General features: G+C 36.8%; 47 protein-coding genes, 1 pseudogene and 1 riboswitch (1 of these 49 running past the window's edge). Of the genes and pseudogenes, 17 read left to right on the forward strand and 31 right to left on the reverse strand.

Annotated elements, in window-relative coordinates; all coding sequences use genetic code 11:
* From JML65_RS17585 to hutH, 5 genes are all read right to left on the reverse strand, one after another.
* Positions 1–15, reverse strand: partial view of a lipid A biosynthesis acyltransferase gene (locus tag JML65_RS17585; RefSeq protein ID WP_047492440.1) — the start only. Its footprint begins 870 nt before the window's first position; only the first 15 of its 885 coding nucleotides appear in the window; it begins with the start codon at positions 13–15; its stop codon lies beyond the left edge, outside the window.
* Positions 16–147: 132 nt separating this feature from the next.
* Positions 148–402 (reverse strand): acyl carrier protein, encoded by a 255-nt coding sequence (locus tag JML65_RS17590; protein WP_047492437.1) that lies wholly within the window; start codon positions 400–402, stop codon positions 148–150.
* A gap of 4 nt (positions 403–406) precedes the next feature.
* On the reverse strand, positions 407–1,627 hold the full coding sequence (locus JML65_RS17595) for a beta-ketoacyl-[acyl-carrier-protein] synthase family protein (protein WP_047492434.1): 1,221 nt from the start codon (positions 1,625–1,627) through the stop codon (positions 407–409).
* 1 nt (position 1,628) lies between these two features.
* Positions 1,629–2,360: a 3-oxoacyl-ACP reductase FabG gene (fabG, locus tag JML65_RS17600; RefSeq protein WP_084087091.1), complete on the reverse strand. Its 732-nt coding sequence runs from the start codon at positions 2,358–2,360 to the stop codon at positions 1,629–1,631.
* A gap of 81 nt (positions 2,361–2,441) precedes the next feature.
* Entirely contained in the window at positions 2,442–3,962 is a 1,521-nt protein-coding gene (gene hutH, locus JML65_RS17605; protein ID WP_202271586.1) for a histidine ammonia-lyase, read from the reverse strand.
* 97 nt (positions 3,963–4,059) lie between these two features.
* On the opposite strand from hutH, the gene JML65_RS17610 reads away from it, so the two are divergent.
* Positions 4,060–5,316, forward strand: a complete 1,257-nt coding sequence (locus tag JML65_RS17610; RefSeq protein WP_202271587.1) for an NAD(P)/FAD-dependent oxidoreductase — start codon at positions 4,060–4,062, stop codon at positions 5,314–5,316.
* 33 nt (positions 5,317–5,349) lie between these two features.
* Here JML65_RS17610 and JML65_RS17615 read toward each other — a convergent pair whose 3' ends face one another.
* From JML65_RS17615 to JML65_RS17625, 3 genes are all read right to left on the reverse strand, one after another.
* The gene (locus JML65_RS17615; protein ID WP_202271588.1) at positions 5,350–5,958 is read right to left on the reverse strand and encodes a hypothetical protein; all 609 of its coding nucleotides are present in this window, start codon (positions 5,956–5,958) and stop codon (positions 5,350–5,352) included.
* A 71-nt stretch (positions 5,959–6,029) separates the two neighbouring features.
* Positions 6,030–7,322 carry a phenylacetate--CoA ligase family protein gene (locus tag JML65_RS17620; protein ID WP_202271589.1) on the reverse strand — a complete coding sequence of 431 codons (1,293 nt, stop codon included), beginning with the start codon at positions 7,320–7,322 and terminating at the stop codon, positions 6,030–6,032.
* A gap of 84 nt (positions 7,323–7,406) precedes the next feature.
* Entirely contained in the window at positions 7,407–9,095 is a 1,689-nt protein-coding gene (locus JML65_RS17625) for a M23 family metallopeptidase (RefSeq protein WP_202271590.1), read from the reverse strand.
* Between the two features lie 428 nt (positions 9,096–9,523).
* On the opposite strand from JML65_RS17625, the gene ileS reads away from it, so the two are divergent.
* From ileS to trpS, 7 genes are all read left to right on the forward strand, one after another.
* Positions 9,524–12,919 (forward strand): isoleucine--tRNA ligase, encoded by a 3,396-nt coding sequence (ileS, locus tag JML65_RS17630; RefSeq protein ID WP_202271591.1) that lies wholly within the window; start codon positions 9,524–9,526, stop codon positions 12,917–12,919.
* Positions 12,920–12,977: 58 nt separating this feature from the next.
* Positions 12,978–13,358 (forward strand): TraR/DksA family transcriptional regulator, encoded by a 381-nt coding sequence (locus tag JML65_RS17635; RefSeq protein WP_002983772.1) that lies wholly within the window; start codon positions 12,978–12,980, stop codon positions 13,356–13,358.
* 78 nt (positions 13,359–13,436) lie between these two features.
* On the forward strand, positions 13,437–13,682 hold the full coding sequence (locus JML65_RS17640) for a DUF6576 domain-containing protein (protein WP_047492404.1): 246 nt from the start codon (positions 13,437–13,439) through the stop codon (positions 13,680–13,682).
* 16 nt (positions 13,683–13,698) lie between these two features.
* Positions 13,699–13,893, forward strand: coding sequence for a DUF2683 family protein (locus JML65_RS17645; RefSeq protein ID WP_047492401.1), 195 nt, complete (start codon positions 13,699–13,701; stop codon positions 13,891–13,893).
* The gene (locus JML65_RS17650; RefSeq protein WP_047492398.1) at positions 13,893–14,531 is read left to right on the forward strand and encodes a lipoprotein signal peptidase; all 639 of its coding nucleotides are present in this window, start codon (positions 13,893–13,895) and stop codon (positions 14,529–14,531) included. The genes JML65_RS17645 and JML65_RS17650 overlap by 1 nt, the downstream gene beginning before the upstream one ends.
* 14 nt (positions 14,532–14,545) lie before the next feature.
* Positions 14,546–15,190, forward strand: coding sequence for a vancomycin high temperature exclusion protein (locus tag JML65_RS17655; protein ID WP_047492396.1), 645 nt, complete (start codon positions 14,546–14,548; stop codon positions 15,188–15,190).
* A gap of 170 nt (positions 15,191–15,360) precedes the next feature.
* Positions 15,361–16,329 (forward strand): tryptophan--tRNA ligase, encoded by a 969-nt coding sequence (gene trpS, locus JML65_RS17660; protein WP_202271592.1) that lies wholly within the window; start codon positions 15,361–15,363, stop codon positions 16,327–16,329.
* 74 nt (positions 16,330–16,403) lie between these two features.
* Here trpS and JML65_RS17665 read toward each other — a convergent pair whose 3' ends face one another.
* From JML65_RS17665 to JML65_RS17705, 9 genes are all read right to left on the reverse strand, one after another.
* The gene (locus JML65_RS17665) at positions 16,404–17,687 is read right to left on the reverse strand and encodes a sensor histidine kinase (RefSeq protein WP_202271593.1); all 1,284 of its coding nucleotides are present in this window, start codon (positions 17,685–17,687) and stop codon (positions 16,404–16,406) included.
* Positions 17,687–18,358: a response regulator transcription factor gene (locus tag JML65_RS17670; protein WP_047492385.1), complete on the reverse strand. Its 672-nt coding sequence runs from the start codon at positions 18,356–18,358 to the stop codon at positions 17,687–17,689. Before JML65_RS17670 ends, JML65_RS17665 begins: the two co-directional genes overlap by 1 nt.
* Before the next feature lie 169 nt (positions 18,359–18,527).
* The gene (locus JML65_RS17675; protein WP_202271594.1) at positions 18,528–18,734 is read right to left on the reverse strand and encodes a hypothetical protein; all 207 of its coding nucleotides are present in this window, start codon (positions 18,732–18,734) and stop codon (positions 18,528–18,530) included.
* 34 nt (positions 18,735–18,768) lie between these two features.
* On the reverse strand, positions 18,769–19,218 hold the full coding sequence (locus JML65_RS17680) for a PepSY-like domain-containing protein (protein WP_202271595.1): 450 nt from the start codon (positions 19,216–19,218) through the stop codon (positions 18,769–18,771).
* A gap of 163 nt (positions 19,219–19,381) precedes the next feature.
* Positions 19,382–20,077 carry a YjjG family noncanonical pyrimidine nucleotidase gene (locus JML65_RS17685; RefSeq protein ID WP_084087071.1) on the reverse strand — a complete coding sequence of 232 codons (696 nt, stop codon included), beginning with the start codon at positions 20,075–20,077 and terminating at the stop codon, positions 19,382–19,384.
* Positions 20,078–20,279: 202 nt separating this feature from the next.
* Positions 20,280–20,870 carry an RNA polymerase sigma factor gene (locus tag JML65_RS17690; protein WP_047492373.1) on the reverse strand — a complete coding sequence of 197 codons (591 nt, stop codon included), beginning with the start codon at positions 20,868–20,870 and terminating at the stop codon, positions 20,280–20,282.
* Between the two features lie 197 nt (positions 20,871–21,067).
* Positions 21,068–21,559, reverse strand: a complete 492-nt coding sequence (locus JML65_RS17695) for a hypothetical protein (protein WP_202271596.1) — start codon at positions 21,557–21,559, stop codon at positions 21,068–21,070.
* Between the two features lie 82 nt (positions 21,560–21,641).
* Complete coding sequence (gene metK / locus JML65_RS17700; protein ID WP_047492368.1) at positions 21,642–22,922, reverse strand: methionine adenosyltransferase; 1,281 nt, start codon at positions 22,920–22,922, stop codon at positions 21,642–21,644.
* 228 nt (positions 22,923–23,150) lie between these two features.
* A complete protein-coding gene (locus tag JML65_RS17705) occupies positions 23,151–24,101 on the reverse strand; it encodes a LysR substrate-binding domain-containing protein (RefSeq protein ID WP_047492366.1) in 951 nt (316 codons plus the stop codon).
* Positions 24,102–24,234: 133 nt separating this feature from the next.
* On the opposite strand from JML65_RS17705, the gene JML65_RS17710 reads away from it, so the two are divergent.
* From JML65_RS17710 to JML65_RS17730, 5 genes are all read left to right on the forward strand, one after another.
* Positions 24,235–25,722, forward strand: coding sequence for a catalase (locus tag JML65_RS17710; RefSeq protein ID WP_047492364.1), 1,488 nt, complete (start codon positions 24,235–24,237; stop codon positions 25,720–25,722).
* 105 nt (positions 25,723–25,827) lie between these two features.
* Positions 25,828–26,595 carry an enoyl-CoA hydratase/isomerase family protein gene (locus JML65_RS17715; protein ID WP_047492554.1) on the forward strand — a complete coding sequence of 256 codons (768 nt, stop codon included), beginning with the start codon at positions 25,828–25,830 and terminating at the stop codon, positions 26,593–26,595.
* A gap of 48 nt (positions 26,596–26,643) precedes the next feature.
* Positions 26,644–27,066 carry a deoxycytidylate deaminase gene (locus JML65_RS17720; RefSeq protein ID WP_047492363.1) on the forward strand — a complete coding sequence of 141 codons (423 nt, stop codon included), beginning with the start codon at positions 26,644–26,646 and terminating at the stop codon, positions 27,064–27,066.
* A 6-nt stretch (positions 27,067–27,072) separates the two neighbouring features.
* Positions 27,073–27,987 carry a site-specific tyrosine recombinase XerD gene (gene xerD, locus JML65_RS17725; RefSeq protein WP_047492361.1) on the forward strand — a complete coding sequence of 305 codons (915 nt, stop codon included), beginning with the start codon at positions 27,073–27,075 and terminating at the stop codon, positions 27,985–27,987.
* A gap of 42 nt (positions 27,988–28,029) precedes the next feature.
* Positions 28,030–28,551 (forward strand): NUDIX hydrolase, encoded by a 522-nt coding sequence (locus JML65_RS17730; protein ID WP_202271597.1) that lies wholly within the window; start codon positions 28,030–28,032, stop codon positions 28,549–28,551.
* A gap of 168 nt (positions 28,552–28,719) precedes the next feature.
* Here the strand turns inward: JML65_RS17730 and JML65_RS17735 are convergent, their stop codons facing one another.
* The 9 genes from JML65_RS17735 to JML65_RS17775 all read right to left on the reverse strand — a co-directional run bounded on the left by JML65_RS17735 (position 28,720) and on the right by JML65_RS17775 (position 38,497).
* Positions 28,720–29,178 carry a heme-binding domain-containing protein gene (locus tag JML65_RS17735; protein ID WP_202271598.1) on the reverse strand — a complete coding sequence of 153 codons (459 nt, stop codon included), beginning with the start codon at positions 29,176–29,178 and terminating at the stop codon, positions 28,720–28,722.
* Positions 29,179–29,182: 4 nt separating this feature from the next.
* The gene (locus JML65_RS17740; RefSeq protein WP_202271599.1) at positions 29,183–30,955 is read right to left on the reverse strand and encodes an Ig-like domain-containing protein; all 1,773 of its coding nucleotides are present in this window, start codon (positions 30,953–30,955) and stop codon (positions 29,183–29,185) included.
* 25 nt (positions 30,956–30,980) lie between these two features.
* Positions 30,981–32,243 (reverse strand): serine hydrolase domain-containing protein, encoded by a 1,263-nt coding sequence (locus JML65_RS17745; RefSeq protein WP_115919322.1) that lies wholly within the window; start codon positions 32,241–32,243, stop codon positions 30,981–30,983.
* Between the two features lie 128 nt (positions 32,244–32,371).
* The gene (locus JML65_RS17750) at positions 32,372–33,301 is read right to left on the reverse strand and encodes a 2-hydroxyacid dehydrogenase (RefSeq protein WP_202271600.1); all 930 of its coding nucleotides are present in this window, start codon (positions 33,299–33,301) and stop codon (positions 32,372–32,374) included.
* A gap of 46 nt (positions 33,302–33,347) precedes the next feature.
* Positions 33,348–33,728, reverse strand: a complete 381-nt coding sequence (locus tag JML65_RS17755; protein WP_202271613.1) for a GxxExxY protein — start codon at positions 33,726–33,728, stop codon at positions 33,348–33,350.
* Positions 33,729–33,812: 84 nt separating this feature from the next.
* Positions 33,813–34,355 carry an acyl-CoA thioesterase gene (locus tag JML65_RS17760; protein WP_047492349.1) on the reverse strand — a complete coding sequence of 181 codons (543 nt, stop codon included), beginning with the start codon at positions 34,353–34,355 and terminating at the stop codon, positions 33,813–33,815.
* The gene (locus tag JML65_RS17765; protein ID WP_047492347.1) at positions 34,343–35,095 is read right to left on the reverse strand and encodes a hypothetical protein; all 753 of its coding nucleotides are present in this window, start codon (positions 35,093–35,095) and stop codon (positions 34,343–34,345) included. Before JML65_RS17765 ends, JML65_RS17760 begins: the two co-directional genes overlap by 13 nt.
* 230 nt (positions 35,096–35,325) lie before the next feature.
* Positions 35,326–37,461 (reverse strand): TonB-dependent receptor, encoded by a 2,136-nt coding sequence (locus tag JML65_RS17770; protein ID WP_202271601.1) that lies wholly within the window; start codon positions 37,459–37,461, stop codon positions 35,326–35,328.
* Positions 37,462–37,726: 265 nt separating this feature from the next.
* Entirely contained in the window at positions 37,727–38,497 is a 771-nt protein-coding gene (locus JML65_RS17775) for a WG repeat-containing protein (RefSeq protein WP_237390927.1), read from the reverse strand.
* Between the two features lie 302 nt (positions 38,498–38,799).
* Here JML65_RS17775 and JML65_RS17780 point away from each other — a divergent pair, with 302 nt between their 5' ends.
* Both JML65_RS17780 and JML65_RS17785 read left to right on the forward strand, forming a co-directional pair.
* The gene (locus JML65_RS17780; RefSeq protein WP_202271603.1) at positions 38,800–41,580 is read left to right on the forward strand and encodes a bifunctional aconitate hydratase 2/2-methylisocitrate dehydratase; all 2,781 of its coding nucleotides are present in this window, start codon (positions 38,800–38,802) and stop codon (positions 41,578–41,580) included.
* 310 nt (positions 41,581–41,890) lie between these two features.
* On the forward strand, positions 41,891–44,158 hold the full coding sequence (locus JML65_RS17785; RefSeq protein WP_047492335.1) for an aconitate hydratase: 2,268 nt from the start codon (positions 41,891–41,893) through the stop codon (positions 44,156–44,158).
* A 50-nt stretch (positions 44,159–44,208) separates the two neighbouring features.
* Here JML65_RS17785 and JML65_RS17790 read toward each other — a convergent pair whose 3' ends face one another.
* Both JML65_RS17790 and JML65_RS17795 read right to left on the reverse strand, forming a co-directional pair.
* Positions 44,209–44,886 carry a LytR/AlgR family response regulator transcription factor gene (locus JML65_RS17790; RefSeq protein WP_202271604.1) on the reverse strand — a complete coding sequence of 226 codons (678 nt, stop codon included), beginning with the start codon at positions 44,884–44,886 and terminating at the stop codon, positions 44,209–44,211.
* Positions 44,873–45,901, reverse strand: a complete 1,029-nt coding sequence (locus JML65_RS17795; protein WP_202271605.1) for a sensor histidine kinase — start codon at positions 45,899–45,901, stop codon at positions 44,873–44,875. Before JML65_RS17795 ends, JML65_RS17790 begins: the two co-directional genes overlap by 14 nt.
* 177 nt (positions 45,902–46,078) lie before the next feature.
* Here JML65_RS17795 and JML65_RS17800 point away from each other — a divergent pair, with 177 nt between their 5' ends.
* Entirely contained in the window at positions 46,079–48,202 is a 2,124-nt protein-coding gene (locus tag JML65_RS17800; RefSeq protein ID WP_202271606.1) for an outer membrane beta-barrel family protein, read from the forward strand.
* A gap of 67 nt (positions 48,203–48,269) precedes the next feature.
* Here JML65_RS17800 and JML65_RS17805 read toward each other — a convergent pair whose 3' ends face one another.
* Positions 48,270–51,014 (reverse strand): TonB-dependent receptor plug domain-containing protein, encoded by a 2,745-nt coding sequence (locus tag JML65_RS17805; RefSeq protein ID WP_202271607.1) that lies wholly within the window; start codon positions 51,012–51,014, stop codon positions 48,270–48,272.
* 291 nt (positions 51,015–51,305) lie between these two features.
* A riboswitch (SAM-I-IV-variant riboswitch) is annotated at positions 51,306–51,403 on the reverse strand.
* Between the two features lie 120 nt (positions 51,404–51,523).
* Here JML65_RS17805 and JML65_RS17810 point away from each other — a divergent pair.
* Positions 51,524–53,740, forward strand: a complete 2,217-nt coding sequence (locus tag JML65_RS17810) for an outer membrane beta-barrel family protein (RefSeq protein ID WP_202271608.1) — start codon at positions 51,524–51,526, stop codon at positions 53,738–53,740.
* Between the two features lie 168 nt (positions 53,741–53,908).
* On the opposite strand, the gene JML65_RS17815 is transcribed toward JML65_RS17810, so the two are convergent.
* Positions 53,909–54,619, reverse strand: coding sequence for a HesA/MoeB/ThiF family protein (locus JML65_RS17815; protein WP_202271609.1), 711 nt, complete (start codon positions 54,617–54,619; stop codon positions 53,909–53,911).
* Positions 54,620–54,644: 25 nt separating this feature from the next.
* Positions 54,645–55,180, reverse strand: a pseudogene (thiH, locus tag JML65_RS17820) (2-iminoacetate synthase ThiH); the annotation flags it as partial.

Genomic DNA, 55,180 nt, shown 5'->3' on the forward strand with positions numbered 1-55,180 from the left:
TTTCCACTTGTTCATAAATATTGTTTACCAATGTAACCGTATACCAGCGTAACAATTATTGTATTAAATGTGTCCGGCATTGGTATACTGTCACATTATTATATGGGTATTATTGTAAAGAATAAAGATCTACTCAATACTAGGTAATTAAGCTTTTTTCTCAGCAATCTTATTTTCAATGGTTGTATAGAAGTCATCAAATGTCACCATTTTTTTGAAATCTGCTTCTCCTAATTTCACTCCGAAATTAGATTCAATCACCACAACCATATCAATATAATCTAAACTATCTAAGCCTAATGTACTTTTAAGATTGGCCTCATTACTGATTTCGTCTCCGTCTACCTCGAATTCATTTACCAGAAAATCATTAACAATGGCCACTATTTTTTCCCTTTCCATGTTTTTAATCAAATTTTTTAACTATTAATGCAGAATTGGTTCCCCCAAACCCAAAAGAATTCGACAAAAATACATCAATTTTTTGATTTTTTGTTTTGGAGACTAAATTTATCCTTTGAGCCTCATTATCAGGATTTTCAAGGTTTATATTAGGAGCTACAAAATCATTCTGCATCATCAGAATAGAGTAAATAACTTCACTTGCACCTGCCATCCAACATTCATGTCCCGTCATGGATTTAGTAGAGCTTACGGGAACCTCACTTCCGAAAATCTCATAAATTGCTTTTGCTTCGTTAGCATCCCCAATAGGAGTGGAGGTAGCATGAGCATTAATATAATCAATATCTGAAGCAGCTAATCCGGATTGCTGTAAAGCTCTGCCCATAGCTAAAGCCGGTCCATCAACATTAGGGGTTGAGATATGTCCTCCGTTTGAAGAAAAGCCGTAGCCTATAATTTCAGCAAGGATAGGAACGCCTCTTCTTTGTGCTGATTCTAAGCTTTCTACAATTAAAGTGGCTGCACCTCCGCTGGGAATTAAGCCATCTCTATCTGTATCAAAAGGTCTTGATGCTTTTGCAGGTTCGTTTTCCCGTGTTGAGAATACTCCCAACCCGTCAAAGCTTGCCATTGAATATTTATTGGTTTCCTGTGCTCCTCCACAGATGATCATATCCTGAAAACCGTTCTTGATCATCATAAAGGCCAGCCCCAAAGAATGCGACCCACTTGCACAGGCAGCACTGATGGTAAGATTAATTCCTTTCAACTTGAAAATCGTAGAAAGGTTCATGGTCACTGTTGAGTTCATTGATTTAAAGATCGCTCCCGATCCCATCAATGTAGTATCTTTTTTTTCCCGGGCAATATCAATAGACTCTACTACTGCCTTAGATACACTGTCATTTCCGTATAAAATCCCAACTTCATGGGTATCTAAAAAAGCTTCGTCAAGATTCGCCTGCTTCAAAGCATCAATGGTAGCAAGATAAGCATACTCACTTTCTTCTCCCATGCTTACACGCTGGCGTCTGTTAAGAAGATTTTTCAAATCCGGCTTTGGAACGACCCCTGTAAGGCCTGATCTGAAACCGAAGTCTTTTCTGTCTTCGTCTAAAACAATACCGGATTTTCCTTGATATAGGGATTCCCTGACCTCTTCTAAAGACGTCCCGATGCAGGAATAAATTCCCATTCCGGTAATCACAACCCTATTTTCCATCTTATGAATAAATTCCGCCGTTAATATTAATTATCTCTCCCGTAATGTAGGATGCTTTTCGGGAAGCTAAAAATGCTACTAAATCAGCTACTTCTTCTGCTTCTCCGAATCTGTTTGCAGGAATCATCGCTTTAAGCTCGTCTTCATTAAAATCCTGGGTCATATCTGTTTTGATGAAACCCGGTGCCACAGCATTTACGGTGATATTTCTTTTCGCCACTTCCTGGGCAAGCGCTTTTGTAGCTCCTACCAGAGCCCCTTTTGCTGCCGAATAATTGGTTTGTCCGGCTGTTCCTTTTACCCCGGAAACCGAAACCATATTGATGATTCTTCCGTATTTATTACGAAGCAGTTTTTGGATAAAAAAATTCGTCACATGGAAAAACCCGTTTAAGCTTGTATTGATCACACTGTTCCAGTCTTCTTTCGGCATCCACATAAACAAGCCGTCTCTGGTGATTCCGGCATTATTTACAATCACTTCTACTACAGCAGAAGGATTTGTATCCTGCCATTCTGTAAGGACGTTCTGTGTTTCCTCCGCATTTCCTACATCAAATTTAAGAATTTCTCCTGTAGAACCAAGCTCTTCCACTTTGGTCAATGTTTCCTTAGCTGCAGCCTCATTAGAGGTATAGTTGATCAGTATATGATAGTTTTTTTCTTCAGCCAGTTTTATACAGATGGCCCTCCCGATTCCTCTGGAGCCTCCTGTTACAATTGCACATTTCATGCGTTAGTGTTTATTTCGTTTTAGTTTTTTTTAAGTTAGCTTATACTCCTCAATCTAAAGACAATTCATTACGGTAAATAATTACATTGCTTTTAAATACATCTTTACCTTCTCTAAATATGGATACATCACCATATCATCTGAGAACGCAGGAATAATTTTTCTGATCTCATCATAAAGCTCTTTTGTAGATGATGAAACCTCATCCGGGAAACCTAGGTATTCAATTGCCTGAACTATAGTAATTGCCTCTATCGCCAGTACTTCAAATGCATTTTCAATTACTTTTCTACAGATCACAGCTGCATTGGTTCCCATACTTACAATATCCTGATTGTCATTATTATTAGGAATACTGTGAACATACATAGGGTTTGACAGCATCTGACTTTCCGCTGTAGTAGAAGTTGCCGTAAACTGTACTCCCTGCATCCCAAAATTGAAACCTAATTTACCTAAATTTACAAAAGGAGGCAAAATTTCATTGATCTTCGCATTTAAAAGATAGTTCAGCTGTCTTTCTGCAAGCATGGTCAACTTGGTTACCACAATTTTAAGTTTGTCCATTTCTAAAGAGATATAATCTCCATGAAAATTTCCACCGTGGTAAACATGCTGATCCTCAACATTGATAATCGGATTGTCATTGGCAGAATTGATTTCATTTTCAAGCACCTTTTCTGTATACTCCAAGGTGTCCAGCACAGGACCTAATATCTGAGGAACACATCGTAAAGAATAATATTCCTGAACTTTTTCTTTAAATACTTTTTCCTGCTCTTCAAAGTGAGTATAAAGATGGTCTGCTCTTTTTCTGATCAGTTTACTGTCTGCAAGATGTGTACGCATTCTTTCTGCCACTTTCTGCTGACCATAATGTCTTTTTGTGCCGTTCAAAGCTTCAGACAGGTGATCATCATAAGCCTGAACAATCTCATTAATTGCACAGGAAAGTCTAATGGAAATATCGGTCAGCTGATTCGCTTTATAGGCATTGACAATCCCTATACCCGACATTACAGAAGTTCCGTTCATTAAAGCAAGCCCCTCACGGATCTCCACTTTGATAGGTTCAAGTCCTTCAATGGCAAAAACATCGTTTATAGATCTTCTTTCTCCTTTGTAAAACACTTCTCCTTCACCAATCAGTACTAAAGCCAGGTGTGCCAGCTGTACAAGATCTCCACTTGCTCCTACTCCACCGTGTTCAAAAATCAAAGGGGTAATATCCCTGTTGATCAATTCCTGAAGAAGATAAATAACAGACTGATGTACTCCGGAATTTCCTAAAGACAGGGTATTCAGCCTTGCCAGCATACAGGCTTTCACTTCCTGTGCCGGTAAGGGATTTCCTATTCCCGAAGAATGACTTCTAATTAAATTATATTGAAGCTGAAGGGTGTCCTCATCACTGATTTTAAACTGAGCCATCGGACCAAAACCCGTATTGACTCCATATATTACTTTATTTTTTGAAAATTCCTTTAAAAATTGAAAGCTTGTATCGACTCTTGATAAAAGTGATTCATCCAGTTCAATTTTTTCATTTTCAATGATAATTTTTTGAAAATCTTTCAGTCCTAAAAAGTTATTTATTTTCATTAATCAAAAGTAATAGTTGATAATTTTGTAAAATATTAATTATTTGTCACTAATTTTGCGGCAAAGATAGAAGTTATTATTAAAATAAAAAATCAAGATGAGCAAAGAATTTGTTGACGTTCTTGTAATCGGAGCTGGACCTTCCGGATGCGTATCTTCTTCATACCTTAAGAAGAATAATGTCAACGTAAAGGTGGTTGAAAAGACAAAATTCCCAAGACTGGTAGTTGGAGAAAGCTTGATTCCAAGGGTCATGGACCACTTTGATGAAGCCGGACTTTTCCCCGCATTGGACAAAATGGGCTTTGAAAAAAAACTGGGTGCACGTTTTCTTCGTGGAGACGAGGTCTGCATTTTTGATTTTAGTGATAAATTCGGAGAAGGCTGGGACTGGACCTGGCAGGTTCCGAGAGCTGATTTTGACCATACCCTGGCTCAGGAGGTCATTAATAAAGGAATTGACCTTGAGTTTGAGACAGAGGTTACTGCTATCAGATTTGACGGTACGGATTCAGTGACCACAGTCCGAAACAAAGATGGAGAGACAAAAGAGATCCACGCCAAGTTTGTTATAGATTCCAGCGGTTACGGAAGAGTACTTCCCCGCTTACTAGATCTTGAAAAACCTTCAAAATTATCTCCCCATTCTGCTATTTTTTCTCATGTAAAGGATACCAACAGAGAAGAGGGCGAAGAGGGAACATTAATATCTTTCGACATCATTGAAACAGAGGTATGGCTTTGGGTCATTCCTTTTTCTAACGGGAACACAAGTGTAGGAATTGTAGGTCCTACAGAATATATTGATAAATTGTCTGAAAACGGAGATCCTTCTGAAGCGTTAAGAAAAGCAATTTCTCTATCTGACTATTATGTAAAACGTTTTGGAGAGGTAGATTTTCTCTTTGAGCCAAAACATCTGAAAGATTATTCATGTTCAGTAAAAAGTTTATTTGGAGATGGGTTTGCTTTAACGGGTAATGCATCTGAGTTTCTTGACCCGGTTTTCTCATCGGGAATGGCTTTTGCTACAGAGTCGGGAATGCTTGCCGCAAAATTAGCTGTAAGACAACTGAACGGAGAAAAAATTAACTGGCAAACAGAATATACAGATTATATCTTATATGGTGTAGATGTTTTCACCACCTATGTAAAGGAATGGTATACAGGTAATCTTCAGGAATTATTCTTCCACCAACCGGAAAACCCTGATGTCAAGAAAAAAATATGTGCCGTGTTAGCAGGATATGTATGGAATAAGGACAATCCTTTTGTGAAAAAACATGATACTGTGATTAAGAATCTTGCCAACCTCATCAAACAGGAAAGACAGGAACAGCAAAATCAACAATAAAAAAACGGTCTGAAATTCAGACCGTTTTTATTTTTATTTTAAAGTTTTTTTAATCTCTTTGCCCAAATACCTTCCGGCAGATTCGTAGGCAGCAGCAATTCTGCCATATTCCATCACGAATTCTTTATTATTGACAAATTTATCAAACTTGTTAAGTTCTACTTTGGCTAACACAACTGAGGGATTAGTGGTTTCCACCAGTTTTATAGTACCGGTTATCTCTGCTGTCATGGCAGTAAGTCCGGCATGCCAGCCCGGGAAAATCCATTTGGGTTCCACTATTAATGTATATTTTGCGGAGCTGTCTTTTTTAAATGAAATATTCTTGTAAGATTTATTAAGCCCTTTCGCAAAATAATCTATATAGTCTTCTTTTTTATATTTCTCCCATTCTGCAATCCACTTCTTCCACGCTTCCTCTCCTCTTTTAGGATTTTCCAACACTTGTTTTTTCCTGTTTTCAAGATATTGAGCTTCTGTAATATTTTCTTTCATAAATAATACATTCTCAAATAGAAGTTCTACATTTACTTCAGTCTGATCTTTTAATAAGCCGAGACTCCCTGAAACAACTTTCATTTTGTCCTGTCCAAAAGCCGTTGTAATCAACACCATGAACCCCAGCAATAATAATTTTTTCATAGTTAGTAGCATTAAATTTAAGCCACCAAATATATCATAAAAAAGGAATTATTTTAATGCTGAAATTCATATTACCTTAAATCAATAAAAGTTATTGGTTTTCTGCTATTTGGATGGTAAACAGTTTTAGATAATATTTCAAAATCTACCATTTCAATCTTAGGACTTACCCTAAGTTTTGCCCGGAAATGATCTCTTACTTCATGTACAAAGTTTTCATTCTCTTCCTCTGTACTTACCCTGATTATAATTTCATCAAGTCCTATTTCATTAGCCTGAATAACGATCTGATAACAGAGAATACCATTAAAATCATTCAGAATATCATTCATGGCCGGAGGATATAATGTTGTCCCTTTATATTTAATCATCTGTTGCTTTCTGCCAACTACAGGACCCAATCTCATGGTATTTCTTCCACACTGACATGGCTCATAATGAGCTTTTACAATATCTCCTGTTTTAAATCTCAACAAAGGAATTGCTTCTACCCCCAACGTAGTAATCGTAAGCTCACCGCTTTCTCCTTCTTCCACAGGATCTCCGTGATCATCCAGAATTTCTGTAATAATAAGTTCAGGGTGATGATGTCCACCAATCTGAAACTCACATTCCGTGAAAGCTGTACTCATCTCGGTAGATGCATAGGTTGAAAAAAGATTGATATTCCATTTTTCTTTGATTTTCTGAGAAAGAATATTATCTGTAAAATCCTGGTTTTTGATACTTTCTCCAATACAGACAGCACCGTAAACACTGGAATTTTTATAATCAAGACCGTGTTTTTCGGCATAATCAATCATTTTCAGCAAAAAAGAAGGCACAGTAATCAGGTACTTAGGCTGGTACCTAAAAATAGAATCCCACTGAAGTTCCGGAATTCCTGGTCCCATTCTCACAACGCTTGCCCCCATTTTTCTTAAACCCAAGAAGTACGCAAGACCAGCCATAAAGCGTTTGTCAATGGTTGTGATCATCTGTACCACATCTCCTTTCTGAATTCCTGCACAGGCAAAAGAGATGGCTTCATTGTAAGCCAGTCTCTCAAGATCACTGTCAGACAGTCCAAATGTCACTGGATCTCCCAGTGTTCCTGAAGTTGTGCTATAATCAACAATTTTATCCGGAGGAATACAGAAAAAGTCATGATTATGCTGCTGTAAATCATCTTTTGTAGTCGTAGGGATTTTCTGCAGATCTTCCAGAGTGATGATATTCTTTATATGAATATCATTTTCTTTGAATAGTTTTTGATAAAAAGGTGAATTATTTTCAAGATAAACCAATAGCTCCTGAAGTTTTATCTCCTGAAACTTTTTAATTTCCTGAATGGATGACTGTTCGATGGATGGATGAAATTCCAATGATTTTAATTTTAGAAGACAAATTTATTTAAAAATAAAAGATTGAAACATGAAAAGATTAAAAGATTAGTATCCTCCATTAATTTATCTCTGAAACGTTAAAGTTTGTGTATTGGTATTTCCTGCAGTATTGACTGTAGTTACTTTTAAAGTATGTTCACCAGATCCTTTGGGACACTTTTCATCGAAGGTATAAATAAAATAATCTTTTACTCGTGCAAATCTAAGCCACTTTCCATCAAGCTCAGCTCTAAATGAAACAATGTCACCCACTTTTGTATTTCCTTTCAAACGTAAAGTCCCGGTGTTTATAAGTGCTCCATCTTTCCATTCCGTCATAACAGATGGAAAACTATGGTCTACGATCAGTTGCACAGTACCCAATCTGTTAAATTGCCCCTGTACCCAATCTCCGGTCCAGCTTCCTTTTACAGCATCTTTATCACTTCCATAATCCAGCAACATAACCACTTTATCTTTTTCCTGTTGGGTTAATTTCCTGTTGGGTTTTATTTTCAATGTATATTTATCATGAATGGAAACATAGGGATGATGCAGCACTATTGTATTGGAAACTCCATTTTCCTCAGCGTTTGGTTTTTCATACATGTTAAAATTCACTGCATCATACACTGCATTTTTACTGAAAACTATTTGCCCATTTTCTGTGGTCATTGTTTTTCCTTCATTTGGCTTTATCGTTGTACTGGTAGACGAAATACTATTTCCGTTATTATTCAGCTGCACTTTTGTTGCCAACCGGCTTGTATTTCCGTTCACGTCTTTTAAAATAATCTCAATATGATGAACCTCTTTATCCTGAAGATTAATAACTCCCGATAAGTTGGGAAGGCTGTAGTTCTGTAATTTCATTCCCGGTAAAACAGATAAATGCTGGATATTCATTTTGTCCCTGATGAATTTGGTGTAATCTATACAGCCATTCTGATAGCGGGTATCATCATAGCTCACTTTATCAATGGAAAAACCATAGATAAGCTTACCGTCCATTACTAATTCTGCCTGGTAAACGCCAAGGTTAAATCCCTGATTGGCCTTATCCACCGCTTTAACCGCAAAGCTGATCATCGGCGAATTTACCGTGACAAGATCCGTTGTATATATATTTCCTGCTTTTTTTACAGCGACTCCGTTTGCTCCCGGTTCATAGGTACTGAAGCTTCTGTCATACCAGTACAGCCCACTAATAATAGGAGCTACAGAGTCTGGAATGGCAAAACCAAACAGCAGAGGATTAAGACATTCTTCCGTTTTGGTATCCCTTATTTCAAAATGTAAGTGGGGCCCTGCGGAACCTCCTGTATTTCCACTCAAAGCAATAAGCTGCCCTTTTGTTACGGGAAACTGCCCCGGCTGAAATGTAATATCCTGTTCCCACTTTTCATCTTTATATTGTCTTTCTTTTACATACTCATCAAGTCTGTCAAAATATTTATTCAGATGGGCATACACTGTGGTATAGCCGTTGGGATGGGTAATATAGACTGCATTCCCAAAACCATAACGTTCCACTTTTATCCTGCTTACATAGCCGTCTGCTGCTGCCACTACCGGCAGGTTTTCTTTACTGTTCGTCCGTAAATCCAAGCCCATATGAAAATGGTTAGCCCGGACTGCCCCAAAATTGGCAGCCAGCTGCATGGGAATATTTAGGGGATTGCGGAAGTAGTTTTGTGGATAATTATGTTGAGCCTGGGCAGAGAAGCTGTTGATGAAACAAACAATCAGCATCAGTTTATAAAAGATTTTCATACAGCATTTGGGTTTAGATCTATTTAAATATACGGAATTTCAAGCAATGATTGTGCTATTTTCCTCGTATAGATTTTATTTTTAACCGGAGATATACCTGGATTTTCAAAGATCATGTGAATAAAAATCTGAGCGATCTGAAATAGTTCATATTTACATTTGGGTTAAATCCGATGGCTGGAGTAATTTACATTTTAGGTTGACCAAAGCCCAATTCTACCGAATAAGGACGGTGAAATTTTATTGTAAAAAAAGACGGAAAAACTCACTTATTCACCATTCATCATTCACTTTCATGCTTACCCTACATTTATATTTCTGAAATTGAACTTTTTAATAGATGATATCAAAATAAAACATATATTATAAACCGACAAAATTTAGTAAATTTGCAGACTTAATTAATCAACGATATTGAGATATTTACAATGAGCCAATTTAAAGAATACAAAAACCTCAACCTTATTGACATAGCCGACAATGTAGCGGAATTTTGGAAACAGAATAATACGTTCAGTAAAAGTGTTGAGATTCGTCAGGGCAATCCTGAGTTTGTTTTTTATGAAGGTCCGCCTTCAGCAAACGGTATGCCTGGAATTCACCACGTAATGGCAAGAGCATTGAAAGATATTTTCTGCCGTTACCAAACGCAAAACGGTAAACAGGTTTTCCGTAAAGCGGGTTGGGATACGCATGGTCTTCCTGTGGAACTGGGTGTAGAAAAAGAATTAGGAATTACGAAAGAAGATATTGGCAAAAAAATCTCTATTGAAGACTACAATAAAGCATGCCGTGAAGCAGTAATGCGTTATACGGATGTGTGGAATAACCTTACTGAAAAAATCGGGTATTGGGTAGATCTTGAAGATCCGTACATCACGTACAAGTCAAAATATATGGAAACCGTTTGGTGGTTATTGAAACAGTTATATGACAAAAGCTTGTTGTATAAAGGGTATACCATCCAACCTTACTCTCCAAAAGCAGGAACAGGGCTTTCTTCCCACGAGCTGAACCAGCCGGGAACGTATCGTGATGTTTCAGATACTACGATTGTAGCCCAGTTTAAGGTAAAGAAAGATTCATCTGCTTTATTCAGTGATGTTGAAGGAGATGTGCATATCCTGGCATGGACAACTACTCCATGGACATTGCCATCCAACACAGCACTTACAGTAGGCAGAGATATTGAATATGTGGTAGTGAAAACTTTCAATCAGTATACTTTTGAACCTGTAACAGTAGTCTTATCAAGAGTTTTATTACCTAAGGTTTTCGGTAAAAAATATACAGAGGGAACTGATGAGGATTTCGCGAACTATACTTCGGAAAGCAAGGTCATCCCTTTTAAAGTTTTAAAAGAATTTACAGGAGAACAGCTTGTTGATACAAGGTATGAGCAATTAGTTCCTTGGTTTACCCCTAATGACAACCCTGAAAATGCTTTCAGAGTAATCCTGGGAGACTTTGTAACAACAGAGGATGGTACAGGTATCGTTCACACGGCTCCTACTTTTGGTGCTGATGATGCGAGGGTTGCTAAGATGGCTCAGCCTGAAATTCCACCGATGTTGGTAAAGGATGAAAATGACAACCTTGTACCGTTGGTAGATTTGCAGGGAAGATTCATCAAAGGAGAAAACGTTCCTGAAGTCTATGCTGGAAAGTATATCAAAAACGAATATTACGATGAAGGGACTGCTCCTGAAAAATCTTGGGATGTAGAGCTTGCCATTCTGTTGAAAACAGAAAACAAAGCCTTCAAAGTAGAAAAATATGTCCACTCGTATCCGCATTGCTGGAGAACAGACAAACCGGTATTATACTATCCATTAGACTCATGGTTTGTAAAGATGACCGCTGTAAAAGACAGATTGGTAAACCTGAACAAAGAGATCAACTGGAAGCCAAAAGCTACCGGAGAAGGACGTTTTGCCAACTGGCTTGAAAATGTAAACGACTGGAACCTTTCCCGTTCACGTTATTGGGGTATTCCATTACCGATCTGGAGAACGGATGATCTGAAAGAAGAGAAAATCATAGGTTCTGTAGAAGAGCTTTACAACGAAATTGAAAAGTCTATTGCAGCAGGATTAATGACTGAAAACCCGTTCAAAGGTTTTGTTGTTGGAAATATGTCTGAATCAAACTATGAACTGGTTGATCTTCATAAAAATGTGGTTGACAAAGTGGTGTTGGTTTCTGATTCCGGAAGAGCAATGAAGCGTGAAAGCGACCTGATCGACGTTTGGTTTGATTCAGGGTCGATGCCGTATGCACAGCTGCATTATCCTTTTGAAAATAAAGAATTAATAGACAATCATAAAGCTTTCCCGGCTGACTTTATTGCTGAAGGTGTTGATCAGACCCGTGGATGGTTCTATACACTTCATGCTATCGGAACAGCTGTTTTTGATTCTGTAGCCTATAAAAACGTAATGAGTAACGGTCTTGTTCTGGATAAAAACGGACAGAAGATGTCAAAACGTTTAGGAAATGCAGTGGATCCGTTTGAAACACTTTCTGTATATGGGCCTGATGCTACCCGTTGGTATATGATCTCCAATGCCAATCCTTGGGAAAACCTGAAATTTGATATTGAAGGAATTGATGAGGTAAGAAGAAAGTTCTTTGGAACACTGTACAATACGTATTCATTCTTTGCACTATATGCGAATGTTGATGGGTTCAACTATTCAGAGAAAGAAGTGGAAAACCGTCCTGAAATAGACAGATGGATCCTTTCTGAGCTGAACCTTCTGATCAAAGAGGTGAAAGCATTCTATGAAGATTATGAACCTACCCGAGTAGCAAGAGCGATCAGCACATTTGTGAATGACAACTTAAGTAACTGGTACGTAAGATTATGCAGAAGACGTTTCTGGAAGGGAGAATATTCGGATGATAAAATCTCTGCTTATCAGACTTTATATACCTGTCTGGAGGTAGTAACGAAACTATCTGCACCTATTGCTCCATTCTTTATGGATCAGTTGTATCAGGACTTAAATAAAGTAACAGGTAAAGAAAACTGTGAATCTGTGCATTTAACGGATTTCCCGGTTGCAGATGAAAGTTTAATCGATCAGGATTTGGTTGAAAAAACTCATTTGGCTCAGAATATTACCAGTATGGTTTTCTCTTTAAGAAAGAAAGAGAACGTAAAAGTACGTCAGCCATTACAAAAAGTATTAATTCCTGTATTGGACTCTAAAACAGAGGAACAGATTTTGGCAGTTGCCGATCTGATCAAGCAGGAAGTAAATGTGAAAGAATTACAGTTAATCAATGCTGAAGAAGCATCTCATTTAATTGTAAAACAGATAAAACCCAACTTCAAAGCACTAGGTCCTAAATTAGGAAAAGACATGAAAGTAGTAGGGGCTGAAATCAGCAATCTTAGTACAGAACAGATTTCAGATCTTGAGAAAGAAGGGAAGCTTGATATTCAGGGATATGAGATCACATTAGATGATGTGGAAATCTCAACAAAAGACATCCCGGGATGGACGGTAACCTCTGATGGAAAAACAACTGTGGCATTAGATTTGACATTAACAGATGAGTTAAAATCTGAAGGAATCGCAAGAGAGTTCATCAATAGAATTCAGAACCTGCGAAAAGATAAGAATTTTGAGCTGACAGACAGAATTAATATCTTCATTGAGGAGAATTCTCCTTACATTGAAAATGTTAAGAAAAATGAGGAATATATTTCTTCTGAAGTCTTGTCAAATAAAATAGAAATTGTATCTTCACTTTCAAATTTTAACGAAATCGAAATAGATGAGGTTAGTTTTAAGATAAATATCGAAAAAAATTAACATGTAGTTATTGTATTTCAAAATCCATTTCATAATTTTATTAAAAAAGAGAAAGAATATGTCAGACGAAAGAGTTAGATACAGCGATGCTGATTTACAGGAATTTAAGGCAATCATAAAAGAAAAAATAGAGAAAGCAGAAAAAGATCTTCAGCTCATCAGAGAAAGTTTCATCAATGACCAGAATAATGGGACAGATGACACTTCACCTACCTTCAAGGCTTTTGAAGAAGGAGCAGAAACATTGAGTAAGGAGCAAAACTCTATTTTGGCAGGAAGACAGGAAAAATTCGTGCGTGATCTTAAAAATGCTTTAATCAGAATCGAAAATAAAACGTATGGTGTTTGCAGAGTAACAGGGAAGCTTATTCCTAAGGAAAGACTTTTAGCCGTTCCTCACGCTACCTTGAGCATCGAAGCGAAAAACATGCAAAAATAACCGTAAGGTTTGTAAAATAATATTGGGTTTATATTGTATTCACGGATACTTTATAAACCTAATTTTTAATGTATACCCATGAACGAATTATTAATTTTAGTAATTATCGTCGTAGGAGTTTTATTGTTTTTCAACAGAGAATGGATCAAAAAAAGGATCTTTCCCGATAAACATACAAATTACACGATAGATGATCAGTTTAATTCCGATAAACGTGAAAGGGAAAAAGAAGTCGACAGGCTTTTGAGTAAGATGGGCAAAAACGGAATTAATGATCTTTCTCCAAAAGAAAGAAAAAGACTTGACGAATTGTCCAAAATGTAACATTTAAATATAAGAAATGGAATCTATCATCGTACACCCAAAAAATGCAATGGAGCTCAGCGCTCTGAAAGGCGTTTTAAAAGAAATGAACATTAAATTTGAAAAGGCTCATGTGAAAAGTTCATTTAATGGACAGAAAGTGATTAAGAAAGCGAGCGATAATAAAAATGCAAAAACAGCTTCAAAACCGCCAAAACCTAAAGGACTGTAATGAAAAAGATATTAGCTATCACATTTTTGGTATTGTTAATTGACCAGGCTTCTAAAATTTATATTAAAACCCATTTTAATCTGGATGACAGCGTGACTGTTCTTCCCGGATTCAAACTGACCTTTGTGGAAAATCCCGGGATGGCTTATGGGTTTCACTTTGGAGGGATCATCGGAAAATACTTTCTGGTTATCCTGAGACTTTTCCTAATTGGAGGAATGGTATATATGTTTAAAAAATGGCTGAAAGAAGGAGCCTCAAACTATCTTCTGATTCCTATGTCTATTATTTTTGCCGGAGCTATCGGAAATATTATCGATGGCATGTTTTACGGAATGATCTTCGACAGCGGAACGGTTTATGATCAAAGCATTGATCGTTGGCTGGGATATGGCGGAATTTCTAAGTTTGTTCCTTTTGGCCAGGGATACTCTACTTTTATGAAAGGCTGTGTGGTTGATATGCTTCACTTCCCACTGGTAGACTGGTACGTACCGGAAAACATCCCTTTGATTGGCGGAAAACATATTGAATTCTTCAAGTATATTTTCAATGTGGCCGATTCTGCTATTACCGTAGGAGCCGCTTTACTGTTAATCTTCAGAAAAAAAGCTTTCCCGAACGGGCTTGAGTTTTAAAAGATTTATTTCGGATGAAAAAAATAATCAAAAATATTTTCACATTTTTCCTGCTTCTTTTTGTGGCAGGAATTATTTTTATTGCCTGGGCAAACTATAATATAAAAAAGGAAAGTGAAGCTTTTGTATCCTACACTATTGCCGATGTACCCGAAACCAAAACAGCATTACTTCTGGGAACCGGAAAAACATTAAGCAATGGAATGCCAAATGCCTATTTCTACAATAGAATTAAAGCTGCTACAGATCTTTATAAGAGTGGAAAAATCCAATACATCATTGTAAGTGGAGACAACAGCACCAAAGATTATAATGAACCGGAAGATATGCTGCTGACCTTAATGCATCAGGGGATTCCACAGGATAAAATCATTATGGATCATGCCGGATTCAGAACCTTGGATTCTGTAGTAAGGGCTAAAGACATCTTCGGACAGACAAAGCTGGTGATCATTTCCCAAAAGTTTCATAATGAAAGAGCTGTTTTCCTGGCCAGAAAAAATGGCATGGAAGCATTTGGATATAATGCTGCAGATGTCAATAAGTATGCAGGTCTGAAAACCAACATGCGGGAGTATATTGCAAAAGCCAAAGTCTATTGGGATCTGCTTTTCGGAGTGGAACCGAAATTTGGGGGAGAGAAGATTTTAATTCCATAAGATTTTAAATTTTGGTAACGCCTAATAAAAGAATTGATATGTGGAGGAGCTCTAAGATCTTCCACACTGAATTAGTAACACCAAGTCTTGATTCTTTTAATCTTTTTTACCCATTATCCCACCAAACCTCGTAAATTTGCAATTCATTAATTTTAAAATATTGTAAACAAATGTCAAGAATTCTTACCGGCATTCAAGCCACCGGAACCCCCCATCTTGGAAACCTACTTGGGGCAATTATTCCTGCTATTGAACTTTCTAAGCAGGAAGGAAATGAATCATTTTTATTTATTGCGAATCTTCATACGCTTACCCAGATTAAAGATGCGCAGACGTTAAGACAAAATACCTACGAGATTGCTGCGGCTTGGCTTGCTTGTGGATTAGATACTGAAAAAACATTCTTCTACAGACAAAGTGATATCGCTGAAACCTGTGAACTATCTTGGCATTTATCATGTTTTTTTCCTTATCAAAGATTAACACTGGCCCATTCATTTAAAGATAAGGCAGACCGTCTTCAGGACGTGAATGCAGGGCTATTTACCTATCCTATTTTGATGGCTGCAGATATCCTGCTGTATGATGCAGAGATTGTACCTGTAGGGAAAGATCAGCTTCAGCATTTGGAAATTGCCAGAGATGTAGCTTCGAGGTTTAATAATCAAATGGGTGAAGTTTTTGTTTTACCTCAATCTGAACTTCAGGAAGACACAAAATATGTTCCCGGGACTGACGGCCGCAAAATGTCTAAATCTATGGGAAATATCATCAATGTTTTTCTCCCTGAAAAGGAACTGAAAAAACAGGTGATGAGTATTGAATCGGATTCTAAATCGTTGGAAGAGCCTAAAGACCCTGGAACAGACAAGACATTCCAGATTTATGAACTTATTGCTACTCCTGAGCAAACTGAGGAATTAAGATCTAAATACCTTGCCGGAAACTTCGGATACGGACATGCTAAAAAAGAATTGTTGGATTTGATCTTAGTTCGTTTTGCCAAAGAAAGAGAAACATTCGCTTATTATATGAATAATCTGGATGAACTGGAAGCAAAATTACAGCAGGGTGCAGAGAAAACAAGGCCTGTGGCACTGGAAACTATTAAAAGAGTAAGAACAAGCTTAGGATTTTAATTCTAAGTTTCAAACATAAGAAAGCCCTTCAAATTGAAGGGCTTTTTCTTTTCATGACGCTGTCTATTATATTCTCAGATCTTATTTTTCTCAAGTATAAAGTAATGCATTTTATCTTCAAACTTATAAACAATGTCCCAACCGGGATACTGCTTGATAATGGTTTTAATAATCGACAGCCCCAAGCCGGTAGAGGTGTGATCAGAACTCTGTTTATAGAAACGGTCAAAAATCCTGGATGGATCTAATCCAACGGCAGCTCCACTGTTTTGAAATGTAATCCTGTCATCCTCAATCATAATATTCAATGTACCTTCTTCATTATTATATTTAATGGCATTCTTAAGAAGATTAGACAACAGAATATCCGCAAGGTCGCGATTAAAATCAGCTTCAAAACTTCCTTTTTCTATGATATTGACATCTACTTTTTTAAACTCTATAAAGTCTTCATAATTTTGAACCAGCTTGCTGATCAAAGCATTAAAGTCTACTCCTGCGGTTTTATTAAACTGGCTGTTCTCTATTTTTGAAAGCATTAATAAAGATTTATTTAACCCTACCATCCTTCTCAGGTCATTCTTTACTCCGGTGAGAAAATTCAGATTCTTTTCATCGAGGTCATCATTCTGAATAAGGAGATCTATTTTATTAATAACTATGGCAAGTGGGGTCTGAAGTTCATGGGAGGCATTTTCAATAAACTGTTTCTGCTGATAAAAAACAAGCTCATTACGCTCAATCATTTCATTAATTTCAACATTCAGCTCCTCAAACTCTTTAATGATATATTCTTTATTCTCCTGATCCGCAGGAATCCCAAACTGGTACTTTTTAAGTTTATCTAAAATTAAATAGAATGGGCGCATCGCTTTATTCAGCAGATATCCGTTGACAACAACTATACTTATTACCAAAACAATATAGAGAACAATTAAGGCTGTTGTGAGGTCATAGATCAGCTCATCTTCTTCTACGGTAGAAGTTCTTATCACAAGCCTCTGATTCATCTTATACTGATCGATAAAGTCTGCCTCAAGCACACGATAAGGCTGATCTTTATCGTCATACTCCATATAATACATCTTATTATAGAGGCGGCTTTTATTTTTATATTCTCCGGCAGTAATAGGATTAATCTTAAATTCATTAAAACCAAAATCATTATTCTTCAATAGCTGGGGATTCAGGTATACGGCTTTAATGATCTGTATTTTTCTGTCCCTAAGCCCATCATCCACATTATCATGAACTTCATCCAGGATATAAGCATAAAATAACCCGGCCCAAACTGCAATAATCAGCAGAAGGATCATAATAAGGTATTTTATCGTGTAATATTTTAATGAAACTTTCATCAGATAAATTTATAGCCTATCCCATATACCGCCTGAAAATCAGCTTCAGCATTCAGATTTTTCAACTTTTTGCGGAGATTTTTAATCTGCGAGTAAATAAAATCCAGACTATCTGCCTGATCTATATAATCTCCCCAGATCGCTTCAGCCAATGTAGTTTTCTGTAAGGTTTTTTCAGGATGAATAACAAAGTAATACAGAAGGTCATATTCTTTACGGTTCAGCACAAGTTCCTCCTTTCCTATCATCACCTTTCTGAGATCGGGATCAATACTGATATTTTTATATGTAATACTGTTTTCCCCATCCTGATTATTTCTCCTGATCACAGACTTTACTCTTGCCATAAGCTCTGCCAGGTGAAAAGGTTTGGCAAGATAATCATCCGCCCCTATTTCCAATCCTGTTACTTTATCATCTACTGAATCTTTCGCCGACAGAATGATGACAGGATCTTTTTTATGCATTTTTTTTATTTCTCTCAGCAGGTCTATCCCACTTCCATCCGGCAGCATAATATCCAGCAAAATGCAATCATATTCGTAGGAAATAATCTTCTCAAGGCCCGAGCTGTATGTATCTGCATGTTCTACAATAAAATGTTCCGCTTCCAGAAATTTCTGTACAGTATCCTTTATGGCCGGCTCATCTTCTACTATTAAAATCTTCATTCTGCTTTGATTTGCGCTCTGCTGAACGGTTAAAACTTATATCAAATATATGAAATTATAAGGTGGGAAGCCGGAAGTTACTTGCCTGTATCCGGCAATGATTACTTTCTACTAATTGTAAAGGAGTAACACCTTTCTTCTCCGGCTCCCTGCTTCTTTTCTTTAACAACTAGTTCATTTTTACAAAACGTCCGTCTGCATCAAAAACGAGACATATTCCACTCATCAGGTGAATTTTATAAGCATTATATTTTTTTTCAATAGAGCTTACCACGCTGCACGGATGATGTCTTGTTATAAAAGACACAATACTCTTTCTAATCTTGTTGGAAGAAGCTTCTCTTCCAGTATTTCTTATGATATTCCAATTGATCATATTCTTAAATTTTGGTGTTATATGTAATGACCTGTTAGTCATCAATTCTTTTAAAATTTCCGTTTTTATCGAATTCCAGCTCCAGGCCGTTGGAAAGCTCCGCTTTATAGGACCATCTCTTTTTTTCTACCTTAATGATGGACGTATTCGGAAAATTACGGGTTGCATAATTTCTGATGGATAAAGGAATAAAACCATAAGGCAACTTCTGATGTTTACCATCCACCTCTTTCCAGTTTCCATTACTGTCAAATTCCATTTTCATTCCATTGCTCAGGTATACTTTGTATTCATCCACTCCATAGATCTCTCTGTCTTCAATCGCTGAACTTACAGGTATCCCTTTAAAGTGGACCGCAAGAAAGGTTTTTGCCATTTTAGGTAATTGATTGATCTGGATCGCTCTGTCCTGTGCAGAAATAAAGCCGCCTGCCAACATGAAGATAAAAATAAATACTCCGGTGATTTTCTTTACATTTTTCATAACATTAAGTTTTTCGTTATTATTATGAAGCAAAGGTCCAAATCAATTTAGGAAAGAATTGGGAAAAATAAAATACAGCAAAAATTGGAGATAAAAAAACCATTGAGAAATGATTTCTCAATGGTTTAACTCTATTTTGTTGTAGACCTTACGGTCAGAAATTTTATAAGTATTCTTTGATTTGCTGAAGGTGGGTAATAGCCTTTAACCCGGCCTCTTTCTTATCTTCTTTATAAACATCAAAGAAAATAGAATCCATGCCGAAATTTTTTGCTCCCATAGCATCCGCAATCCAGTCATCACCAATCAGGATGCTTTCCTCTTTTTTAGCTTCCGAAAGCCCCAGAGAGTATTCAAAAATCTTAGGATTAGGTTTTCTTACCCCTATAGAATCTGCACTGGTAATCGTTTCAAAATAAGGAGCAATTCCCGATAAGGTACACTTCCTTTCCGTTACATCCTGAAAACCATTAGAAATAATATGAAGCTTATAATTCTTTGCTTTTAAATATTCAAGAATGTCTTCGGCACCCTCTACCAATTCATTATATCCAACAATATTATCCAGGAAATTTTCTTCAAAATAATTGGAAAGTTCTTTGTTTTCTACTCCAAAATGCTTGAAGGAATCATAGAAACGGTGTTCTCTTAAATATTCTTTGCCAACAATTCCATCTCTGATTTTTTCCCAGAGGTCTTCATTGATATCATGATAAACAGAGTGAAACTCCTCAAAGTCAATATTATACTTTGAGTTAATCTCCTGATCTTCAAAAAGGTCTTTGATAGTAAGGTAGGCATTTCTGCGGTGATCCCAGAGCGTATTGTCCAGATCAAAAAAAACGTGCTGCATTTTCATACAGCACAAAGTTAATGATTTTAATTTTTTAAGATCGTATAATTTTTACTCTTACTTTTCACCACCTCAAGGCTTTTAGAAAAATTGAGTAAAAAATCAATGGTTTGTTTTTTAGGTTTCAAAGTTTTCACTTTTAAGGAATCATTTTTTTTCATAGGCGAAGTATGTTTTCCTTAAAACGTGAATTTTCACGAAATATTATCTATCTGGTTAAGATTATATTATTTTCGTCCATGATTTTTCTCAGGTTAATCAATGCATATCTTACTCTGCCTAAGGTAGTATTAATGCTCATATCAGTATGATCTGCAATTTCTTTAAAGCTCAAACCGTCAAAAAACCTCAGTTTGATCACTTCCTGCTGGTTTTGGGGAAGGAATTGCAGCATTCTCAACAGATCTTCCTGGATCTGATTGGTTACAAGCTGATCTTCAATATTTTCCGAAGGTTCCCGTATTAAATCAAAAATAGAATATTCGTCGGTTTCAAAAGTTGTTTCTGAAACTTTAATGTTTTTTGCTTTAGATCTGAAATGATCGATGATCAGGTTGTGAGAGATTCTTTTTGCCCAAAGAATAAATTTCCCTTCTTCGTTATAGCGTCCTTCTTTCAGCATAACGATGATTTTCATGAATGTATCCTGAAAAATATCGTTGGCTAAATCTTCATCATTAATTTTGTAAAAAATGAATGTAAACAGTTCTCTCTGATGGCGATGAATGAGGGTCGATAACGCTTCCTCATCACCTTTCTGGTACAATGAAATTAGTAAACTATCCGATTTTGATTTCATAACTCTTCTCAATATAAATATTTGTAGACAGGTATTCCTCCAGATATTTCATCTGGCTTTTGCTGTATATACAAAACAGTTTTTCTAGAGTAGAGTCTCTTCAATAGGCGGCACAATTATATTATGATGTAAATATAATCATTTTTTAATAACTGTTAACTTATTATTAAATTTTCACAAGAAAAATTTAAAAAAAGTTACTTAAACATGTCATGAATAAATACAGTTGGGACATTTAATGTAAAATTAATATTTAACCCTTTCATTTCTTTTCCGTTTAAACGGGCGTCTCCGATAGGAAAAGCATACCCTCCTGTAAGATCCAGCATTCCAAATAAGGTAACTCCAATTTTCGGAGCAATATATTTATTTGTTCCCTCTGCACCCATTAAAAAATAATAAGAATGGTAGAAGTCAACATTTTTTGCAAAATTGAGCAGTACATCAGCCTGCAGCTTTGGCATAATAGCAAACTTGGAGTCTGCAACTCCCATCAGCGCAGAACCACCCAATCTATAAATTACATCATCATTTTTCAGGAAAAGCAATTTACCCCCTAATTCCCCAAAACTCTGATTCTGGTAGGTATATCCCACACTGATCATTTTATGCATGGTATATTGGGCTTTTACTAATGTGCTTAGAAAAAACAGGGAGAGTACAGCAACTGCAGTTCGAAAATTCATCATCTTTCAATTAATTAAAGTGTAAAATTAAAAAAAACTGCCTTATCAAAAGATAAAGCAGTCATTTATTATGGTAAAGAAAAAATTAAATTCCGAAAGCGGCTTTAATTTCCTCTACTTTGTCTAATTTTTCCCACGTGAAGAATTCAAGATCTTTCAGCGTAAGTTCATTTTTGTGTCCCTTATTGAACGTTTTATCAGCTACATAATGATCTTTACCCATGTGACCGTAAGAAGCCGTTTCCAAATAGATAGGGTTTCTTAATTTTAGATTCTGCTCAATAGCATAAGGTCTCAAATCAAAGATTCCTGAAACTTTTTTAGCAATTTCACCATCATGAAGATCCACTTTTGCAGTTCCATAGGTATTAATATATAATCCACAAGGTTCTGCTACACCGATTGCATAAGAAACCTGTACCAAAACTTCGTCAGCAATGCCTGCAGCTACTAAGTTTTTAGCAATATGTCTTGTTGCATAGGCAGCACTTCTGTCTACTTTTGAAGGGTCTTTTCCAGAGAAAGCACCACCACCGTGAGCTCCTTTTCCACCGTAAGTATCTACAATGATTTTTCTACCTGTAAGACCGGTATCTCCGTGAGGTCCTCCGATAACGAATTTACCTGTCGGGTTGATATGGTATTTGATCTGATCGTTGAATAAAGCTTTGATCTCTTCAGTCTGCTGTGCAACCACTCTAGGTACCAGGATATTCTTGATATCTTCACGGATCTTGTTCAGCATTTCTTCTTCAGTTCCGAAGTCATCATGCTGCGTAGAAACTACAATAGAATCAATTCTGATTGGTTTGTGATCATCAGAATATTCAATAGTTACCTGGCTTTTTGCATCCGGACGAAGATAAGGGATCTCTTTATTTTCTCTTCTGATATTGGAAAGTTCTTTAAGGATTGTATGAGCTAAATCTAAAGCAAGAGGCATGTAGTTTGCCGTTTCATTAGTTGCATAACCGAACATCATCCCCTGGTCACCAGCTCCCTGTGCGTTAGCTTTAGCTTCGAAAGACTCATCTGTTACAGCTCTGTCTACTCCCTGGTTGATATCGGGAGACTGCTCATGGATGGCGGAGATCACTCCACAAGAATCTCCATTGAACATATATTCCCCTTTTGTATATCCAATTCCATTGATTACTTCTCTGGCAATTGTCTGAACATCAAGGTAGGCATCGGATTTTACTTCTCCTGCCAATACTACCTGCCCTGTCGTCACAAGAGTTTCACAGGCAACTTTTGAACTTTTATCGTATGCTAAAAAGTGGTCGATTAATGCGTCGGAAATCTGATCGGCGATTTTATCCGGATGTCCTTCTGAAACAGATTCAGATGTAAATAAATAAGACATATTATTCTTTTTTTTTTAGATTAAAAAATTTTGAAGAAAAATAAGAATAAAATTGCCCAAAAAGAATACTGTTTTAGCATTTTTTTATAGAGGTTGCAATCAGGTCAAATTTTTCCTCGTCGTAAACGTCAGCAAATTTAAGCACTATTTTTCTAATACTCAAAAATTTTGTTTACTAATTATAATTTTGTTTAAATTAATGATTTATATCATTTTAGAACATTCTGACTATTGTGGCTTTATGCTTACAAATTCTTTAGGACTTTCATGATAGTTCAATTTAAGCTCTAAAGAAGTTTTGATAGAATGTGATAATTCGTCAATAATTTTTTGTTTAAAGGTCGGCTTATAATATATAATACTGATCTCTCTGTATGGGAATGGCTTCTTAAATCTGAAGACATTTTTTTTCTGTTCTTCTGAAAGCTGGCTCAGGGCCAGTTCCGGTAAAATACTAATCCCTCCTACTTTATCTACCATATGTACCAAAGTCTGGATATTGGAAGCTAAGAAATCCAAGTTTTTAGGCTTTAATGTATTTTCTTTCAGATGGCAGATATTTTCGAACTGATTTCTAAGGCAGTTTCCTTCTTCAAGTAACCACACTTTTTCTACGTTCAGGTCTTCAGGAATAATATAAGCATTCTTTTTGTTCGCTTCAGTATTGGAGCTATAGATCATCAGTTCTTCATTGAATAAGAAATCCTGATAAAATTCATCAGCGGTATCATAAGGAGTTGAAATAATTCCTGCATCCAGTTCCCCTGCTTTTAACGCCTTGATAATATTATCCGTTGTCATCTCCTTTACATTCATCTGAATTTTAGGATTATCCTCCAAAAATTTAAAGATTTCCGTAGGCAGAATAAAAGAAGAAACAGTTGGGATAATCCCCAGGTTGATGGTTCCTCCTAAAATATTATTCAAAAGATTCGCTTTGTTTTTCAGCTCATTGACAGATTCTATAATAACCTTAGCCTGATCAATGATCTGAAGCCCTACATCTGTAGTACGGATCGGGTGTGTAGTTCTGTCAAAAACCTTCACATCCAGTTCATCCTCAAATTTCTGTATCATGGCACTTAAGGTAGGCTGGGTAATGAAGCATGCCTGGGCTGCTTTACCAAAATGTTTATACTTATCAACAGCGATAAGATACTCCAGTTGCTGAATGTTCATTTGATTAATATTATCTATTACAAAGATATAATGTTTTTGCTATTAGCAATTAAAAATTCAAGTAAATTTGATATTCACTACCTTTACAGTGGTATTTAGAAAATAAGAAAACAATTATTCAAATCATCGATATATGGATTCTAAAAAATTAACGTTAAGTAACGGCACGCCTTATTTTGAGCATCAGGATTCCCAGACGGTAGGACCAAGAGGCCCGGTATTGCTGCAAGACTTTGTTCTTCAGGAAAACCTTGCCCATTTCGTTAGGGAAAGAATACCTGAAAGAATTGTACACGCTAAAGGAAGCGGAGCTTACGGAACCTTTACCGTAACCCATGATATCAGTAAATATACAAAAGCAAAGCTATTTTCAAAAGTAGGCAATTCATGCAGGATGTTTGCCAGATTTTCTACGGTAGGAGGAGAAAAAGGAAGTGCAGATACGGCAAGAGACCCACGGGGTTTTGCTTTAAAATTTTATACAGAAGATGGAAACTGGGATCTTGTAGGGAACAACACTCCTGTTTTCTTTATTAAGGATGCTAAGAAATTTCCGGATTTTATACATACTCAAAAAAGACTTCCTAAAACCAATTTAAAGAGTGCCACTATGATGTGGGATTTCTGGAGTCTCAACCCGGAATCTCTTCATCAGGTTCTTATTTTAATGTCAGACAGGGGAACCCCTTATGGTTTCAGGCATATGCATGGTTTCGGATCTCACACTTTTTCTATGATCAATGAGCAGAATGAAAGAGTATGGGTAAAGTTCCATTTCAAAACAAAACAGGGGGTAAAAAACTTCACGGATGAGGAAGCTGTAAAAATGGCAGGAGAAAATCCTGACTTTGCACAGGAAGACCTTTGCCATTCTATTGAGAATGGAGATTTCCCGAAATGGACTATGTATATCCAGGTGATGACAGAAGACCAGGCAAAAGATTTCAGATGGAATCCTTTTGATGTTACTAAAGTCTGGTTCCATGATGACTTCCCACTTATTGAAGTAGGTGAAATGGAACTCAATGAAGTTCCTGTCAATTATTTTGCCCATGTTGAGCAGTCTACGTTTTCTCCCAGCAGCCTGATTAACGGGATCAGCTTTTCACCGGACAAAATGCTTCAGGGAAGATTGTTCTCTTATCCTGATGCTCACCGATACAGAGTAGGAGTAAATGCCCATCAACTGGAGGTGAACAGATGTCCTTTTGCGGTTAATAATTATCAGAGAGATGGCTATATGGCAGATTCAAGCCAGTATCAGGATAAACCTAATTATCACCCCAACAGTTTTGATGACATCACGCCTGATCCCTCTTATAAGAACTATGAGTATGAATTAGATAGCGCTCATGTGGCCAACTATAACAGAAATGAAAATGACAGTGATCATTATACTCAGCCAGGGCTTCTTTACTCAAAAGCAATGAACGCTGAAGACAGAGAACACCTGATTAACAACATCGTAGGAAGCATGAAAGGGATATCAGGACCTAAGGGAGAAGAGATCATCAACAGGCAATTATGTCACTTTTTTAGGGCTAATATCGAACTTGGCATGAGAGTGGCTTCCCAATTAAATGTCAATATCGATGCAAATATGATGAATCATTCCAAATAATCATATTGAACAATAAATTAAAAAAAAGGAAAAAAAAATAATATTTTTTCCTTTTTTTTGTAAAAAATTCATAATTTGCAGAGGATGATATTTCAAAGTGGAAAAATGAGTTACGAAAATATATTATTAAAAAAAGAAGATAAAGTATCTATCATTATCATAAACAGACCTGAGAGTTTAAATGCATTAAATGCAAAAACTATTCAGGAGATCAGTACCGCAATGGACGAACTTAATTCCGACCATTCCTGCAGGGTTATTATCCTTACGGGAAGTGGTGAAAAGTCTTTTGTGGCCGGTGCAGATATCAAAGAATTTAGCGAGTTTGGACAAGAAAAAGCTGAAGAGCTTGCCCGAAACGGACAAAATTCACTGTTTAACAAAATTGAAAATATGTCTAAACCTGTCATTGCAGCCGTTAACGGTTTTGCATTGGGAGGAGGTTTAGAGCTTGCTATGGCATGCCACATCAGATATGCATCGGAAAACGCCAGATTGGGTCTTCCTGAAGTAACGCTGGGATTAATCCCGGGATACGGAGGAACACAAAGGCTTCCTAAGCTTGTCGGAAAAGGTATTGCCAACGAAATGATCTTCTCAGCCAAAATGGTTCCTGCTCAAAAGGCAAAAGAAATCGGATTGGTGAATGAAGTATACCCTATTGACGAATTATTAACCAAAACGAAAGAATTAGCGAACATTATTGCCCACAATTCACCAATGGCAATATCTAAGGCTATCCACGCCGTGAATTTATCTGATACGGAGAAAGGTTTTGAAACTGAAATCAAGTATTTCGGGGAGCTTTTTGAAATGGACGATAAGAAAGAAGGAGTCACTGCTTTCCTAGAGAAAAGAAAGCCAAACTTCTAAACTTTCAAGCTTTTAATCCAATTATTTCGAAAAAACTAATGCTGCGGTATGAATAAGTTTGACAAGGCTTATCTAAAAATGGCTCAGGAATGGGCAAAACTCTCCTACTGTAAGAGAAAACAGGTGGGAGCTCTTATCGTAAAAGATAGGATGATTATTTCAGATGGTTACAACGGAACTCCTTCGGGGTTTGAGAACTGCTGTGAAAATGAAGAGGGGAAAACGCACTGGTATGTACTGCATGCGGAGGCTAATGCTATATTAAAGCTGGCAGCTTCCACTCAGTCTGCAAAAGGGGCAACGCTATATCTAACGCTGTCGCCTTGTAAAGAATGCAGTAAACTAATCCTGCAGGCAGGAATTACAAGACTGGTGTATATTAATGAGTATTCGGATGAAGACGGCATCTCGTTCCTGAAAAACCATGGTATTGAAATAGAACAAATATCGGACTGTGAACTAAAAAAATAAGCACAAATGACTTGGGATGAAAAGATCAAAGATTTTGAAATATTTCTTCGCTTCGAAAGAAATTTTTCAGACAACACGCTCGACGCCTATGTTCGGGACATTAAAAAACTAAAAGATTACGCAGAAGAAGATCTGGCAAACGTCGGTCCAGATTCTATCGGTTACGAAAACCTGCAGGAATACATTTTCAATCTTTCTAAACAGAAATTCAGTGAGAGATCTCAAGCAAGATGGATCTCTTCTATTAAAGCTTTCTTTAAATTTCTGCTTGAGGATGAATTCCGGGAAGACAACCCTGCAGCGTTACTCGAAGGTCCTAAACTAGGACTCTATCTACCAGACACTTTAAGCCTGCTTGATATCAACAAAATTATTGCGGCTATTGAAATCAATACAGACCTGGGGAAAAGGAACAACTGTATCATTGAGGTACTCTATGGTTGCGGACTCCGTGTTTCTGAACTTATTGATTTGAAAATATCCAATATCAATTTTAAAGAGCAATATATCAAAGTTCATGGAAAGGGAAACAAAACCCGTTTCGTTCCATTGGCTGATTATACAGCTGAATTACTGGAAAATTATATCAAAGAAGTACGTTCTAAAGGTAAAATCAATAAGAAATATGAAGACACACTGTTCCTGAACAGCCGTGGCACCTCGATGTCAAGGGTTATTGTATTTCTTATCATCAAAGAACTTACGGATAAAGCAGGGGTTAACAAAAAGATATCTCCACACACCTTCAGACATTCTTTTGCAACACACTTGCTTCAGAATGGAGCAGATTTGCGGTATATTCAGGAAATGCTTGGACATTCCAGTATTACAACGACGGAAATCTACACTCATTTAAAAACTGAAGAATTAAGGGATGTTATTTTGAGTTATCACCCGAGAAATATTAATATTACTCAATGAAATGAAGTTCCATCTGAACTTTAAAAAAGTAATTATAAACAGATGAAATTATTGAAATATTGCCCTAGCTGTGGCAAAGAATCTTTACACTGGGATGGTGAAAAGAAATGGAGCTGCCCTGAATGTGACTTCAGATTGTATAATAATGTAGCAGGCGCTGTAGCTGTAGTGATCCGATGTGGTGACGAAATTTACCTTACCAGGAGAAACAGAGACCCTAAAAAGGGAAAACTCGATCTGGCCGGAGGATTTGTCGACCCTAAAGAGAGCGCAGAAGAAACCTGTAAAAGAGAGCTTTTTGAAGAGCTTCAGCTTAGTATCAATATTTCAAACTTAAAATATCTTACCAGCCTTCCAAACGTTTATCAATATAAAGAAATTGATTATAACACGATTGATCTTTTTTATGAGTATAATGTTTCGGAAAAATTTGAGGTAAGCCTTGAGCTTTCAGAAATATCAGAAGCGGTATGGATTCCTTTAAAGGAGCTTAATCTTGATGATATTGCTTTTGATTCTCAGAAGAGGTTTTTTGAAGATTATATAAAGAAATATTTTTTGTAATATATTCTCCCGCAGATTTAAAATCTGCGGGAGTTTTTTTATGTTCTTACAGACTTTTCGGATCTCGTGCAGAGGATTACTTTTACAGTCTGCTTCGTTCCTGAAAGTGATTCTCATTTGTTTTCAACAGAAAAAACAGGGAAGAAATATCGAAATTTTCTCTTAAAATCAATACGTTTTAGTCTTCAGCATTTCTTCAAAGTACTGAATCAATAGTGATCTTTCTGCTTCCGAAAGATTAGCTTCTTTATGGTACACAATATAACCAGGCATCGGCATTGTTTTATGTTTAAGAGCCTCAATAGACCTGTCAAGCATATTCTCTTTTAATTCCTTATTATAGGTACCCCAAACAGAAAAATTAAGATGCTGACGACCTTCATTTACATGGCTTTTTACAGACCATGAAACAGGGGCTATATAAGCATATTTAGGATATATGGTTTCGTTGGAATGACAATCGTAGCATGCTCCCTTAAGTAATGTTCGAATCTTTTCCGGAGCTTTCCTCGCATCTACAAAGTTTACTTTTGAATCTACCGGTTTGTTTACTCTGTCAATAGGAATAAACTGAACCAGGGCAAAGGCCACCAAACTCCAAAAAACTATTTTTTTTGCGATTTTCATACGTTTACTTTACCGGAGTTAGAACGGCATTCTCAGATTTAATTTCTTTTTTTACGTTCTGCTCTACCGCTTCCTTCTTTTCGTCAGCTTCAGGCGTAGCTGCAGGTACAGCAGGAGACACAGCTCCTTTAGGATTATCAAGCGTTCTGGTATCTTTCAGGTCCCATTCTTCTCTTGTTTCCCACAGTCCTCTTATCACAACTTTTTTATAGAAAATATAGGCATCTTCGGCAAAGGTTTCGGTAGCAAAATCGGCTTCATCCCAATATTTATTTTCATTGTTGTCTACCAATATTCTTACAATATATTCATCAGGTTTCAGAATATCAAATTTCACTTTATCTCCTTTGGTATATCTCTGGTAGACTACTTTTTCAGAAGAGTCAAGAAGCTGAATCCAATAGCTGGAAGATGGTGCGTTCAGAATATTAAATTCCAGGCTACCAAACTGGTCTACCTTAGCAACATCAAAATCAAAACGTTTTGACTGTGTATTTTTAGCATAGAACGATGATACGGTTTCTTTTGGAACCGTAAGCTGATATTTTTTTCCGCTCACAAAGTCAGACTGAATCAATATCTGATACGGATTGGTTTCGGAGATTTTGGCTGTAAATTCCTGAGTAGTTAAGCTATCACTTTTCAGTATCCACTTTGCCGGGTCAATCTTGTCAATGATATAATTGGAGGAAATTTTGAAGTCAGTTTTTGGAGCTAATGAACCTCCTCCGTTATCACTGTTGAGATCCATTACATTTTTCTTATTGTATTTGTAAAATAAGGAAACCGTATAGGCGCTGTCCTTTTTCGGACCTTTATCATGCGTAAACATCAGTTTTTCTGTTGTTTCCTGTCCTACATTATTTTTCACAGCATCAAACCAAATCTTCACAGAATCTGATTTTGGACTGTGTGTTACTTTTATATCTTTAAGTTTATCATTCAGCGATGTTACTTTCACATCATCCGGATGCCCATCAAATATCATAAGAATTCCTCCCGGAACCTCCTTCATTTCAGAATATTTCAATGGCTTTTTAGAAGGATATACTTTTAAGTTTAATCCTGAAACAGATTTTTCAACATCTACAGTTTCTTTCTGAAACCCTATTTTCTCTTTTCCCGGATCATACACAGAATTTCCATTCTCATCTGCAAAGGCTATAATCTTATATTTCCCCGGAGAAAGGTAATTCATCTCATAATATCCATCATCGTCCACTTTGGTGATATAGTACGGTTTTTGCTTATAATTCATGGTATCTTTCACCTGATAAAGCCCGACCACCAATTTGTTTTCAGTACTTCCTGTTTTCTTTTTGATGTCTAAAGCATCTTTAATTTCACCACTTACATACAAATCATCCAATTTGTCGCCCGTGGAAAAAGCAAAATTAAAATACCGAAGTGGATTGGATTCATTATTATCTACAATTGAATTTCCAAAATTGAAATTATATGTGGTATTGGCCTGTAAAGTATCTGTCCATTGGATCAGAACAAATTTATTGGCAATATTGGAAGGAAGAATTCGCTTTATATTCTTGATAGGTGGCGAAATGATCAGATTCTTATTGATATCTTTCAAGGTTACATACTCATCAAAATCCAGGCGGAGCTCGTGAATATCTTTTTTCACATTGATTCTTGTGGTATCAATATTTGAACTTAAAAATCTAGGGGCCAAAGTATCTTTCGGACCTCCAACAGGAGAGCCTACTCTTGCACACGAATGAACAAGAAAACAGATAACGAATAATAGAAGAAACCTTTTCATGAAAATGTTTAAGCAAAAGTAAACATTATTCTCCAAAAACTTCATGTCCTGAATTCAAAGTATCTTTATTGTCGTTCATTACCGAGTGAAGCTTATCTTTCTGTAAAGGGAAATCCTCAAATAATCCGGACAATGCAAGCGCTGTATATACTTTATTTGAATATTTATTACCAATGGCTACAATAGTAACTTTAGACTTCAGAAGGTGAGCAAATACGGAATTGCTGCCATGCCACCACCCATTATGATAGGTTAGTTTTTCACCGTTGTCAAAAATTTTCATCCTAAACCCTAATCCGTAGTTATTCATTCCCGATTTTTCATTGCTGTACGGGGTAAATACCATCTGCATCAGCTCAGGCTTTAGGAAATCTTTTGAGAACATGGCTTTTGAGAAGTTATATAAATCTCTTGGTGTAGTATATACATTTTTGTCTCCGTAAATAAGATCCAACCTATCTAAAGGATATAGCTTACTCCCTCCATAGTAGAAAGACTGTGCCGCCGTAGGAATATCTTTTTCCTGGAAAATATAAGAATTGGTCATTTTCAACGGCGTAAACACCATTTCTTTCATAGCCTGAGGAAACGGAGTTTTCGTCACTTTTTCAATCAACAAAGCCAATAAAGCAAAATTCGTATTACAATACATGAATCCTGTATCTGTATCTCTTGCCAGATCCGGTTTGTACTTGATGATCATATTCAGAACATCCTGATTGGTAATAAAAGGTTTGGAAAGTTCAGCCGGTGCAGGCTGTATTTTGGTAATAAAATATTCGTACTTAGGAAGTCCACTTCTTTGATCCAGTAGGGTTTGAATAGTAACATTAGGATATGGAAATCCTGGAAAATATTGGCTCAGATGGTCTGAAAGCTTTATTTTCCCCGCTTCCACCAACTTCATCATCGCCATTGCCGTTAATGTTTTTGATACTGATGCAACATGCAAAGGTGTATTTTTATCTATAGGCATCTGGTTTCCTTCTCTTCCGAAACCTCTGTAATTTTCGTATAAAATCTCGTCGCCTTTTGCCACAAGTATTCCGCCACTAAGATCTCCTCCATCCCATATCTTTTTGTAATACTGATCTATATAATTTATCGTGGTTGGTTTATCTAAAACCTGGTTGTCTGTTTGGGTAAAAATTTTCCCAAGATCTACATTTCCGTAGTTAGGGAGATTCGTCGTATTTTCCGCTGAAGTTTCTTGGGCTTCAGACTTTTTTTTACAGGAAAATAGGGATAAAAGAACAGTTAAAATAAATACAAAATTACGCGTCTTCATGAGATTCAAAAATGAGCGGCAATTTAATAAAACTCAAAAAAAAATAATAAATATAGAGTGATATTATGAATTATTTAACATAAACGAAAGAATCAGCAAATAGGAAAATTTACTGATTCTTTATTTTGCTAGCCAAAAGAGGCTATTATTTTATCTACAATGAATTGTGCCAGTTTTTCTTTACTCTGATGAGTCCAGCCGGCAATATGAGGAGTTACAATAGCCTTTTCTGATTCGAGAAGAAATTTTAAATCTTCATTTTCCGTTTCTATATTTTCAAAAGAAGATTTTTCATATTCCAGCACATCCAGGCAGGTTCCTTTTATTTTTCCGGATTTCAAAGCTTCTACTAAGCTTTTAGTCTTTACATTCTTTCCTCTTGCGGTATTCACAAAATAAAACTCATTTTTCATCTCAGCAATAAAGGCTTCATCAATCAGATAATGAGTCTGTAGAGTGAGAGGAATATGAAGACTTAAAATATCCGCAGACTGCTTAAGTTCTTCTAAAGTGACCTGTGTAGCAAATTCGTCAGAAAGCCCAGGAAGGATATCATGAAAAATCACTTTACAACCAAAACCTGAGAATCTTTTGGCTGTAGCTTTTCCCATATTTCCGTATCCTATAAGACCTACTGTTTTCCCCAGCAATTCATCACCTCTGTTCTCTTCACGTTTCCAGACACCGTTCTTTACTTCCTGAGAAGCAATAAACAATCTGTTCATTATAACCAGCAGCATTCCTACTACATGTTCTGCAACAGAATCTCTATTTCCTTCAGGAGAGTTGATCAGCTGAATTCCCAATGCTTCAGCAACAGGAATATCAATATTCTCCATTCCGGCTCCTACTCTTGCAATAAACTTCAGGTTCTTACCTTTCTCAAGGAAATTTTTGTCTAATGGAATTCTGCTTCTGATGATAATACCATCATAATGTTCAATTTTATGACAAACCTCATCATAAGAAGAAGTAAAATCTTCTTCCAATATAAAGTTTTTTGCCAGAAGCTGTTCGGTAATAAGAGGGTGATTTTTATCTAAAAGAAGTATTTTCATAGCTTAAACACGAATGACACAAATTATTTTTCACAAATAACACAGATTATAATGTACCATTGATCACTCTTCTTACTCCGTTTTTAAATTGAAGAGTATTAAAGTTAATCAACATTCCAAGTTTACAGTTACTCAGCCGAAGATAGGTAAGTATTTGAGCCAAATGAACATCATTTAAGGTTTCTACCGACTTTATTTCTAACACAAATTTTTTCTCTATCAGAAAATCGAGTCTATAGCCTACATCCAATTTTACCTCATCATAAATCAAAGGCATTGGCTTTTGTTTTTCCACAAGAAGATTATACTTATTCAGTTCATAAAACATACATTCTTCATATGCACTTTCTAAAAGTCCGGGGCCTAGTGTTTTATGAACCAGATATCCTGCTTCGTAAACAATTCTTGATATATCATTTTCAGAAATATCCATTTGTACTATTTTTCATCTTAACCGACACCAATCATTTGTGAGAATTTGTGCCGGGCATTTGTGATATTGGTGTTTTATTTATTTTTTGTCCTTCTTTGGCTCTTGTGGCTCCTGAAATAACTTTTTAAGTTCCACAGATTCCAGAGGTTTCATTCTTCCGGATAGAATTAAAGAAAGTTCTTTTCTACGGAATGCTGCAGCAAATCTTTCTTTTTCCTCCTCTGTTTCCGGAACCATCTCCGGGATAGGAATAGGACGGTTAAATTCATCTACAGCAACGAAGGTATAAATACCTGCATTGGTATGAATCTTCTTCTGGTTGATAGGGTCATCCAACCATACATCGACATATACTTCCATAGACGTGGAAAATGCTCTGGAAACTTTAGACTCCAGCACTACTACTCCACCTTCCGGAATTGGGTGATTAAAGGAAACATGGTTTACAGAAGCTGTTACCACTCTTCTTTCACAGTGTCTTGCTGCTGAGATAGACGCACAACGGTCCATTTTTGCTAAAAGCTCACCACCAAAAAGGTTTCTTAAAGAATTTGTTTCGTTCGGAAGAACAATGTTAGTCATAATGGTCAGAGATTCTGACGCTTTTTTTATTTTTGCCATCTAGTCTTAGTGTTGTTTCGGGCAGCCGGAGCAGGTTTTGTTCCTTTTACGGCAGGTTTTACTAATGAATCTTTTTTCAGAGAATCTGAAACGGTCATGTCCGGTGTATGGGCCACTACTTTTACCGTATCTTTCACAATTCTATGGGTAGAAGTCTGTACGGAAACATTATTAAAGGATTTCTTTCCAAAAATAAACTCCTGTTTAGCATAGGCCAGGTATAGGATTCCTGCCACCGGAATAATCAGCAAAAAAGTCCATAGGATTGTTTTCTTGAATTTATAATCCTTTTCCCTGTTTTCTGAAGCATGAACTTTCTCTCCATTATTGATATCTGAAAATCGTATTTCTTCTAACCCATAGAAATCGGGATGTCCTGATTCTATTCTTTTTCCTTTGAAATGGGTATGCCCTTCTTCAATGAAGATGTTTCCAAGATTTTGAATTTCAAGAATCTGTTCTGCCTGTAGCTTTTTCTTCCAAAAATCAGTCTGTATCTTCAGATCGCTTCGGGAAGCCTCCAGCGACATCTGTTTTTGTCCGGCTATAAAAGCAGTTAATTCTTCAGATTGTACTTCATAATCTATGGTAAAATCAATCTGACTGGCTGGCGGAAGAATACTTCCGTTTTCAGAATTAATAATGGCCTTAGAATTTTTCAGGGAAAACACGCCAAAGCCTGGAACTGTAGCAGTTCCAAATTGTTTCAAGTATTCTAAAATATATGCTGAAATATTCATTTGGCAGCAAATTTATAACTTTTTCATGACTTTTTAAGACATTTAATCTTATATAAAAAAAGACTGCCAAAACAGTCTTTTGCTTATTATCTATTAAAATAGCGATAATGTTACCTATAATCCCCTTTAACTATAAAAAGGTAAATAGTATTAAGATTCAAAATCAATTACATGATCAATATAAATCACTATTTGATTCTATACTTTTTTTATCATAACTCCTTTACAAATTATTGAATTTTCCAGCTGATTCCAAACATAAAATTTGTTCCCGCCTGTGAAAAATAATAAGGTGTTCCTTCATACACAGAGCCGTTATTGACATATTTTTTATTAAACAGGTTATTGACCAATAATTTCAATGCAATGTCATTATTAGCAATTTTAAACTGGTATTCCGCATTAAAATCTGTCAGCAGATAATCTTTAAGCTGTAAGTTTTTATCTTCGGTGTTATCCAGATACTGTTTTCCCACATACTGATTCATTAAAGCAAACTGGAAGCTCTTGGATGGGCTGAATTTCAATCCTAGGTTAGCCACTACATCCGGAGAAAAGGAAATTTGTGTATTTCCAAGGTTTTTAAGCACCCCTTCATTTTTAATATTAAAATCCTGATTTCTGTTCTGGCTCAAGCTTACATTCCCTGAGATCTCCCATTGTTTTGACAGTTTTGCCAAAGCACCAAGCTCAATTCCCCTTCTGTAACTTTTTCCGGAGTTTGTTCTGATAAATGCTCCTACGTTATTAAGCTCTCCATTTAAAACCAGTTGATTGACATAATACATATAATATAAGTTGGCTGTCAATGATAAAAATCCAAACTGTTTTTCCAGACCAGCTTCAATATCGTGAAGTTTTTCAGCTTTCACATTTTGATCCGCAAGCAGGTCGTCCCTGTTAGGCTCCCGATGGGCATGGGCGTAGGACAGGAATATTTTTCCGTTTCCTATTTTATAATTTACCCCAGCCTTAGGGTTAAAAAACAACCAGTTTTTCTTTATATTCCCTCCTTCTCCATCACCGCTAAGGATAATTTTTGTATCATAATGAATACTTCTCAGCTGTAAATCTCCAAAGAATTCGAAATCCTCTACTTTTAATAAAGCTTTTGCAAATCCTGCTGCTTCATTTTTCACGGAACGACCTCTGTAATACTCATAATCATTAATCTGTGGAAAATAAACTCCCGTTACCGTTCCATAGTGCTTCCCATAATATTGGTTCGCCACAACTCCGAAGTTAAGATCAATATTTTCAAACTTCCCATACAATGTAGAAACCAAACCATAGAAATGATTATCCAACCATTTTTTTCTGATAAAGTCAGTTTTTTCAACAGCTACCCCGTTGACGATAGGAACTTCCAGATTATAGTCGGCATAATGAGTAGATTCCTTATCTCCTTCGTTTACTCTTTTATAATTTTCGTAATATCCTTTTCCTCTGGTATAATGCAAAGTCGTTTCTAAACTCCAGATATCATTAAACTTCTGCTCCCACAGAAACTGATAATGATTTTGGCGGTAGTTATCCGTTTCACCATCATAAAATTTCTTTTCTCCGGTAAAAAGGTCTTTATATCCCCCTGAGCTATTGTACTTTGGATTAGTTTCCCAGGTTTCTCTATCAATACCATTCCAGGCCTGATAAGTTCTTTCCTTACCTCCGAAAGCCATCAATCGTAATCTTGTTTTACCTTCTTCAAATAAGGCGGTAAAATTATAAGAATCCAGATTCGCTGAAGCTCTGTCAATATATCCGTCAGAATGGATATGAGAATATCTTCCCATCACAGAAAGCCTGTCTTTCCAGAACTTTCCGGTTCCAACCTCAGCTGAATATTTATAGGTGTTGAACGAACCATAGCTATCATCTGTTTTAATATAAAACTTCTCTTCCGGATCTTTTGAGATCACGTTGATACTGGCTCCAAATGATGAAACTCCATTATTGGAAGTTCCTACCCCTCTCTGAATAACAATCTGTGACGCAGAACTCGTTAAATCCGGAACATTCACAAAAAATGCACCCTGACTTTCTGAATCGTTAAAAGGAACACCATTCATCATGATATTAATCCCTCTTCCTGCTACTCCACGAATTCTAAGGCCAGTATAGCCTACACCGTTACCAGCATCTGAAGTCGAAATAACAGAAGTTTGATTTTTTAAAAGCATAGGAAGATCCTGCCCCAGGTTTTTCCCGTCTAAGTCTTTCTGGACATTAATAATTTCCTTTGCAACCGGAAGTCTTTTGGTAAAGCTAACCCCTTCAATCTCCCTTGTTGTAAGAGAGTCTTTATTTTGAGCCTGCATAAAGGCTGCTGAGCCTACGGTAAGCCCTAAAAAAAATAATCCTTTCATTCTATAAATCTTTAACATTTAATGAATAAAAGGGGATCGATAAGATATTATACATTTCGACTTACAACAGTCGGTGTGTCCCTAAACAGCATTACCTGTTCCAGGTTCATTGGGTATAATCTCAGCCTGTTAAAGCACCCCTTTATTTCAGCCGCGAAATTACAAAAAATATATGAGATGTAGGAATGGGGTCTGGTGGCGGGATACTAAGTTTTTTATTTTACAAAATAGGGGTGATCAGCAAGTAATGTGTCATGGCTCATCTCTAGTAGGTTTTGTTATTTGCGTCAATATAGTAATATTCTTTGCCGTCTTTGGTTACTTCAAACATTTTACCCAGCTTCCAGCTGAAATTTCTTTTTATATTGGAATATTCGAAAGGAACAATCACTTTATTATTTACATCTATCACACCAAATTTATCATTCTGGGAAGCCACAATCATGGGGTCTGCTACATCATCACCCTCCATGATGTACAGGTATTGATATTGAGGGTAAATCTGATAATCTCTGTAATCTGCCGCATTGACGAATTTTGATTTTTCAATGATCCCGTAAAATCCATTCAGAACATAGGCCTGAAATAGCTGCTGCTTGTAGTCTCCAAACTTACATTTTCCAAGATCTGCATCTTTGAACTGATAGACTCTTTTTCCTTTTATATCAACCCGGTAAGAAATCATATCTTTTTCTACTGTGGCATAGTTTTTTGTCCCGAATTTCCTGATTTTTTCATTCGGGGAGTTCAAAAGATTACAATCCTCATAAAAAAATACAGCAATATGATATTCCGGCTGGATAATAAATTTCCCTTTTTGGTTGACATATCCAAACTTATCTTCTTTCTTTTTAGGAATAAGAAGAGGCAGGTTCTCATTAATAACTACCAGATCAGAATTAGGTTTAGATACTGTACTCCCTTTCTTTACCGTGGTTTTCGCAACATTTTTAACCGGCACTTTCTTCACAGATTTAGTCTGTGAGAAAATGAAAATCGAAATAAAAACGCACAAAACATTCAGGATATTTTTCATATTCGTCATTTGTCTGCAAAATTACGGCCAAATATAGAATTTATCAAATTCATATTTATAAAGAATCTAAATAATTTCATTCCCATAAAATAGTAAAATTTCGTAATTTTGGGGAACATTTTGAATTGTTTGATAATTTTAAAACTTTAAAAAAATTGTAGATTATACTTACTTTTCTCCGGATCATACCGTACACTCAAAATGCGGGAACTCAAAATGTTATTTATAAAGACCGGTAAAAAGAAGTGACAGTACTAACAACTGTTTCATATATCTACCTTTAAAAGAGAAAGACTTCTATTATGAATATTTATAAGGATTACATCAAAGAGATTGAAGAAAGAAAAAACCAGGGGCTTCATCCAAAGCCAATTGATGGTGCTGAATTACTAAGCGAAATCATTGCACAGATTAAAGATTCAGGTAATGCAGATCGAACAGATTCTCTTAAATTTTTCATTTACAACACTTTACCTGGAACAACAAGTGCAGCAGGTGTTAAAGCAAAATTTTTAAAGGAAATCATTCTAGGTGAATCCGTAGTAGAAGAAATATCACCGGCTTACGCCTTTGAATTGTTATCTCATATGAAAGGAGGTCCTTCTATTGAAGTATTACTTGATCTTGCCTTAGGTAATGATGCCGCTATTGCCAAAGAAGCGGCTAAGGTTCTTAAGACGCAAGTCTACCTTTATGAAGCGGATACTAACCGTCTGAAAGAAGCATTCAACAGTGGCAACGAAATCGCCAAAGAAATCCTGGAAAGCTATGCACAGGCTGAGTTTTTCACTAAACTTCCGGAAGTAGCTGATGAAATTAAAGTGGTAACATTTATTGCCGGTGAGGGTGACATTTCAACGGATTTATTATCTCCGGGAAATCAGGCGCACTCCAGATCAGACCGTGAACTTCATGGTAAGTGTATGATCACGCCTCAGGCTCAGGAAGAAATCAAGGCTCTACAGGCTAAACATCCTGACGCAAGCGTTATGCTTATTGCTGAAAAAGGAACAATGGGTGTAGGGTCATCGAGAATGTCCGGAGTAAACAACGTAGCTCTTTGGACAGGAAAACAAGCAAGTCCCTATGTTCCATTTGTAAATATCGCTCCTATTGTTGGAGGAACAAACGGAATTTCTCCTATTTTCCTTACCACAGTTGATGTTACCGGTGGTATTGGTATCGACCTTAAAAACTGGGTGAAAAAACTGGATGCAGAAGGAAACCCGATTCGTAATGAAAATGGGGAGCCTATCCTTGAAGAGGCTTACTCTGTTGCTACAGGAACTGTACTTACGATTAATATAAAAGAGAAAAAATTATATAACGGAGATCAGGAGCTGATTGACATTTCTAAGGCATTGACTCCTCAGAAAATGGAATTCATTAAGGCTGGAGGATCTTACGCTATCGTATTTGGTAAAAAATTACAGACATTCGCAGCACAGCTTTTAGGAGTTGAAGCTCCGGTTGTTTTTGCTCCGTCAAAAGAAATTTCTCACGAAGGACAAGGTCTTACAGCTGTAGAAAAGATTTTCAACAGAAATGCTGTAGGAACAACACCTGGAAAAGTACTACACGCTGGTTCAGACGTTCGTGTAGAAGTTAATATCGTTGGATCTCAGGATACAACAGGTCTTATGACTTCTCAGGAGCTTGAATCTATGGCGGCTACAGTAATTTCTCCAATTGTTGACGGTGCATACCAATCAGGATGTCACACAGCTTCAGTATGGGATAAAAAAGCACAGGCAAATATCCCGAAACTAATGAAATTCATGAACGAATTCGGATTGATCACAGCCCGTGACCCTAAAGGGGAATACCATGCTATGACCGACGTAATTCACAAAGTTCTTAACGATATTACAGTAGACGAATGGGCAATCATTATTGGTGGGGATTCTCACACAAGAATGTCCAAAGGTGTTGCTTTTGGAGCTGACTCAGGAACAGTAGCTCTTGCACTGGCTACCGGAGAAGCATCTATGCCAATTCCTGAATCTGTAAAGGTAACTTTCAAAGGAGACATGAAAGAGCATATGGATTTCCGTGATGTTGTTCATGCAACTCAGGCTCAAATGCTTAAGCAGTTTGGAGGTGAAAATGTATTCCAGGGTAGAATCATTGAGGTTCACATCGGAACGCTTCCTGCTGACCAGGCATTTACATTTACAGACTGGACTGCAGAGATGAAAGCAAAAGCTTCTATCAACATTTCTGAAGACAATACCCTAATCGAATCATTGGAAATTGCAAAAGGCAGAATCCAGATCATGATTGATAAAGGTATGGACAATCATAACCAAGTTCTTCAGGGATTAATTAATAAAGCTGATAAGAGAATTGCAGAGATCAGATCTGGTGAAAAGCCAGCTTTAACTCCTGATGCAAATGCTAAATATTATGCTGAAGTGGTGGTTGATCTTGATGTAATCGTTGAACCAATGATCGCTGACCCGGATGTAAACAATGATGATGTTTCCAAGCGATATACTCACGATACCATTAGAGACCTTTCTTATTATGGAGGTGAGAAAAAAGTAGATCTAGGTTTTGTGGGATCATGTATGGTTCACAAAGGAGATTTGAAAATTGTTTCTCAAATGCTTAGAAATATTGAAAAACAACAAGGTAAAGTAGAATTTAATGCTCCTCTTGTAGTGGCAGCACCTACTTACAACATCATCGATGAATTAAAAGCAGAAGGAGACTGGGAATTGTTAGAAAAATATTCTGCCTTTGAATTTGATGATAAAGCTCCTAAAGGTGAAGCTCGTACGGAATACAAAAACGTAATGTATCTTGAGCGTCCTGGATGTAACCTTTGTATGGGTAACCAGGAAAAAGCCGCTAAAGGAGATACTGTATTGGCAACGTCAACCCGTCTTTTCCAGGGAAGAGTGGTTGAAGATTCTGAACGTAAAAAAGGAGAATCATTACTTGCATCCACTCCGGTTGTTGTTCTTTCAGCTATTATCGGACGTATTCCTAATATAGATGAATATAAAGCAGCCGTTGAAGGTATTGATCTTACTAAGTTTACCCCTCCAATCAAGGAGTTGGTTCAGGTAGGTCATTAATAAAGTATAACAATAGCTTTAAAAATTATATAATTGAAAGATTTTGGTCCTGTAAGGATTTAAAATCTTTCAATTTTTTGTTTAGAATACTTCCATTTTAAGGGTAATACAATTTTTTTTCAAGAAAATCAACAAAATAAATTCTATTTTTTCTTAAATTGAAAGTTATAAAATCTCTTGATTTATCATCAAAAGTATGCTCATTTATAGATTATAGGAACATTTTTTGATGTGTTTGTAGAACGGTTTTTATCTCTCAAAATCAGAGAAAGAAACATTAACAGAAAAAGAACAAAAACTAAATTTAGATATGACTTTTGATATTGATATGATCAAAAAAGTGTACGAGCGTTACCCTGAAAGAATTGCAGCAGCAAGACAGATCGTGGGAAAACCTCTTACCCTTTCAGAAAAAATCCTTTACACCCACCTTTGGGAAGGAAATGCTACACAGGCACATGAAAGAGGAAACTCTTATGTAGACTTTGCACCAGATAGAGTAGCCATGCAGGATGCAACTGCACAGATGGCACTTTTGCAATTCATGCAGGCAGGAAAAGCGAAAGTAGCTGTCCCGTCAACGGCTCATGCAGATCACCTTATTCAGGCGAAAGTAGGTGCTGATAAAGATTTGCAGGAAGGAATCAACAAAAACTCTGAAGTATTCAACTTCTTAAGTTCTGTATGTGATAAATACGGAATTGGTTTCTGGAAGCCCGGAGCTGGTATTATCCACCAGGTGGTATTGGAAAATTATGCTTTCCCGGGAGGGATGATGATCGGAACAGATTCACACACCGTAAATGCAGGAGGTCTTGGAATGGTAGCCATCGGTGTAGGAGGAGCTGACGCAGTAGATGTAATGGCGGGAATGGCATGGGAACTTAAAATGCCTAAACTTATCGGGGTAAAACTGACGGGTAAAATGTCTGGATGGACTTCTGCAAAAGATGTGATCCTGAAAGTAGCCGGAATCCTTACTGTAAAAGGAGGAACAGGATGTATTGTAGAATATTTCGGCGAAGGTGCAGAATCTCTTTCTGCAACAGGGAAAGGTACTATCTGTAACATGGGTGCTGAAATCGGCGCTACAACTTCTACTTTCGGATATGATGATTCTATGAGAAGATATCTGACTGCAACAGGAAGACAGGACGTTGTAGATGCAGCTGATAAAATTGCGGAACATTTAACAGGTGATGCTGAAGTATATGCAAACCCAGAACAATATTTTGATCAATTAATAGAAATTAACCTTTCTGAATTAACACCTCATTTAAACGGACCTTTCACTCCGGACCTAGCAACTCCGGTTGCTGAATTCAGAGCTAAAGCTGAAGCAAACGGATGGCCAATAGAAGTGGAATGGGCTCTTATCGGTTCTTGTACCAACTCTTCTTATGAAGATTTATCAAGAGCTGCTTCTATCGTTGAAGATGCGGTAGCAAAAGGTGTAAAACCTAAGGCTATTTTAGGGATCAACCCAGGTTCTGAGCAGGTGAAATTTACTGCTGAAAGAGACGGTTTCTTAGATTCTTTCAGAAAATTTGAAAACGCAAGGATTTTCACGAATGCCTGTGGACCATGTATCGGACAATGGGACAGAGAAGGAGCTGATAAAGGTGAGAAAAACTCTATCATCCATTCTTTCAACAGAAACTTTGCAAAGAGAGCTGACGGTAACCCAAATACTCACGCTTTTGTAGCTTCTCCAGAAATGGTAGCTGCTGTAGCAATATCCGGTAGATTAGACTTCAACCCAATTTCTGATACGTTAACCAACGAAGCCGGTGAGCAGGTAAAACTTGATGAACCTAAAGGTTCTGAGCTTCCTGCAAGAGGATTTGCAGTAGATGACAATGGCTATCAGGCTCCATCAGCAGATGGATCCGGTATTGTGGTCAATGTAAGCCCTACTTCAGACAGACTTCAGCTATTGGAAGAATTCCCTGCCTGGGACGGTAAAAATATTGAAGGGGCTAAGGTATTGATCAAAGCTTTCGGAAAATGTACTACCGACCATATTTCTATGGCTGGACCATGGTTGAAATACAGAGGTCATCTTGACAATATTTCAAATAACATGTTGATTGGAGCTGTAAATGCTTACAACATGGAAACGAACCACGTGAAAAACGAAATCACCGGTGAATATGGTGAAGTTCCGGCTGTACAAAGAGCTTATAAAGCAGCAGGTATTCCTACTATTGTTGTAGGGGATCAAAACTATGGTGAAGGTTCTTCAAGAGAACATGCTGCCATGGAGCCTAGACACCTGGGTGTAAAAGCCGTACTGGTAAAATCATTCGCGAGAATCCACGAGACCAACCTTAAGAAACAAGGTATGCTTGGATTAACTTTCGCTAATGAGGCTGATTATGACAAAATCTTAGAAGATGATACAGTTAATTTCTTAGATCTTGACCAGTTTGCTCCAGGAAAGCAATTGACGTTAGAATTCGTTCATGCTAACGGAACTAAAGATATTATTATGGCCAACCATACATACAATGATCAACAAATCGAGTGGTTTAAGGCTGGTTCTGCACTGAACCTGATTAAGCAACAGGAAAATTAAGATTACTTGTTAGATTAATATAAAAGACGGCTTCTGTTGAAGCCGTCTTTTTATTTCAGTTTATCCAAAAGGTTAGTTCGGTAGATATCTCCAATTGGAATTTCCTGCTTGGAAAGCATCACCTTTTTTGCTCCTATGCTTTTTATTTTATCCAGATTTATGATAAAGGACTTGTGAATGCGTATAAATTGATCAGGAAGTTGATTTTCCATTGATTTAAGCGTATCAAGAACGATATATTCTTCATCCTCTGTCCTGATATTTACATAGTCTTTAATGCTCTCAATATAAAGAATATCATTAAAGAGCAAACGATGTTGCTGTCCGGAAGACTTGACAAAGAAATGGGAATCTGTTTCCTCATTAACCGAGAAACGTTCTCTGGCTTTTAGGGCACTTTTTTGAAACCGGTCAAAAGAAACAGGCTTCAGCAGATAATCAATTATATTATGCTCGTATCCTTCCAGTGCATATTCCGAATAAGCAGTAGTTAAAATATACTTTTGCCTGGCTCCCACAATTTTCATGAAATTAATCCCTGTAAGCTCCGGCATCTGGATATCTAAAAAAATAAGGTCAGAATCATTATCTTTAATATATTCTAAAGCCAATATAGGATTCTCGGTAGAAAATACCAGTTCAAAAAAAGGAATCTTCCGGATATAGTTTTCAAGGAGAGATATGGCCAGGGGCTCATCATCTACAACGACGCATTTAATTGTATTCATCTCGTAAATCAATCTTTAAATCTACTATAAATTCTGTTTCTGAGTCTTTTATATTCAGTTCATATTTCTGAGGATAAAGAATTTCCAGTCTCTTTTTCACATTCTCAATACCTATCCCAGACGCTGTATCTTTCATCTTTTGATTTTTAAAATTGTGAAGAGAAAAATGAAGGCTTCGGTTTTTATCGGAAACTTTCAGAACAAAACCTTTATCCCTGAAGTCACCATGTTTAAAAGCATTTTCTACAAATGGAACCAAGAGCATAGGAGAAATATTGAGTTTTGGATGGGTGATATCTTTTTCGAAAATCAGCATTTCAGCGTTTTTTATTCTCAGTTCTTCGAGCCCGATCAAGCTCTCAATATACCCAATTTCTTTATCCAGGCTGATCACATCTTTTTCAAGATCTTTCGTACTGTATCTGAGCAGCTCACTCAGCTTTTCAATTGCGGGTAATGATTTATCTGAATTCTGATAAACAAGGGAGTAAATGTTATTTAAAGAATTAAAAATAAAGTGGGGATTGATCTGTGTTTTCAATGCCTGAAGTTCTGCTTGTTTTTTCTCTATCAGGAGTCGTTTTTTATCATTTTCAGCCACCCCGTATTTCTCTAATATCCATAAAATTCCTGCTATGAAAGTGGTGAGAGAGCTGCTATAAATATTATCAAAAAAATAGTATGTAAGTCCTGTTCCTTCACCATAGTTTCGAAACCCAACGATCTCCTGCAAAATTATTTCTTCAAGAATATAACGCAGTCCTGCAAAGCAAAGAAGAGTCAATACAAAAACTATTACAGCTGAGTAAAGCTTATCCAGCTTGAAGAACTTTGGGAAAATAAATATATATGAAATATAGAAACTCAGAATCTTTACCATAAAAAAAGTAATCCTGAGAATACTTACTTCATAGCTGCTTCTCTCCGGGAAAAAGAAATTAGGAGTAATAACCGTTCCAAAAAAATCAAAACTCCAATAGATAATCTGAAGCCAGATAATTTGCTGTTTTTTCATACTCAAATATAAAGCTCCGCCAAGGAATTTATCTACAGTTTTCGATGAAAGGCTCTTTTTTTCCGATAAAACTATTTTCACACCCATGAAACAAGCCTTCGTCTAATCCCTGTTTTTACAAGAATATCCACCTTATACCTTTGTCCCAGAGCTGTAATAAAACCTCTCTTACATACAATGAAAAGAACTATTTTCTATATCTCAGTGTTATTTTATTCTTTTGCGGTAGGGCAGACTAAAGACTCTGCAATGGTAAAAAAGATCGAAACGGTTACGGTAAACGCTAAAAAAAATTTGGTAGAACGTAAAGTAGATCGTCTTGTCTATAATGTTCAGAACTCTATGCTATCCCAGGGAAGCTCAGGAACAGAAGTATTAGCAGGAACTCCTTTTCTTAAAGTGGATGAAGATAAAGGTCTTCTTTCTATTGCCGGCAAAAATGGAGTCTCTGTTATGGTTAATGACCGAATGCTTAACCTTTCCGGTACCGAGCTCATCAATTACTTAAGAAACTTACGTTCTGAGAACATCCTGAAAATTGAAGTCATCACTACTCCGCCCTCAAAGTATGAAGCTCAGGGAAATAGCGGGATTATTAATATTGTTTTAAAAAAAAATCAACTTCTTGGTTGGAACGGTTATCTGACCACGTATTATAAACAAAAAACCTATGCCGGATTTGGGAGTGTGGCAGGGGTTAATTATCAGAATGAAAAATTAAAAGCAGCAATAAAACTACAGGGATTTGATGAAGAAAAACGTTCTGTAGAAAATTATCAGGTTATGGGAAAAAGTTCTTCGGTTAACAGAGATGACAGAAGGGATATGAATGATGGACTTGGGTTTAATGCGACACTGGATTACTCATTATCCGAAAAATCCAATATAGGAATGGTTTATGATATGTTGAAAGGACACTCCAATATGGATATTCATTCGGGGCAAAACTACTTTACCGACGACACTCTAAACTTCCAGACCCAAACTGATTCTAAACACCGTTCTGATTTTACTTCCCAAATGCTGAACCTTTATTTTGATCAAAAGCTAGGAGATCATAAGCTGAGTTTTGGAGCTAATTATTATGGAAACCTTCCGGATACTCAGGTCAATTTTAAAACCATAAATATGGCAGATCATTCAGAACAAATGGTCAGAAATCTATCTTCGGTGGACTATAAAATCTATTCCGGACAGGCTGATTTGACTTTAAATCTTAAAACCATTCAAGTTGAAGCCGGTACCAAGTACAGCCAGTTTTCGAACAACTCAGCTATTGAGTATTATAATATGATCAGTGGAAATTATACCATTAACCCGAAAAAAAGCAATCTTTTTAATTATAATGAAAAAAATTATGCAGGTTACTTCAGTGCCAGTAAAGATTTTGGTGAAAAATGGTCTGCAAAAATAGGCCTGCGTTACGAATATACCGACACAAAAGGATTTTCACCCACCACAGAGTCTCAGTCTGACAATAGGTATGGAAAACTATTTCCCACTGCCTATATTTCTTATAAGGCTGATGCTAACCATCAATTCAGTCTTACCTATTCCAAAAGGATTAACCGCCCTTATTTCCGAGCTTTAGATCCTTTCCGCTGGTACTCCAATCCAAATACTTATTATACCGGAAATCCGAGCCTCCAGCCTTCATTCAACCATAATATTGAATTCAATTATATCTTTAAAAATAAATTCTCAGCTAATCTCTACTACCAGAGAACCTTGAATAATTTTGACCAGATCACATTTTTAGATGGAATCCAGCTAACCAGTACCTATCAAAATTATTACAATCAAAACAATTATGGGATCAATCTTAACTATACAGATATTTTTTTCAAAATCTGGGAAAGCAATCTTTCTGCATCCTTCAGCTGTAATGAAACCCAGATTACCCAATTCAATGCCGTCCCTAAAAGTGGGCAAGCCTTCTATTATTCTACCAACAATACTTTCAGACTCAATAAAGCCAAAACGTTTTTTCTGTTTTTAAATTACTGGCATAATCTTCCATCAAGGGATGGGTATATGTCCGTCAGAAACAGGGCCAGTGCTGATGCCGGAATAAAAATGAGCTTTGCAGAAAAAGCATTGCAGATTAACCTTTCGGTAAGTGATATCTTTAAACAATCCGGATATAAAGCCAATATGTATTTCTCCGATAATACACAGTCTTTCAATAATTATTGGGACGCCAGAAGGCTGACCTTAAGTATCACCTATAATTTCGGCAACCAGAAGCTGAAAAATGAGGAGAGAAAAATTAATTTTGAAGAAAAAAACCGGGCACAATAATAAAATCCGCCTGTTTATTCAAACAAAAAAAGCAGAGATTAAGTCTCTGCTTTTTGCTGCCTTCTGCCTAAAATTTAAATTCTACTCTCGCAAACACAAAGCGTCCTCCGATACCATACTGAGAAACCTGTCTGGAATAGACAAACTGATTATCTGCCGTTAATGAGCTTATATTAGGGCTTTTGGAAGGAAGTATATTGAAGAGATTATTACTTCCAACGGTTGCTGAAATATTCTTATTAAAATCATACCCCACCGAAAGATCCGTCACAAAGCGGCTATTTAATACAAAATGCTCCCCGCTTTCTGTGATGCCATCAAAATTGGCATCCACAACATCTGCATCTGTCACTTTACCGAAAAAAGAATTTCGAAGTACAAGGCTAAAGTCTGATAATTTCAGGGTGTTGGATAATGTTGCTTTTATCCGGGGTACAGCCTCTTCGAAATAGACTCTGTTCGGCTCAGAAAAATAATTATCTATCTGGCTTACTAATTTCGGGGATGCGTGGATATCTCCAATTCTTTTGGTTTGGTTCAGGTTGATGCCCAAATTATTTTCCAGGGAAACACCTGATGAAATTTTCGAAGTCTGAGAAACTGTAATATCCAGTCCTTTTGTCTGGGAATCCACAGCATTGGCAAAAAAATTAGCAGCGCTTGCTCTTGCCACATCGAAAGCATCCTGAAGAACTGCCTGATCTGAACCTGGGGTAAAACTGCCATTAGGACGGAAGAAAAGGTCTGTAAGGACTACCCTGTCTTTTATTTTTATATAATATACATCGGCTGTGAATGCCAGGCTTAATGCCGGAATTCTCCATGTAATTCCCGTACTGTAGGATTGTGATGTTTCCTGCTTTAATTTTGGAATACCAAGAGCCTGTGCTGCCTCAGAATTATTCCTGAAAGTACCTACCTGTGTTGTTTTTCCTTGCTGAATCAATGTGGAAGTAGAACTATAATAAATCTGAGCTAAAGAAGGTGCTCTAAATCCTGTAGACACGGCACCTCTCCAATTGAAATTGGGTGCCAGTTTTACATTTGTTGCCAGCTTATAATTAAATGTAGATCCAAAGTCTGAATAGTTTTCATAGCGCAGAGCACCTTCGAGTAACCATCTGTCTGTTACTTCAAGCTCCACATCAGCGTAGGCCGCTACACTATTCCGACTTCCGGAAACAGCATTTTCAGGACTGAAACCAGGAAAAACCTGAGCTCCTGCCGGTCTTATATTTCCAAAAAAGTCTGTTACTTTTTCATTTTCAGGTGTATTGGCAGTAACCACATTCCCAAAAATATCATAAGAAGCATAAGAGTTTTCCTTTCCGACGTTTACTTTGTAGTTTTCATATCTGTATTCCCCTCCAAACGCGAGGTTAAGACCATGCAATACATTATATTTCTTTGAAAAATCAAGATTGACCGTGTTCTGTGAAAACTCAGATCCTCCAGCTTCAAAACTTCTTGGAGAATGGTCTGTCAGAGAGGCATTAAAGGTATTCACAACACCAAAGCTAAAGGCATTTTTCCCAAATGTATTACTGAAATCTACGTTCCAGCCACTCCATTTTCCTTTAATTCCTGCTGCAAGGGAATAATCATTCACTGTCGCTTCAATCTGAGGCAGATATCCATTAGGAGTAACCGCATTGATGTTTCTTTCGTTATTTGGAAGGCGATAAAAACCGCCAGCATTTCCAAGACGGTAGCTGTATCCCCCAAAAGAATAGACTTTCCAATCGTCATTAACCGGTATTTCAGAATTAAAGAAAAGCTGTGCCGACTGTAATTTAGACTGCCCGGCTCTAAGACTGAAGTCTTTTCTTTCCAGTCCCCTGTAAGCAAGCTCCTGACTGGTAAAATCACCGCCTAATAGCCCCTGAAGGTCAGAAATACTGTTTGCATTGGAAATCTGAGACTGAAAACCGGAGGAGAAATAATCTACTTTTGTTGCATATTGTTTAATGGTACTGATGATCTGCTGGGTATTGGACGTGTTTTTGATATTCTTATACAGCCCATCAATATTAACACCATCCTGCAAAGCTCTGTAATTGACAGCGTTGTAAGCATTGAAAATGTCTCCTTCCCGAACACCGGCTCTGGAATAAGGATCGCGGTATTGTGCAGAGGTTGTAATATTAAAAAAACCGGCTTTTCCGATTTTTGCTCCGTAATTAAGATCCACAGAAATGGTCTGCCCGTCAACTCCTCCCGAAAAATTATTAGCAACAGGTGAAGCATATCCTCCTAAAAATACCTGTCCGGAAAGTCCCAATCTTTTTTTCAGCCCCAGGTTAACAACACCGGCAATGGCATCAGATCCATATTGAGCGGAAGCGCCATCCCTTAACACCTCTATCTTATCTAAAGCAAAAGCAGGAATTGCATTAAGGTCGGTTCCTACAGAACCTCTTCCCGGAGTAAGTGTTACATTAATCAAAGAAGACTGATATCGTCTTTTTCCGTTGAGCAACACCAAAACCTGATCCGGACCCAAGCCTCTTAAAAGGGCAGGATCTACGAAATCAGTACCATCATTAACGGTGTGTGAAGTAGATGAAAATGAGGGAACGATATAGTTTAAAGCCTGGCTGATATTATTGACAGGACTTTGTTTTAGAATTTTTGAAATATTAATGATATCTACCGGAACCGGAGTATCAGTTAATGATCTTCCGGAACCTCGCGATCCCAGGATGACCACATCGTCTATTTTTTTGGACTGTACTGTATCAGACTGCGCGTAATAAAATGTTGTAATAAAGGCAGCTGAAGTGATAAGGATTTTTTTATTGAAATGATACATGTGTTTTATTTTTTTGTTGTGAGGATTTACTTTTAAGCACTACAAATCCTGTAACCTTAAATTTTAAGGTTAGCATAAATGTTTGAAATGTTGGTATTATTTTTTAGAAATGGAAAAGGCTAGAAACAACAACGCATGCCCATGTAGAAATGGCATGAGAACATATCAGAATAATGAAGTCCGCCTTCATGATCTGAGGAATAAAAATTGACATGTGTAATGAGATTTCCCGTGTCTTTAAACATTGATTTTAACTTTAAAACAAAAATTCAAGATGGGAGAAATGATAGAATGATAAACATTTTTTCCGGAAGATCCGGCTTATCGATTGCAGCACCTTGCTTGTTTTTGCAGGTTGCTATCCCATCTAGAGATTCTTGATAATTACCTGGCAAAGATATAATTATTTCAGAAATAAAAAAATATTTGACATAAAAAATTAATTTCCATCATTTTATCGTAACAAATTCTCCTTTTGAGCGTCTAACGGAATAGTAGTAAAAAACATTATGAAAAAAACTGTATTCGCTTTATCACTTGTAAGCTCAGTTTTTATTTTTTCTCAGGAAAAAAATAATAACCAGCCTAAAGAAAAACAAATTGACGGTGTAGTGATCACCAAAACTAAAAAAGCAGTTGAACAAAAAGCAGACCGTACTGTTTTTGATTTCTCTGAACAGCCTCAGCTCAACAATGGGAATGTGTTGGAAGGGATTAAAAAACTTCCGGGACTTGTAGCCACAGACATCGCGGGAATGATGTATCAGGGAAAAATGCTGGATGTTTATCTTAACGGAAGACCTTTAAACATTACTTCTAATGAATTAAACTCATTTCTTGAAGGCATGCCTGCCAATTCTGTAGAGAAAATTGAAGTGATTACCCAACCGGGCGCAGAATTTCCGGCAACCTCCGGAGGAGCCATCATGAATATTGTTACGAATAAAAATGCCAATAAATACTTAACAGCTACTTATTCCGGAAATTATACGTTCACAAACTATGATAAGTATAGAAACAGGGTAACTAACTCAATTAACCTCAACGCCAGAAATAAACTCTTCGGATGGCAGCTTAATGTTGGCCAAAACTATCGTGAAAGTATGCTTAATACTCAGCAGGACAACCTTCTGTCTGGAAATACGGACCGATATGCCCGTGGATATTTTGCAAAATCAGGGGTAACCTTTGAGCTTGGGCAGGACAGATTATTGCTTAACTACGACATTTACCACAATAATAATGATAACTATACTCTAAGTAATGGTCTTGCTGATCTCCTTGTCAGCCAGGATCCTGATGTTTATAAAGAAGCTAAATTTGATGCTTTTGATGCAGCACGTACCAACAGCCTGAGACAAGAAGCTGTGGTGACCTATCAAAAGCGTTTTGCAGACAAGTCCCAAAAGCTGGATTTTCAGTTTGGCTATACAAAGTCTGATACCAAGTTTTCTCAGGATAATTTCTTTCGGGAAGGTTTTTATACAGAAAATGGGAAACCTTTTGCCTATGCAGGAGGGAATGATATTCTCAACAACAAATCGGATATGAGAATAGCCAACTTCAAAGTTGATTACTCACAACCCATTAAACTTCTTGATGGTGGAAAGTTAAGTGCAGGAGGGTTATATGAAAGACAGGATTATGATACTAAAAGCTTTGGGTTGACCAATTTAGAATATCAAAGACAAACCGCATCTACCTATTTAGAATTTCAGGCAAAACTTAAGAAGTTTGATTTTACATTAGGAGGACGTGCTGAAAACTATGATATTTCCGGAGTAACAAGATACATTAACAAAGATAAAAAACTTGTTCAGGATGATTTAATTCCTTTTAATAAGTTTAAGTTTTTCCCAAATGCCAGCATTCAGTATAGCATGATGAATCAGGTGTATGTTGCGGCAAACTATAACAGAAAAATCAGTTTACCGAGTATTTCTGCTCTTAACCCCAACAATACCACATTTGCAGGTCCCAATACCCAAATAACCGGTAACCCGAATCTTCAGCCGACCATTTTTGATAACTATGAGCTTAAGGTTTCTGCTTTTGATTATGCATTTATCGGCTATAGTGTAAGTTCGGCAAGCAACCAGGTTGCACAGATTATCAGAAAAGACGGTAAAAATCTGTACAATGAGCAGATTAATATTTCTAATATGAAAATCCACAATTTCAATGTAGGTCTTCCTATTCCTTTTATGATATTCAGCAAACCGATAAGTGAAATCATGAAGTTTAATTTTAATCCTGATAAAATCAACTTCATGTATCTGTATGCAGGATATCAGAAACATGACATTGAAAACCTCAACAATAAAGGGTTCTGGATTTTTAATGTGATGACTCAAATTATCCTTCCTAAGGAAATCAATATGAATGTTAATTACAGCTATTTAACACCCAAAGGAGGATATTTCTATTTTACAGCAGATAAACCGTTCAATAACTCCCTTAATATTACACTGACTAAAAAGTTTTTGGACAAGCGCCTTACGGTTTCCGTATTTGCTAATGATATTTTCAACAGCCAGGTGATGCAGGCTTATTCCAGCCCACCTGAAGGAGAAAGGGTTATGATACGATCTAAATATGATTCAAGAAACTTCGGTTTTTCAATCAATTATAAAATTCCTACCAGAAACAAACTGGCAAAAGAAGATCCCAATATCTTAAACCAAACTAAAAAAGAAGATACCGGTGTCATGCAGCAGGGACAATAAATAAATTTGTTAAAAATTAAAAGACAGTGATTATTTCACTGTCTTTTTTTTATCTACTTTTCGCTTTTTACGTGATACAACAGGTATCTGCAAGATTTGTGGAAATCTAAGTTTAGAATGAAGCCAATGGAAATGATATTTTATTGATCAATGAGCTAAGACCTATTCCTAAAAATCCAATGTTTGAAACCTCCAATCCAATGTATCAATGAGTGTTAGCTGGTTCAGATTCACGGGAAGCCCGCTGATTATTTTCAGAACCTGAAGAGCCATCATACTTCCAACGATTCCCGGTAAAGCACCCAATACTCCAAGGCTGTCACAATCCGGCATATCTTCATCAAAAGGAGGTTCCGGAAACAGGTCGCGCAGGTTTTTGCTTCCTTTATGATTGAATACCGCCAGCTGTCCTGAGAAGCCAAGTATACTTCCATAGACCAATGTTTTTTCCAGCTTTGCACAGGTATCATTCACCAGATATCTTGTTGAGAAATTATCGGAACCATCTACTACTACATCATATTGGGACAGCATATGTTCTGCATTTGAAGCATTAATTTTCTCGTTGATCCCAATAAACGCTACCTGATGATTGAGGTTTTTCACAAATATTTCTGCACTTTTTACTTTAGGCATTCCCATATTATTTTCATTATGGATTACCTGCCGGTTTAGGTTATGAAGCTCCAGATGATCAAAATCCATCACAGCTAAACTACCTACTCCAGCGGCGGCCAAATATTGGATAATGGGACTTCCCAGGCCTCCCGCTCCTATGACAAGAACTTTTGAAGCCATTATTTTCTTCTGTCCTTCCAGTCCTATTTCCTCAATAAAGATCTGACGGCTATACCTCGCAAATGTATCTTCGTTTTTCATCGTTGGTCATTAACATATTTACCATTTAAACACCGCTATATATGGAATCCCAGTCTTTCATGACAGGATCATAGCCTGATTTTCTAATCATATTCCTGATCTCCTCCATACTTCGTTCATCACTGGTTTCAAACTGTTCCAAAGATTCTTTGTCCACAGAATATCCTCCGGGATTGGTTTTGGATCCTGCACTCATCGCGGTAGCCCCCAGAGACACAATATTATTTCTGAAAACTTCATTTTCCCTGGTAGAGATTGAGATTTCAAGGTCTTCATTCCATATTCTGTAGGCACAGATCAGTTGAAGCAGATCTTTATCTTCCATTATAAAATTGGGTTCAATAATTCCCTCTGCGGGTCTCAGTCTGGGAAATGAAACTGAAAATTTACTTTTCCAGTATTGCTTCTGAAGATAATCTATGTGCAATGCATTGAAAAAACTGTCTACCCGCCAATCTTCCAGCCCTAGCAGAACTCCCAGTCCTATTTTATGAATACCTGACCTCCCTATTCTATCCGGGGTATCCAGGCGAAAATCAAAATTGGATTTCTTTCCTTTCG

It is taken from the genome of Chryseobacterium sp. KMC2, from assembly GCF_016756935.1.
Classification (GTDB): Bacteria; Bacteroidota; Bacteroidia; order Flavobacteriales; family Weeksellaceae; genus Chryseobacterium; species Chryseobacterium rhizosphaerae.

Excerpts from the sequence above, each read along its gene's own strand:
- JML65_RS17590 (WP_047492437.1), bottom strand. The coding sequence starts at position 402 with ATGGAAAGGGAAAAAATAGTGGCCATTGTTAATGATTTTCTGGTAAAT.
- JML65_RS17595 (WP_047492434.1), bottom strand. The coding sequence starts at position 1,627 with ATGGAAAATAGGGTTGTGATTACCGGAATGGGAATTTATTCCTGCATC.
- fabG (WP_084087091.1), bottom strand. The coding sequence starts at position 2,360 with ATGAAATGTGCAATTGTAACAGGAGGCTCCAGAGGAATCGGGAGGGCC.
- hutH (WP_202271586.1), bottom strand. The coding sequence starts at position 3,962 with ATGAAAATAAATAACTTTTTAGGACTGAAAGATTTTCAAAAAATTATC.
- JML65_RS17610 (WP_202271587.1), top strand. The coding sequence starts at position 4,060 with ATGAGCAAAGAATTTGTTGACGTTCTTGTAATCGGAGCTGGACCTTCC.
- JML65_RS17615 (WP_202271588.1), bottom strand. The coding sequence starts at position 5,958 with ATGAAAAAATTATTATTGCTGGGGTTCATGGTGTTGATTACAACGGCT.
- JML65_RS17625 (WP_202271590.1), bottom strand. The coding sequence starts at position 9,095 with ATGAAAATCTTTTATAAACTGATGCTGATTGTTTGTTTCATCAACAGC.
- ileS (WP_202271591.1), top strand. The coding sequence starts at position 9,524 with ATGAGCCAATTTAAAGAATACAAAAACCTCAACCTTATTGACATAGCC.
- JML65_RS17635 (WP_002983772.1), top strand. The coding sequence starts at position 12,978 with ATGTCAGACGAAAGAGTTAGATACAGCGATGCTGATTTACAGGAATTT.
- JML65_RS17640 (WP_047492404.1), top strand. The coding sequence starts at position 13,437 with ATGAACGAATTATTAATTTTAGTAATTATCGTCGTAGGAGTTTTATTG.
- JML65_RS17645 (WP_047492401.1), top strand. The coding sequence starts at position 13,699 with ATGGAATCTATCATCGTACACCCAAAAAATGCAATGGAGCTCAGCGCT.
- JML65_RS17650 (WP_047492398.1), top strand. The coding sequence starts at position 13,893 with ATGAAAAAGATATTAGCTATCACATTTTTGGTATTGTTAATTGACCAG.
- JML65_RS17655 (WP_047492396.1), top strand. The coding sequence starts at position 14,546 with ATGAAAAAAATAATCAAAAATATTTTCACATTTTTCCTGCTTCTTTTT.
- trpS (WP_202271592.1), top strand. The coding sequence starts at position 15,361 with ATGTCAAGAATTCTTACCGGCATTCAAGCCACCGGAACCCCCCATCTT.
- JML65_RS17665 (WP_202271593.1), bottom strand. The coding sequence starts at position 17,687 with ATGAAAGTTTCATTAAAATATTACACGATAAAATACCTTATTATGATC.
- JML65_RS17670 (WP_047492385.1), bottom strand. The coding sequence starts at position 18,358 with ATGAAGATTTTAATAGTAGAAGATGAGCCGGCCATAAAGGATACTGTA.
- JML65_RS17675 (WP_202271594.1), bottom strand. The coding sequence starts at position 18,734 with ATGATCAATTGGAATATCATAAGAAATACTGGAAGAGAAGCTTCTTCC.
- JML65_RS17680 (WP_202271595.1), bottom strand. The coding sequence starts at position 19,218 with ATGAAAAATGTAAAGAAAATCACCGGAGTATTTATTTTTATCTTCATG.
- JML65_RS17685 (WP_084087071.1), bottom strand. The coding sequence starts at position 20,077 with ATGAAAATGCAGCACGTTTTTTTTGATCTGGACAATACGCTCTGGGAT.
- JML65_RS17690 (WP_047492373.1), bottom strand. The coding sequence starts at position 20,870 with ATGAAATCAAAATCGGATAGTTTACTAATTTCATTGTACCAGAAAGGT.
- JML65_RS17695 (WP_202271596.1), bottom strand. The coding sequence starts at position 21,559 with ATGATGAATTTTCGAACTGCAGTTGCTGTACTCTCCCTGTTTTTTCTA.
- metK (WP_047492368.1), bottom strand. The coding sequence starts at position 22,922 with ATGTCTTATTTATTTACATCTGAATCTGTTTCAGAAGGACATCCGGAT.
- JML65_RS17705 (WP_047492366.1), bottom strand. The coding sequence starts at position 24,101 with ATGAACATTCAGCAACTGGAGTATCTTATCGCTGTTGATAAGTATAAA.
- JML65_RS17710 (WP_047492364.1), top strand. The coding sequence starts at position 24,235 with ATGGATTCTAAAAAATTAACGTTAAGTAACGGCACGCCTTATTTTGAG.
- JML65_RS17715 (WP_047492554.1), top strand. The coding sequence starts at position 25,828 with ATGAGTTACGAAAATATATTATTAAAAAAAGAAGATAAAGTATCTATC.
- JML65_RS17720 (WP_047492363.1), top strand. The coding sequence starts at position 26,644 with ATGAATAAGTTTGACAAGGCTTATCTAAAAATGGCTCAGGAATGGGCA.
- xerD (WP_047492361.1), top strand. The coding sequence starts at position 27,073 with ATGACTTGGGATGAAAAGATCAAAGATTTTGAAATATTTCTTCGCTTC.
- JML65_RS17730 (WP_202271597.1), top strand. The coding sequence starts at position 28,030 with ATGAAATTATTGAAATATTGCCCTAGCTGTGGCAAAGAATCTTTACAC.
- JML65_RS17735 (WP_202271598.1), bottom strand. The coding sequence starts at position 29,178 with ATGAAAATCGCAAAAAAAATAGTTTTTTGGAGTTTGGTGGCCTTTGCC.
- JML65_RS17740 (WP_202271599.1), bottom strand. The coding sequence starts at position 30,955 with ATGAAAAGGTTTCTTCTATTATTCGTTATCTGTTTTCTTGTTCATTCG.
- JML65_RS17745 (WP_115919322.1), bottom strand. The coding sequence starts at position 32,243 with ATGAAGACGCGTAATTTTGTATTTATTTTAACTGTTCTTTTATCCCTA.
- JML65_RS17750 (WP_202271600.1), bottom strand. The coding sequence starts at position 33,301 with ATGAAAATACTTCTTTTAGATAAAAATCACCCTCTTATTACCGAACAG.
- JML65_RS17760 (WP_047492349.1), bottom strand. The coding sequence starts at position 34,355 with ATGGCAAAAATAAAAAAAGCGTCAGAATCTCTGACCATTATGACTAAC.
- JML65_RS17765 (WP_047492347.1), bottom strand. The coding sequence starts at position 35,095 with ATGAATATTTCAGCATATATTTTAGAATACTTGAAACAATTTGGAACT.
- JML65_RS17770 (WP_202271601.1), bottom strand. The coding sequence starts at position 37,461 with ATGAAAGGATTATTTTTTTTAGGGCTTACCGTAGGCTCAGCAGCCTTT.
- JML65_RS17775 (WP_237390927.1), bottom strand. The coding sequence starts at position 38,497 with ATGAAAAATATCCTGAATGTTTTGTGCGTTTTTATTTCGATTTTCATT.
- JML65_RS17780 (WP_202271603.1), top strand. The coding sequence starts at position 38,800 with ATGAATATTTATAAGGATTACATCAAAGAGATTGAAGAAAGAAAAAAC.
- JML65_RS17785 (WP_047492335.1), top strand. The coding sequence starts at position 41,891 with ATGACTTTTGATATTGATATGATCAAAAAAGTGTACGAGCGTTACCCT.
- JML65_RS17790 (WP_202271604.1), bottom strand. The coding sequence starts at position 44,886 with ATGAATACAATTAAATGCGTCGTTGTAGATGATGAGCCCCTGGCCATA.
- JML65_RS17795 (WP_202271605.1), bottom strand. The coding sequence starts at position 45,901 with ATGAAAAAACAGCAAATTATCTGGCTTCAGATTATCTATTGGAGTTTT.
- JML65_RS17800 (WP_202271606.1), top strand. The coding sequence starts at position 46,079 with ATGAAAAGAACTATTTTCTATATCTCAGTGTTATTTTATTCTTTTGCG.
- JML65_RS17805 (WP_202271607.1), bottom strand. The coding sequence starts at position 51,014 with ATGTATCATTTCAATAAAAAAATCCTTATCACTTCAGCTGCCTTTATT.
- JML65_RS17810 (WP_202271608.1), top strand. The coding sequence starts at position 51,524 with ATGAAAAAAACTGTATTCGCTTTATCACTTGTAAGCTCAGTTTTTATT.
- JML65_RS17815 (WP_202271609.1), bottom strand. The coding sequence starts at position 54,619 with ATGAAAAACGAAGATACATTTGCGAGGTATAGCCGTCAGATCTTTATT.